Genomic DNA, 51,593 nt, shown 5'->3' on the forward strand with positions numbered 1-51,593 from the left:
ATCTTGGCGTCTCTTCTTGCTTCGTTCAGTTGTCGACCCGATATTCACCAGCGCCTGGCATGCCCCGTGACAACGAGTCTCTTGGGACCCATAGACGTTTTTCGTGCGCCGCTTCACTGGTCATGTGCGGGCCGGGTCCCGGCGCCTGGGACCGGGCGCTGGCGGAGTTGTGCTCGCAACACGGCAGCCTGGAGGTGGTGCGGGTGCGCCGCCCACGGTGGGGGAGCGCCAGGGGTGGGCAGCTCGGGGCCAGGCGGGTGGCGGGCGCGCTAGCGCAGTGGGTGGCAGAAGTGGGCGCAAGGATCCCCGGGGATGTGAGCGCGGCCGACACCGCAACTGCCAGCTGCGCAGGTCCGCCGTTTCGATTCCTCCCGGTTCGCTCGGAGTCGCTTGCCCCCGCCACGCCAACAGGGGAGAGCCAAAGCGTCCCTGCCGATTTCGCCGTTTCGTGGCTGCCGGGCGGGGCGGTCCGTCCCGCGCGCCGCGAGCGGCACCAGGCAAGGAGGGCGGCGTGAGCCTGCTCCGGGACCTGGCCAGTGGGGTGCCGCTGCTGGAAGCGGTGGGGAGGAAGGAGGGCGCGGGCAGGGACGTCGGGCACTTGAAGGCGGTGGCGAAGGCCACCAGCGCCCGCATCTTCGGCGCCGGGGAGGTACTCCAGCCGTGGCTGGAGCAGGACTCGGTCACCGACGTGCTGGTCACCGGCGGGCAGGTGTGGGTGGATCGCGGCGCCGGCCTGGAAAGGACGGGGCAGCGCATGAGCGTCGAGGAGGTGGGCGCCCTGGCGCGGCGCCTGGCGGCCCAGTGCGGCAAGCGCCTGGACCAGGCCGCACCGATCGTGGACGCCACCCTGCCGGGCGGCACCCGCCTCCACGCCGTGCTGCCGCCGCTCTCCACGGACGGGCCGCTGCTCTCCCTGCGCGTGCACCGCCAGCGGCGGATGGAGCTGGGGGACCTGGTCAGCGCGGGCGCACTAACGCCGGGCGTGGCCGGGGTGCTGGCGGCGCTGGTGGAGCGCCGGGCCACCACCTTCATCTGCGGTGCCACCGGCTGCGGCAAGACCACGCTGCTGGGCGCGCTACTGACCCTGGTGCCACCCAACCAGCGCATCGTCTGCCTGGAGGAGACCAGCGAGCTGCGGCCCAACCACCCGCACGTCGTCCACTTGCAGGAACGGGAGGCGAACGTGGAGGGCAGCGGGCGGGTGACGCTCAGCGACCTCACCCGCGCCGCAATGCGGATGCGCCCAGACCGCCTGGTGCTGGGAGAGTGCCGTGGCCCGGAGGTGCGTGACGTGCTCACCGCCCTGAACACAGGCCACAGCGGCGGATTTGCCACCCTCCACGCCAACAGGGCCGCCGACGTGCCCGCCCGCCTGATCGCGCTTGGCGCCCTCGCGGCGCTCAGCCCGCAGGCCGTGGAGGTCCAGTTCGCCGCCGCAGTGCAGGCGGTGGTGGCGTTAAGGCGCCTGGAGTGCGGGCGGCGCATCGTGAGCGAGGTGGCGGTGGTCCAGCGCGCCGCAGCCGGGGTGGAGTGCGCGCCCGCGCTCGCGGTGCGGGCAGGGGACGAAGAGGCGGGGTTGCTGGTGAGCGCGGGCCCGGGGCTGGACGGTCTGGTGGAGCTGGTCGGGAGGCAGGTGGTGCTGGCGGCGCTGGGCCGAGCGGCGGACGGCGCGGCCCTGGCCCGCAGCGCGAAGTGAGCGGGGGCAGGCAGTGAGCGAGAGCGCAAGTCTCATCCTGGTGATGGCGCTGCTGGTGGCGGCGGTGGCGGGGCTGGTGCCCGCCCTGCCGGCCCACTGGCGCCACCTGGACCGTGCCGGCAAGGAGCTGGAGCGCGCCCGCCGCGAACGGCGAAAGAGCAGGAGGGCGGGGGAGGGTGGCGTCGGCGGTAGTGGGGATGAAGACGCCAGCGGCGCCGGTGGCACCGGGGACACGCGGGGCGGAGCGTCCCCCACCCCGGCGCGGTGGTGGCGAAGCCGCCAGGCGCGGCGGCCGGCCCTGGCCGAGCAGTCCGGCGCCAGGGATGTCGGCATGCTCGCCCTGGAAGTGGCGGCCCTGGTGCGCAGCGGATTGGAACTGGAGGCCGCCTGGACCGCCGGACTGGAACGAAACTGGGACAAGCTCCCGGCGGAGCCGAGCCAGGATGGGCGGCTGCCGGCGGCGCTTGCCACGGCGATCAGGCGCGCAAGACTTCCGCCACCCTGGTGGGAGGCGTGGGCGGGACGTCGGCGGGCAGAACAGGCCAGTGGGGCAACGGCGCTGTCCTCAATGGGCGTGGCGTGCGGGGCGTCGGCCGAACTGGGCGCACCGCTGGCGCCGGTGCTGGAGGCGGTGGCGCAGGGGGTGGCCCGGGCCGGGGAGGTGGCGCAGGAGCGGCGCGTGCAGTTGGCCGCGCCGCTTGCCACCGCGCGTGTCCTGCGTGTCCTGCCCCTGGGCGGACTCCTGCTGGGAGGGCTGCTGGGCGTCGACCCCCTGGGCGTGCTGTTGGACTCCCCGCTCGGGGTGGCCTGCCTTGCCGTTGGCTTGGCAGCGATGCTGGTCGGAAACGTGTGGCTCTCCCGGCTCGTGAGGGCCGCAGAGGAACAGGGCGCCAGGGTAGACCCGGCGGTGCTGGTGGACGTGTGCGGGGCCTGCATGCGGGCGGGCAGCGCGGTGCCGACGGTGCTGCAGGCAATCGGGGCCGCGCTCACCGAGGTAGTGGGGGAGGCGTCGGAAGGGCAGGACGCCACCATGGCGCGGGAGCTCCAACAGTGCGGGCGGATGCTGCTGCTCGGAGCGTCCTGGGAGCTGGCGTGGGAACGCGTGGAGCCCCAGCTGCTGCCGCTCAACCGGGCCCTGCGAGCCGCCTGGGAGGACGGGGCGGCGCCAGAGGGGATGCTGGCGCACGCCGCCGCACTGCTGCGGGCCAGGCAGGTGCGCAGGGCACGAGTGGCCGCCGCCGAGCTCGGCACCAAGCTGATCGCGCCCGTGTCCGTATGCATGCTGCCGGCGTTCATCTCGCTGGGGATCGTGCCGGTGGTGCTGGGCGGGGCGCTTGGCCTGTTGGCCTCCTGAGCAGCGCTCGCAGGCAATCCTTGCTGCGCAGCAGGACCTGGATCGGTCCCGCCAACCCTCGCCGATTCGAACGGCCCTCGCGCGCAGGATGGCGTTGCTGCGCAGAGCAACCAGCCGATCGCGGGCGGGCGGGCCGATTATGATCGATTCATGCGCACCCGACAACTCCCGGCCCGTTGGCTGCGCGCGGACCTTCTATTCGCCGCCCTGCTCATGCTGATCGGGTGGGTGATGATCTTCCTCTCCCACGCTGCCGAGCTAACCGTCTACAAGACACCCCTGTGGCAGCAAATGATCGGCTCTGCCGCAGTGACTCTTCCCCTGGTGTGGCGACGCCCGTTCCCACTGGCAGTCGGCCTAACGCAGGCGGTGGCGTACGTCGTCGCCTCGCTCCTGACCGGCATGGACGTCTACGCGACCCAGGTGGCGCTGTTCCTTGGGTTCTACTCCATGGGCGCGTGGAGCGCTCAACGCGGGCGCGCCCTCTTGGCGCGGTTGATCGTCGTGAAGCTGATGGCCCTAGCGCTGCTCCTGGCCATGTTCAAAGTGTTCGACGCCACCGGCGCCCAGGCAGTCTCCGCGCGGGTGTTCCTGGCGGGCCTCGCCATCAATGCGATCATTAACGTCGCCTTCTTCACGGGCGCGTGGATCTTCGGTGATCGCGCGTACGAGCAGGCGCTGGAACGCAACGAGCTAGTGGCGGCGCAAGCCCGCATCGTCGCACTGCAGACCGAGTTGGTGGCGTCCGCCGTCGAGGAGGAGCGTCTGCGGATTGCGCGCGAGCTGCACGACGTAGTAGCGCACCACGTCACGGCGATGTCCGTGCAGTCGGCGGCCGCCCGCCGGATCCTGCACCGAGATCCGGAGGGAGCCGCCGCTGCCCTCAAGGGAGTCGAGGCGAGCGCCCGGCTCGCCGTCCAGGACCTGCGCACCATGGTCCTGACGCTTCGTGACTCCGACGAGCCCACCGACCACCTCCCCACGCTCGCTGACGTGCCCGTGCTTGTCGAACAGGCCCGGGCCGGTGGGCAGAACGTGGACTACGTGATCGTCGACGAACCCCACGACCTGTCGCCCGCAGCGGAGCTCACGCTGTACCGAGTCGCGCAGGAGGACCTCACCAACGCCGCCAAGCACGCAGGCCAGGGTGCCAAGGTCTCGCTGAGGCTCCGCAACCGGCCGGGCGCGGTCGAGTTCGAGGTCTCCGACGACGGGCGCGGCCTGAGCGCGGCATCCACCGGAAGCGGAACCGGCCTGCAGGGCATGCGCGAGCGGGTGCAGGCCGTCGGCGGCACCGTGGAGGCGGGCCCCAAACCCCGCGGCGGCTACCGGGTCCGCGTCGAGCTTCCCACGGTGGTGCGCCCGTGATCCGGGTACTGCTGGTCGACGACCAGGCGCTAATCCGCGCCGGCTTTGCCACCATCCTCGGCACTGAGCCGGACATAGAGGTGGTCGGTCAGGCGGCCGACGGCGAAGAGGGCGTTCGCCTAGCGCTCGAGCTCGCCCCCGACGTCGTCTGCATGGACGTCCGGATGCCCGTTCTTGACGGAATCGAGGCGACGAAGCGCCTACAGCAGGCGGGGTCGCGGGCGGCGGTGCTGATCCTTACGACGTTCGACCGTGACGACTTCCTGTTCGAGACGCTGCAGGCCGGCGCAGCGGGATTCATCCTGAAGACTGCGGAAGCAGAGCAGCTCGTCGAGGCAGTGCGAGCGCTGGGGCGCGGTGACGGGCTGCTCTCCCCGGAGGTCACCCGCAGGGTCATCGCGCGGTTCGCGGCGACACCTACCCCGCTGGCGCCGGACAGGACCGATGACCGGCTCACCGCGCGCGAGCACGACACGCTCCTGCTCGTGGCGCGCGGGCTCACCAACGCGGAGATCGCGCAAGAAATGTTCGTCAGCCCCGAGACGGTCAAGACGCACGTGTCCAACATCCTCATGAAACTCGGTCTGCGTGACCGTATCGCCGCCGCGATATGGGCCCACGAGCAAGGCCTGGTCACGCGGTGAGAACGGCCTCCCCCGACCGGGGGAGGCCAAGAAATCCCTCTCATGCGGGACGCGCGCCGGTGCCGGCAGGAAATAGCGTGAAGACATGATCAGCGTACGAAATGTCCACCGCTACTTCGGTGACAAGCACGTCCTTGACAACGTCACCTTCGACATCAAACCCGGCCTGATGACCGGCTTCGTCGGCGGCAACGGCGCGGGCAAGACCACCACCATGCGCATCATTCTGGGTGTCCTTGCGGCCCAGCAAGGGGAGGTGCTTGTAGACGGCAAGCCGATCTCGCCAGGGTTCCGCTCCAGCATCGGCTACATGCCCGAAGAGCGTGGCCTCTACCCGAAGATGAAGATCATCGACCAGCTCGTCTACCTCGGCCAGTTGCACGGCCAATCTGCCGCCGCCGCAAAGCGTCGCGGCCTGGAGCTGCTCGAGCGGCTTAACCTCAACGGCAAACCGACCGACACGCTCGAGTCCTTGTCGCTCGGCAACCAGCAGCGCGCGCAGATCGCTGCCGCGCTTGTACACGATCCCGTAGCGCTCATCCTCGACGAGCCGTTCTCCGGGCTAGACCCGGCGGCCGTGGACGCCACCCTCGAGGTGTTGCGCGACGTCGCCGCCACCGGTGCACCCGTGCTGTTCTCGTCCCACCAGCTCGACGTCGTCGAGCGCCTCTGCGACGAGCTCGTCATCATCGCCCACGGGCGGATCCGCGCCGCCGGCACCCGCGCCGACATCCTTGCCGCTGACGTCCGCAACGAGTGGGAGCTCCAGATTGCGGGCGACACCGGCTGGGTGCGAGACAGGGGCGTCAAGGTGCTCGAGTTCGACGGCGGCTACGTGAAGTTTCAGGCCGACGAGGCTGCCGCGCAGCGCGTACTCGTCGACGCGGCAGGACGCGGGCACGTCGAACAGTTTGGGCGCGTGCGCCGTAACCTCCACGAGATATACAAGGAGCTGGCCCAGTGACCACCATGCAGACCCCTACGTATGCCCCCATGCAGACCCCTACGCTCACTCCGAGCCCAACGTTCTGGACCACGGTCGGCATCGTCGCAAAGCGCGAGATCGTGCAGCGATTCCTGTCGAAGTCGTTCATCATCTCAACCGTCGTCTCGCTTGTGTTGTTGCTCTTTGCCATCGTCGGACTCCCCCGACTGAGCGAGCTACTAAGCGGTGGCGACACCACCGTCGCCGCTACGGCGGAGGTGGCAGCCAAGCACCAAGAGCTTCCAGGTGTCGTGTTCCAGGAGGTAGCCGACGAGGCCGCCGCCCGCGAGGCCGTGCAGAGCGAGGTCGTTGACGCCGCCATCGTCGCCGACGCTGCCTCCCCCACCGGTTTCAAAGTGCTCGGCTTCCGCAATGCACCGGATGGTCTGGTCAGCGAACTATCGGAGAGACCGGAGGTGGAGATCCTTGACCCGAACGCCCCCAACCCGATGATCGCCTACTTCATTGCGATCGGCTTCGGCGCACTGTGGATGATGTCCGGCATCACGTTCGGGATGAGCATCGGCAACTCGGTCGTGGAAGAGAAACAGACACGCATCGTCGAAATCCTGCTGGCCTCGGTGTCGTCCCGGGCACTGCTTACCGGCAAGATCGTTGGCAACTCCGCTGCGGCGATGGTGCAGATCCTGCTCATCGTCGCCGTCGTCCTCGGTGGCACCGCCATCAATGGCAGCGCGGTTCCGGTGGCCGATCTGACGGTGCCACTGGCTTGGTTTGTGGTCCTGTTCCTGATCGGATTCGTGATGGTGGCCGCCCTCTATGCGGCGGCGGCTGCGCTCGTCTCACGCGCGGAAGACCTCGCGAACGTGCAACAGCCAATCATGTGGATGGTCATGATCCCCTACTTCTTGGTGGTCTTCCTTTCCGACAACCCGCTCGCGCTCGCGATCATGAGTTACGTGCCCTTCTCGGCGCCGGTGTCAGTGCCGATGCGTCTGTTCCTGGGCCAGACGGCCATGTGGGAGCCGGTCATCTCGGTGGTCCTGCTGGCAGTCACGACCGCGCTGATCATCTTGGTCGCGGCCAAGATCTACGACAACGGTTTGCTGCGTACCGGTAAGCCGCTGAAGTGGAAGGAAGCGCTGAAGAGCGACGCCTGAGGCGTCTTCGGCACACTGCGGTCGGTGCGCTATCCCGCCAATGGGGTGGCGCACCGACCGCAGTCCCCGCCTCCGCTCCCCGGGGCCAGGGGCGCGCGCGAAAGCGACTGGCACACCCCTGCCTCGCAAATGTTGCAACGGGGTACATGTGACCGCTTGGTGCCATGGCACCGGTCGGTCGCATGTACTCCGACCGCACGCTTGTGCGCTCGGGGGCACCGCACCACCACGCACCACCCACCACAGCCCCCACCTTCAGCTGCGAAGAGCCGGTTATCCAGAGGGCGCTTCGGGCTGGGGATAACCGAGAATCGGCACCCTGCGCACCCGCCCTGTTTCTGCGCCGTCCCGCCTGGGATTTTGGTTTTTGCGCGAACACCCGCGCACGAACCGAAAGGAGTTGGCGATGAAGCACATCGAGAAGTGGCGCAAGCGGCTGGAGGCGGAGGACGGGATGGCGACCGCTGAGTACGCCGTCGTGACGCTCGCGGCTGCGGCCTTTGGCGGCCTGCTGCTGGCGTTGGCCCGGTCCGGCGAGCTGCGCGATGCCCTGCTGGGCATCCTGCGTTCGGCGCTGAGCATCGGATAACGCGGTGAGATGGCCAGGCAGGGCGAAGCCGGAGCGCGGCTCGGTGACTGTCGAGTTCGCGCTGGGGTTCCTGGCGCTGGCGGCCGTGGTGGTCCTGGTTCTGTCCTCGTTCACCCTGGCGGCGGCCAAGCTCAGGGTGGCCGAGGCGACCAGAACGGCGGCGCGCTTAGCCTCGCTGGACGTGAGCAGCCAAGAGGTAACGCAGGCGGCTCGGCGCATCGCCCCTCAGGTCAGCGTGTCCGTGTCGGTCCAGGGGGAGTGGGTGCTGGTGAGCGTGTCAGCCCCCGCTCCCCATCCCGCCCGTTGGTTTGTCCTGGAGCTCAGCTCGCAGGTCTGGGCGCTGAGGGAGGCGGCGCTACGCCCGCTCTAGTGGGGGTGGTGGCGTTGCTGTTGGCGGCGTGGCTGGCCCTGACCGCGTTCGCTGCGGCGGGTGCCGCTAGAGCCCAGGCGGCCGGCGCGGCTGACATGGCTGCGCTGGCCGCCGCCACCGCCCTGAGCAGTGGAAATGGCGCGCCCTGCACCCTGGCGGTCCAGGTGGCGGCCCGCAACGGCGCCGCCCTGACCTCCTGCCAGATATTGGGGGACGACGTTGCCGTGGTGGTCACCGTGCCGGTGCCGCCGCCCGGCGGGCTGGTGCTGGGGGCGGTGAGCGAGCAGGCCAGGGCCGGCCCGGCCGTGCCCTAAGAAATGTTGGTGGGCTGCGCTCTAATGGCTCCAGGCCGAACGCCGCCTGCGGCTGGCCGCTGCCGTCCGGTGTGGCAGCGGCGGCCGTGGGCGGCTCGGGGGCCGTGGGCGGTAGTGGTGGCCCGTGGCGGCGGCTCGCGGGCGCAAGCCGATAGTAGTTAGGGTGGGAAGGTGCGAAGCGTCGAGTTATTTGCAGGTGGGGGCGGTTTGGCGCTCGGCACCCACCTGGCGGGTTTCAGCACAGAGGTGGTTGCGGAGTGGAATCGCTGGGCATGCGACACCATTCGGGAGAACCAGAGCAATGGTCACCCGCTGGTGGCGGGCGCCCAGGTGATCGAGGGGGATGTGCGGGACATCGACTGGTCCGGCCTTGCAGAGGGCGTGGACCTGGTCTCTGGTGGGCCGCCCTGCCAGCCCTTCAGCGCGGGCGGCCGGGGCCGGGCAGCGGACGACGAGCGTGACATGTTCCCGGCCACAGCCGAAGTTATACGGCGGCTGCGCCCCAGGGCTTTCATTGTGGAGAACGTGCGGGGCCTGATGCGTCCGGCCTTCGCCGACTACTTCTCCTATGTTCAACTGCGCCTGACCCACCCCGAACTGGTGGCGCACCCGAACGAGAGTTGGGGCGACCATTACGCGAGGTTGCAGGCAGAACACACGAGCGTCAGCTCCGATCTCCAGTACAACCTCCTGCCCACTCTGGTCAATGCGGCAGATTATGGTGTGCCGCAGCAGCGTTGGCGCGTGTTCCTAGTGGGGTTCCGGGCGGATATTGACGCAGAGTGGTCCTTCCCGCAGCCGACCCATTCGGCCGGTGCACTGCGGCGGGTCCAGGAGAGCGGCGACTACTGGGAAATGCACCAGGTGGCGGAGAAGTCGCGGAAAATTGTCCGCGCTCGGTACACGGATGCGGACCTGGAGATGATGCCCTGGCGGACGGTGCGAGACGCCATATCCGATCTGCCCAGGCCAGGACGAAAGGGCGCGCTCAACCACATCATTCAACCGGGAGCTCGCGCGTACCCAGGCCACACAGGGTCCTACATCGACGCACCTGCGAAGGCGTTGAAGGCGGGAGTGCACGGTGTGCCCGGTGGCGAGAACATGCTGCGGCGGCCGGATGGTTCGGTTCGCTACTTCACTGTGCGTGAGGCGGCTCGGCTGCAGACCTTCCCGGATACGTACGCGTTGCACGGACCCTGGAGCGAGGCAATGCGGCAACTAGGAAACGCGGTACCGGTGAAGCTGGCTGAGACCGTGGCGCTGTCGGTGCGCGAGCACTTGGAGCTGGCAGAGACTAGAGAACGCGCGAAGAAGACAGGCCCCACAGAGCGCCATTTGCGGGCGGTGTCATGACGTACGAACCCTTCAATCCCCTGGCGATGGACTCCCTGGCGGAGTCGGTTGTTCGCCGACTCATGCAGAGTGCCCCAGTTCCGCTACAGGGGATTGCGCGCTTCCAGGGCGCTGGAGTGTACGCGATCTACTACACGGGAGATTTCCCCGCGTACGAGATCGTTGCGAGGCAGAACGTAGAGGGGAAGTGGGATTTGCCGATCTACGTTGGTAAGGCAGTGCCAAAGGGCGGCCGGCAAGGGCTGGAGCTAGGGCAGGACCCGAACAGTGCGGCACTGTGGGGCCGCTTGCGCGAGCACGCCAAGAGCATTGAAGCCGCCCGGAATCTGAACATCGAGGATTTCTACGTGCGGTGGATCGTGGTGGAAGACATCTGGATCCCCCTGGGAGAGTCCACGCTTATCCGCAGTACGCGCCCGGTGTGGAACGCCGTGGTGGATGGGTTTGGCAACCACGACCCTGGCAAGGGGCGCCATCGGGGCAAAGCCCCGCAATGGGACACGCTCCACCCCGGACGGCCGTGGGCCGAAAAGCTGACTCAGCGCGATTCCGGTGAGGCTGCCCTGATCGAGAGGGGCGCCATTCAGTACCTGCGCGAGCGGCACAACTGAAGCCTGTGTGCCTCGGGCTGGCTCCGCAAATCCTGGTTCGGGCCGGGGAAAGACCGTGATGCGGCCAAACGGGTGCCTAGCTGGCCTTCAGCAGGGCGCGCAGCACCCGCACGGCTCCTGCCTTTGAGAGCGGTTCGTTGCCGTTGCCGCACTTGGGGGACTGGATGCACAGAGGGCAGCCCGCCTGGCACGGACAGTTCTCGATCAGCTCCAAGGTTGTCTGCACCCACCTGTGTCGGTGCAGGTAGCCGTGGCGAGAAAAGCCGGCGCCGCCGTCTAGGGCGTCGTGCACAAAGACCGTGGCGCACTGCGTGGTCGGGTGCAGGCGGGCGGACAGTCCGCCCAGGTCCCACCGGTCGCAGTTGGCTAGCAGCGGCAGCATGGCGATCTGGGCGTGCTCTGCGGCGTGCAACGCCCCGGGCAGCTCCTCCCAGGTGAGGCCCGCTGCCTCCCAGACGGGCTGGGGCATGGTCCACCACACCGCCTGGGTGAACAGGGTGCGCACCGGCATGTCCAGGGCGTGGTGGGACAACACCATGCCCTCTGCGGTGCTGAGCCGGTCGTAGCCGGTGACCTGGCCGGTCACCTCCACCATGCCTAGCGACCACTCGCACTGCGTAGCCGACGCGACCGCGTCGACGAAGTGCGGGGGATGCTCCCCGGCGGCGGGGGAGATGGCGGTCTGGCCGCCAAGGCCGGGGGCGGAAACAAGCCCGGCCCGCTGGGCCGGCTCCTGCACCTCGAGCGGTAGGACGGTGGAGGTGGACGATGCGCGGGTGCGGTAGCCCGGCTCACGCCTGGCCTTGACCACCACCGTGTCATCGCGCAGCTCCAGCACGCCGTAGAGGCGGCCCTGGTGGACGTAGAGCGCGCCGGGGTGAACGGTGGAATCCGCGCGCGCCCCGCCCTCGATCAGCGCGATCACCGCGCCGGTGTCCGCGTCCACCACGTGCAACTGATCCATCTCACCGCGCAGAGTGGTCAGCTCGTGCGCGGGCCGGGCCAGCGCCACGTTCCAGCACCAGCCGGAGGGTCGCTCCCGCAGCAAGCCCTGCGCGGCTAGCTCCCGCACCAGCCCCCACCCGGGTAGGCCAAAGACCTCCAGGTCGGCTGCGGTCAGCGGCGCCTCCGCAGCCGCAGCGCACAGGTGCGGACGCAAAACGTGCGGATTGCCCGGGTCGAACGCGGTCGCCTCGGGGGCCCCGAGCACGAACTCAGGGTGGTGCAACAGGTACTGGTCCAGCGGGTTGGCTGAGGCCACGAAAACGGCCAGGCCGGGCGCGCCGGCGCGCCCGGCCCGACCCGCCTGCTGCTGCAGAGACGCCCGGGAACCGGGCCATCCGGCAATTATCACCGCGTCCAGCCCGGAGACGTCTATCCCCAGCTCCAGCGCACTCGTGGTCACCAGCAGCCGCAGGTCACGGCCCCTGAGCGCTGCCTCCAGCTCCCGTCTTTCTTCCGGCAGGTAGCCGCCCCGGTAGGCCGCCACGCCCGCGGCGAATTGCTGTGCCCCGCCCCGGCTCAGCTGGTCGCGCACGTGCTCCGCGATCCCCTCCACCCCGGCGCGCGAGCGCGCAAACACCAGGCTCTGCGCCCCCAATGCGGTGAATCGCGCCGCCAGCCAGGCCGCCTCGGCGGAGGCCGAGATGCGGGGACGCTCGGCAGGATCGATCCCCGCTGTCGCCGGCGCCTTCCCCGGAGCGTCGCCCACCCCTGCGGGCTTTCCACCGGTCTCGCCCCCGGCGCGCCCGCCAGGCGCCCCGGCTGCCGGAACCTTCGCATAGGCCGGCTGCCAGAGCGCCAACATTTGGGGGCCGCGAGGAGAAGCGTCGTCCGTCACCGCCACCACCTGCGCAGGGTCCACCCCGATTAGGCGGGCCGCAGCGCCAGCAGGATCGGCGGCCGTCGCGGAGGCGAACAGCACGCGCGGCCGCGCCCCGGACATGCGCGCCAACCGCAGCAGGCGCCGCAAGACCAAGGAAACGTGCGCGCCGAACACGCCGCGATAGGTGTGGCACTCGTCCACGATCACCGTCTCCAGGCCGCGCAGCAGCCGCGACCAGGTGGAGTGGCGCGGCAGCAGCGCGTGGTGCAGGAAGTCCGGATTGGTCAACACGACGTCCGCGTTCCCGCGCGCCCACAACTTCTCCGCGCGGTCGGCGTCACCGTCGGCGGTGGCCACCTGCGCGTCCAGGCCGCAGGCGTCGATCACGCGCCGCAGCCCCGCCGCCTGATCCGCAGCCAGGGCCTTGGTGGGGGCCAAGTACAGGGCGGTGGGTCGCGCCCGCCACGCCGCGATCGACGTTCCCCCACCCGCCGCCTCCTGGGAGTCAGCGAGCGCCGACAGGACGGGTAGCCACGCCGCCAGGGACTTACCTGACCCGGTGCCCGTGGCGATCACCGTGTGACTACCTGCGTGCAAGGAATCGGCCGCCCGCACCTGGTGCTCCCAGGGCTCGGCTACCCCCAGCGCCCGGTAACCCGCCACCACCCGCGGGTTGGCCCACGCGGGCCAGGCCGAGTGCCGCGCGCTGCGAGCCGGGCTGGAGTGCAGGTGCACCAGTCGAGAATCCCTGTCCCCGGCCCACCCCAGAAAGCCCAGCAGCTGCCGATGGAGCGCTCCCGCCGCCTGGTTGTCCCCGGGGGCACTGGCTACAGCCCCGCCGGAATCAAGCACCCTGGGCCCATCTTCCCCGGTGGGCACGCCAAACCCGCCGGGGAAGGCGGGCACTTGGTTGGCTGCAGGCACCCCACAAGTGTGCCCGCTGCGGCCAACATTTGGCGCCGCAGCAGCTTGGGCGCGAGACTTTGCGGCCTTCCACGTAGGGTGGAGGAGTGCAGCCGCCGTCCAATCCGCCCTCCCCGAGTGGGCGGTCGCTAGGTGACAGCCGCCCGGTTCCCCGCCCGGCGGCCCGCCGGCCGCAGCGGCCAGCAGGTGGAACGAGCGCGGCGCAGAGCGCACCGGCCGGCACCGATCAGTTGGGCGGGCGCGGCAGCGTCGGCCACCACGGGCGTGCCGACCGGGCGAGCACTAACCCGCCGGGGGGCGGTGCGGAGCGTGGCGGCAAGACGCACACGGCACCGGTGGTCTCCTTCAAGCCCGACGCACCGCTGCTCCTTTTGGCCGCCGCCTGGCTGGCCGTGACGGGCGGCCTTTACTACTTCTTTGTGCGCACCGCTTGGGGACAAGCGCTAGACGCCCTCGTGATGCACGACGCTGCCTCCATCCCCTTCCTGACCACTATCGGGCGGATTTTGAACGAGTCCGCACTGGAGGCACTCATCTTGGCGATGGCCGTGGCCGCCGTGCTCGGGATGCTGCGCCGGCGTCCCTGGCTGGCGCTGGGCTGCGTGGCAGGTGCCGCCGGGGCGATGGTCCTCACGCAGCTGGCCAAGCGCTACCTGCTGACCCGCCCGGACCTGGGTGTGGGCTGGGTGCTGCCCAACTCCTTCCCCTCCGGGCACGGCACCGCCACTGCGGTCATCTGCCTGGTGGCGCTGGTCTCCGCTCCGCGCGCGTGGCGTCGCCACGTGGTGCCGGTGGCCCTGGCCCTGCCCCTGCTGAACGGCGGGGCGATGATGGCGATGGGGTGGCATCGGGCCGCTGACGTGCTGGGTGCCGTCAGCGTCTCCGCGTTCGCCCTCCTGGTCAGTCTTGCCCTGGTGCGCGGGTTGCGTCTGCGGCGCCTGGCGGCCTTGCGGGCCGAACCTGGTGGGGTGGCAGAGCCGGGCCCGCAGCTGCGTCGGCTAGAGCGGCGCCTGTGGCTGACGGCGGCCGGCAGCGTGCCCGTGGCGGCGCTTTCCCTGTGGGTAACGCGGGGGTTCTGGGCGAAGAACTCCGCCGACTTCCTGCGCGGTGACCTTTCTACTGCCAGCCTGGGCGGCGGGGACGTGGCCGCAGCCGTGATGGTGCTGTCTCTGTACGCCGCCGTCTCCTGCGCAGCAGTCGCCTCCACGCTGCTGGCCGCGCGCCGCCTGGGCGCGTGACGCTCTGCCCGCCTGGGCGCGTGACGCTCTGCCCGCCTGGGCGCGTGACGCTCTGCCCGCGCTAAACCGCTCGACCTAGACCTTGTGCAGTCGACCTCGACCTTGCGTAGGGCTCTGAGGTCTAGGTCGAGTGCACAAGGTCTAGGCCGTCCGAATTTGAAGTAATTGGACGACGTTCCGCCCCGCCGCCCCGTCCCTGCGGCCCCGCCCCGCCGCCCCGCCCGAGCGGATACCTGGCCGGCAGGCGGCGCCAGCCCCTCCCCGGCGGCGCCAGCCCCGCTCCGGGCTGCACCCCTGCAAGTACTCGCCTATCGGTCCGCTGTGCGCCAGGGCCTTGGGTCCCGGTTCGCCCACGCCCAACCCCACAACATCTTGGGGAATGGGCGTGTCGCACCCACAAGATGTTGTGGTGTGGGGGTAGTTTCGATTCCGCTCGCCCAATAGACTGCATTAAAGAGGACCGGGAGAATCGCCATGGAAACCACCACGCGCCCAGACGCCGCCAACACCAACTCCGCTGCGGCGGCAACGCCTGCGAACAGTGCAGACACCGCCCCCGGCACGCGCGCCCCCGCCCCCGGCAAGACCGGACAGGGGCAGGCGCGGCCAACGCAGCGGCGGGTGGGCGACGTCGGCCGCCAAGAACTCCACGCACCGGCGCAGGGTGCGGCAGACCGCGTAGAAGTGGACGCGATCTCCACGGTGGAGGAGTACCTGGCCCGCGCGGACTGGCGGGTGAACGCCAACGCCAACCAGGGCTACTCGCTGGGTGGGCTCATGCTCAACACGCAGGGCAAGATGATCGCCAACTACTGGCTCTCGCGCGTCTACGAACCGGCCGCTGGCGAGGCCCACCGCAACGGCGACATCCACATCCACGACCTGGACATGTTCGCCGGCTACTGCGCCGGCTGGTCCCTGAAGGCGCTGCTGCAGGAGGGCTTCAACGGCGTCCCGGGTGCCATCGCGGCGGGCCCTGCCAAGCACTTCTCCAGCGCCGTTGGGCAGATCGTCAACTTCCTGGGCACGCTGCAAAACGAGTGGGCGGGTGCGCAGGCGTTCTCCAGCTTCGACACCTACATGGCGCCGTTCGTGCGGCTGGACAACATGACCTACCCGGAGGTCTACCAGTGCATGCAGGAGCTGATCTACAACCTGAACGTCCCCTCCCGGTGGGGAACCCAGACTCCGTTTACCAACCTCACCTTCGACTTGACCTGCCCCGCGGACCTGCGTGACGAGGTGCCGCTGGTGGGCGGGGAGCTGTGCGACTTCACGTACGGCGACCTGGCGGAGGAAATGGCGATGATCAACCGCGCCTACATGGAGGTGATGACGGCCGGAGACGCGGAGGGCCGCGTGTTCACCTTCCCGATCCCCACCTACAACATGACCAAGGACTTCGACTGGGACAGCGAGGAGTCCACGCGCCTGTTCGCGATGACCGCGAAGTACGGCCTGCCCTACTTCCAGAACTTCATCAACTCTGAGCTGGACCCGGGCATGATCCGCTCGATGTGTTGTCGCCTCCAGCTGGACCTGCGCGAGCTGCTTAAGCGCGGAAACGGCCTGTTCGGCTCGGCGGAGCAGACCGGCTCGGTGGGCGTGGTGACGGTGAACTGCGCGCGCCTGGGCTACCTGTTCCCGGGGGATGAGGCGGGGCTGCTGGCGCGCCTGGATGAGCTGATCGACCTGGCGGTGGGTACGTTGGAGCGCAAGCGTGAGGTGATTCAGTACCACATCGACTCGGGCCTGTTCCCGTTCACCAAGCGCTACCTGGGGACGCTGGACAACCACTTCTCCACGTTGGGCGTGAACGGCATGAATGAGATGGTGCGCAACTTTACGCGCGACGCCTACGACATCACGGACCCGCGCGGGCACGCTTTGGTGGTGCGGGTGTTGGATCACCTGCGGGACCGGATGATTCAGGCTCAGGAGGCCACCGGGCACTTGTACAACCTGGAGGCGACCCCGGCGGAGGGCACCACGTACCGTTTCGCGCGGGAGGACCGCAAGCGGTTTGCGGACATAATCCAGGCTGGTACGGACGAGCAGCCGTACTACACGAACTCCTCGCAGCTGCCGGTGGGCTTCACGGATGACCCGTTTGAGGCGTTGGAGCGGCAGGAGGAGTTGCAGTCGAAGTACACGGGCGGCACGGTGCTTCACCTGTACATGAACGAGCGGGTTTCTTCGATCACTGCTTGTAAGTCGCTGGTGCGGCGGGCGCTGGAGAACTTCCGGCTGCCGTACATCACGATCACTCCCACCTTCTCTATCTGCCCGACGCACGGCTACCTGGTGGGTGAGCACTTCACGTGTGAGCGTTGCGCCGCCGCCCACCCGGATCGTGAGCCGGTGGAGTGTGAGGTGTGGACGCGCGTGATGGGCTACTTCCGCCCGGTGAAGAGTTTCAACACGGGTAAGAAGGGCGAGTACAACGACCGCGTGATGTTTACCGAGGCGGCGGCTGCGAGCCACGGGCCGATCGTGCGGGCGGCGCGGTAGGGCGCTGGCGGTATGGGGGCCGACGTCGCACCGGCGGACACGCGCATTGCGGCCGCCTCGAGTTTGGTGGGGGTGGCCGACGCTGCCGCGCCCGCCGGTGCGAGCAGGCACCGCCCGGTACCGGACGGGGCGGGCGGTGGTGCGCCGCGTCTGACCGGGGGGAGGCCGACGCCGCAGGCGAGTGGGGGGAGGACGACGCCGAGGGCGGAGGACTTGCAGATCGCGGGGGTGGTGCCGCTTAACTCCACGGACTGGCCCGATCACCTGTGCGCCACGCTGTACCTGCAGGGCTGCCCGTGGAGCTGCACGTACTGCCAGAACGTGGCGATCATCGACCCGCAGGTGCCGGGGCAAGTGGCCTGGGCGGAGGTGGAGGAGCTGCTGGGCCGCAGGCGCGGCCTGCTAGACGGGGTGGTGTTTTCCGGCGGGGAGGCCACGCGCCAGGGCGCGCTTATCCCGGCGCTGGCGCGGGTGCGTGAGCTGGGCTTTGGTACCGGGCTGCACACGGCGGGTGCTTATCCGCACCGGTTGGCGGCGGCGCTGCCGCTGCTGGACTGGGTGGGCCTGGATTTGAAGGCGCTACCGGAGCATTACGGTGCGGTGGCGGGCCGGGGGGCGCGTGGCACGGCGCCCTGGCAGTGCCTGGAGTTGGCGCTGGACGCGGGCGTGGGGCTGGAGGTGCGCACCACAATCTACCCGGGGTCCGTGGCGGCTGAGGATGTCCTGGAGGTGGCCCGGCGCGCCCGCTGCGCGGGCGCGCCCACCTTCGCGCTACAGGAGGCACGCGTGCAGGGGACGGCGGCGCAGTTTGAGGCCGGGGCTGCGGCCTGGGACGCGCAGGTGTGGCAGCGCGAGTGGGGCGGGCTGGTGGAGGCCATCGGCGCGCTGGGTTTTGAGACGTTCCACGTGCGGGCGGCCTGAGCCGCGTGCCCGTGAGGGTAATTCACTGTCTTGTGTTGGAGTCCCCGCGAAAAGGCGAGGGGGACCATAAACTAGCCAGTGCGCAGCAGGCAGTGACTGATTCCGTTGGGGGTTTGTGGTGAGTTATCGTCCCTCCGATTGGAGCGCCCTGGGGTTGGGCAGTGACCCCACCCCAGGGGACCCGGTGGTGGTGCGTGATGGCGCTACCCGTTATCGAGGTGTGGCTGATGCGATCAAGCGTTGCGCCGACAATCTGCGGGGGCTGGAGGCGGGGGCGAGTTCGCGGGCCGAGAGTGTCACGGCGCTACTAGAGCAGCGCGACACCCTGCTAGACGGGATCGGCAGAGCAGAGGGGCGTTACCGCGCGGCCGGGGAGGCGTTGGAGACGTATTCGGCGGCGTTGGACCGGGTACAGACCGACACGCTGAATGCTTTGTATGCGGCCAGGCAGGCCGAGTGGGAGCGCGATGAGGCCCGCGACAACCAGCGCTACTACCAGGACCTGGCCGACGACTACGCGGGCGCCGACGACGACAGCGGCTATGGGCATGACCAGCAGGTGCGTTACACGCGGCTAGCTAATAGTGCTGGACAGGAGGCGGCGGCCGCACAGGACAGGATCGATAATCAGGTCCGGGTGGTCCAGGCCGCTGTGGCGGACCGGGATCGGGCCGCACAGACGGCAATTGATGCGATCCAGGGTGTTACCGCCACCGATGGGCTTAATGACGGCTGGTGGGAGAACTGGGGCGCCAAGATCCTGGGCTGGATCGCCGCCATCGCTGAATGGGTCGCCGCCATCGCCGGCATCTTGGCCCTGGTGTTGTGCTGGGTGCCCGTGCTGGGGCAGGCACTAGCGGTCATCGCCGGAATCGCGGGGATCGTGGCTGCACTAGCCAACATCGGCCTAGCCTTGGGCGGCGAAAAGACTTGGGGCGAAGCCCTATGGTCCGTGGTCTTTGCCGGCCTGGGCTGCATCGGCCTGGGGGGATTGCGCGGTGCTGTCTCGTCTCTGAAGGCCCTGAAGGGTTTTGGTGGGGCGCTAAAGGCTGCTGGTGGGCTGAAGGGCGCGTTTTTGACCTTTGGGCGTGGGGCCGTCAAAGCGGTAAACACGGGCGCGAGCAAGGTCTATGCTGCCGGGAAGAACACTCTGAAGGGCACCTCCAATTCGCTGAACAACGCTGCCGGGCAGGTGCGGCAATGGAACAAGAATCTCGGACGGAAGGTGAAACCGTCCGAACTAAAGCCGGGAATGGATCGTGGGGACGGTAGGGACATTCTTGGTCATTTCGTTTCAAAGAACGGGGGTGCCCGTGCTTATGCGGAGACCGAAGCGATCGGTGCGAAGCAGTTCATAGATAAAATGGCAAAAAAGGGGAGGGAAGTAGTTGAGGAAGTCGCGGATCGGAAGCTGGCGCGTGTAGATGGGTCTCCCAACGGCCGCTACTACGACCGAATTGTGCAGCTTGATGACGGGACTTGGATTGGCCTGGAAGTAAAGAGTGGCACTGCGCGGAAAACGCCACAGCAAGAGCGGTTCGACAGCCTGGTCACTCCCGATAATCCCGCCCGGGTGACATTGAATGACGGACGTACTATAGAGATAGTTCGCGTACACCTTGAACAAGTGGAAAGACTATGAAACGATTTGAGACAGTCTATATTGGCGAGGATGGGACTAGCAGGTCATACAGTCCTCAGGATACGCCAAAGACCTTTGCTGACGATTTTGAGCGCTCACTTACCTCTCCTAGGCTTCTGGATGGCAAGTACGTGTTCTCCTTGATTGCGTGGGCTGGGCCGGACGAGGTGCATCCATACAATGTGCGTAAGAATTCGTATCATCGGGGTAATTACATGCAGTGCGGTGGTTCTACTGCGGCGATGACGGTTGAGGTGCGGGTGACGCACCCGAATAAGTCGTTCGAGCATTACGTGGTGGCGCGGGAGCCTGTGCGGGATCCGGAGGCGTGGACCACGATTTCTTGGGATAACGGGGGTGAGGAGCCGTTCGTGGTGCGTCTGCACCCGGAGGAGGTCTTCACGGGTGAGCAGGCCGCGAAGGTGTTTAGGGACTACATCGAGCACGATCAGCTGCCACCCGACGAGTTGCTGCGCCGCGTCGACATTTGATCGATGTCCGCGCGGCGAGTGCGTTAGTTGCTGTTGTGTGGAGGTGAGTGCCAATGGGCGAGTTTGAGGCGATGTCGGTAGAGCGTAGTGTGGCTGCGATTAGGGCGTGGGCAGACGCTGCGTGGCCACTTATGCCCGAAGATGGTGACGCCATTTGCTCCAGGCTCGGGTGGCTGCCTGATCCTGAGAGCTCGAGGTTCTACTACAGTGGCTTCAACGATGGAAAGGATCGCGATATCAGCGTTGTTGCCAGGGATGGCAAGGTGTGGTCGGTTACTTTCTACTTGACCACACGGCTCGCAGTGGATGAAGTCGAGAAGAATGCGCCGTTCTTAAAGGAATTGGCTAGTGCGGTAATCGAGCAGATTTCTGTAGAATATGGCAAGCCGAGTCGCACAGTTACCCCCAGGGGCGCGGAGCTGATCGAATGGGAGTTGGCCGACGGCGTGACAATCGATTTGGCCCACAACCCTCGGGTTCTAATGGTGACCGTGGACTCTCCCGCCCGGACCGCTCTCATGGCCGACCCAAGCGCGGATCCGAACCCGGACGAGCGTTTATAGTGCGCTGGTAGTCCTGCGTGCGTCAAGGTGTGCTAGTCGCTGCTATGTCTTAGTCGGGTAGTCGAGATTGGGTGGGTCATTGAAGCGATTTGAGAATGTGACCGTCGGCGAAGATGGTGTGATCAGGACTTATAGTCCGCAGCATACCCCGAAGAGGTTTGCAGATTCATTCGAGCGCCTGCTGGCATCGCCTCGTTTCATGGATGGCAAGCGTATTTTCTCTATGATAGCGTGGGCTGGGCCGGATGGTGTGGAGCCGGATGATGTGCGTAAGAATTCGTATCATCGGGGTAATTACATGCAGTGCGGTGGTTCTACCGAGGCTTTGACAGTTGAGGTGCGGGTGACGCACCCGAATAAGTCGTTCGAGCATTACGTGGTGGCGCGGGAGCCTGTGCGGGATCCGGAGGCGTGGACCACGATCTCTTGGGATAACGGGGGTGAGGAGCCGTTCGTGGTGCGTCTGCACCCGGAGGAGGGCTTCACGGGTGAGCAGGCCGCGAAGGTGTTTAGGGACTACATTGAGCGCGACCAGCTGCCACCCCAAGACTTGCTGCGCCGCGTCTACATTTGATCGATGTCCGCGCGGCGAGTGCGTTAGTTGCTGTTGTGTGGAGGTGAGTGCTGATGGGTGAGTTTGAGGCAATGTCGTTAGAGCGGTGTGTGGCTACGGTTTGGGCGTGGGCGGAAGCTCCCTGGCCGCTTACGCCCGAACAGGGGCGGGCCATCTGCTCGGAACTTGGCTGGATGATGGATCCAGAAAAGGAGAAGTTCTATTTCACCGGACTGGGTGATAGTTGGAAGCGGGACGCGTCCGTTACCGTCCGGGACGGTGGTGTTTGGTCGGTTCTGTTCCAGCTGACCACTCGCGTTTCCCCGGAGGATGTCCAAAGCCACGGTCAAACCGTTCTGGAGTTGACCAACGCATTGACTGAAGAGTTGACGATGTTGTACGGGAACCCGCAGTGCGGATTGACGGAATCGGGAAAGAAAACGGTTGACTGGAGATTGTCTAACGGTGTGGTAATCGGCTATGCGGCAAACACGACGGTATTAATGGTCTTCATCGACTCTCCCGCCAGGACGGCATTACTGGATGATCCGCGCAGTGATCCGAACCGGGACGAGCGTTTGTAGCGCGCCAAGTGCCGTGGGCGACGGTTGTATGGAGGTGAGTGCTGATGGGTGAGTTTGAGGCAATGTCGTTAGAGCGGTGTGTGGCTACGGTTAGGGCGTGGGCGGACGCGCCCTGGCCGCTCACGCCGGAACAGGGGCGGGCCATCTGCGCGGATTTGGGTTGGGTGGAAGATTCTGAAAAGCCATACTTCTATTACACTGGGCTAGGTGATGGTTCAAAGCTCGATGCTTACTTTTCCGTGCGAGATGGTGGCGTTTGGTCGCTTTTGTTCCAGCTGACCACTCGCGTTTCCCCGGAGGATGCGCAAAGTCGCGGTAAGACAGTACTGGAGCTAAGCAACGCGCTGGTCGATGCATTGACGCAACTGTATGGGAACCCTCTTCGTGAAGTAACAAGTTCGGGTATGGAAAGGGTTCAGTGGAACCTCGGTAGTGGGGTGTCCATCCATTATGCGATGAGTTTCCAGGTTCTAATCGTTGCCATCGACTCTCCCGCCAGGCGTGCTCTGTTGGCTGATCCGCGCAGTGACCCGAACCCGGACGAGCGTTTGTAGTGCGCTGGTAGTCATGCGTGCTAGTCGCTGCTATGTCTTAGTCGGGTAGTCGAGATTGGGTGGGACAGTGAAACGATTTGAGAATGTGGCAGTCGGCGAAGATGGCGTGATCAGAACTTATAGTCCGCAGCATACCCCGAAGAGGTTTGCTGACGATTTCGAGTTGGATCTCAAGTCAAGACTTTTTGACGGTAAGCGTATTTTCTCTATGATTGCGTGGGCTGGGCCGGACGAGGTGCATCCATACAATGTGCGTAAGAATTCGTATCATCGGGGTAATTACATGCAGTGCGGTGGTTCTACCGAGGCTTTGACGGTTGAGGTGCGGGTGACGCACCCGAATAAGTCGTTCGAGCATTATGTGGTGGCGCGGGAGCCTGTGCGGGATCCGGAGGCGTGGACCACGATTTCGTGGGATAACGGGGGTGAGGAGCCGTTCGTGGTGCGTCTGCACCCGGAGGAGGTCTTCACGGGTGAGCAGGCCGCGAAGGTGTTTCGGGACTACATCGAGCGCGACCAGCTGCCACCCCAAGACTTGCTGCGCCGCGTCTACATTTGATCGATGTCCGCGCGGCGAGTGCGTTAGTTGCTGTTGTGTGGAGGTGAGCGCCGATGGGCGAGTTTGAGGCAATGTCTTTAGAGCGGTGTGTGGCTACGGTTAGGGCGTGGGCGGAAGCTCCCTGGCCGCTTACGCCCGAACAGGGGCGGGCCATCTGCTCGGAACTTGGCTGGATGATGGATCCAGAAAAGGAGAAGTTCTATTTCACCGGACTGGGTGATAGTTGGAAGCGGGACGCGTCCGTTACCGTCCGGGACGGTGGCGTTTGGTCGCTTTTGTTCCAGCTGACCACTCGCGTTTCCCCGGAGGGTGCCCAAAGCCACGGTCAAACCGTTCTGGAGCTGACCAGTACGCTGACTGATGAGTTGACGGTATTGTATGGGAGCCCGTTACGCGAATTCACTAAATCGGGGAAGGAAAGGTTTCAGTGGGACTTGGCTAATGGCGTGTCCATCCACTATGCGGCAAACACGACGGTTCTCCTGGTTTTCATAGATTCCCCTGCTAATACAGCTTTGTTGGCTGACCCGCGCAGTGACCCGAACCCGGACGAGCGCTTGTAGCGCGCTGGTAGTCATGCGTGCTAGTCGCTGCTATGTCTTAGTCGGGTAGTCGAGATTGGGTGGGACAGTGAAACGATTTGAGAAAATCTATATTGGCGAGGATGGGGCTAGCAGTACGTACAGTCCTCAGGATACGCCAAAGACCTTTGCTGACGGTTTTGAGCGCTCACTTACCTCTCCTAGGCTTCTGGATGGTAAGTATGTGTTCTCCTTGATTGCTTGGGCTGGGCCGGATGGTGTGGAGCCGGATGATGTGCGTAAGAATTCGTATCATCGGGGTAATTACATGCAGTGCGGTGGTTCTACTGCGGCGATGACGGTTGAGGTGCGGGTAACGCACTCGAATAAGTCATTCGAGCATTATGTGGTGGCGCGGGAGCCTGTGCGGGATCCGGGGGCGTGGACCACGATTTCGTGGGATAACGGGGGTGAGGAGCCGTTCGTGGTGCGTCTGCACCCGGAGGAGGTCTTCACGGGTGAGCAGGCGGCGAAGGTGTTTCGGGACTACATCGAGCGCGACCAGCTGCCACCCGACGAGTTGCTGCGCCGCGTCTACATTTGATCCATGCCGGCGTGGCGAGTGCGTTAGTTGCTGTTGTGTGGAGGTGAGCGCCGATGGGCGAGTTTGAGGCAATGTCTTTAGAGCGGTGTGTGGCTACGGTTAGGGCGTGGGCGGAAGCGTCCTGGCCGCTCACGCCAGAACAGGGGCGGGCCATCTGCGCGAATTTGGGTTGGGTGGAGGATCTGGAAAAGCCTACGTTCTTTTACGTCGGGCTCGGCGATAGGTCAAAACGCGATGCGTACTTTTCCGTCCACGATGGTGGTGTTTGGTCGGCTGTGTTCCAGCTGACCACTCGCGTTTCCCCAGAGGATGAGCAAAGTCACGGTCAAACCGTTCTGGAGCTGAGTTATTCGCTGATAGGTGAGTTGACGCGATTGTATGGGACTCCTTTTGTTGAGGGGAGCCCGTTGGAAATAGAAAGAGTCCATTGGGATTTGGCTAACGGTGTGGCCATCCACTATGCGCCAAATACGACGGTTTTAGTGGTCTTCATCGACTCTCCCGCCAGGCGGGCTCTGCTGGCTGACCCGCGCAGTGACCCGAACCCGGACGAGCGTTCGTAGCACGCCCCGCCTCGGCCTGCCCAGTCGTGCGACGCGATGTGCAGCGTGGCACCTCAGCCCGCCTGGACGCGTAGTTAGCTACGGAACGCCGGCCTGAATGAGGGTGCCGGGGCCGCTCACCCGCACCCGACCGCAGCTGGCGGCCACAAAGGCGGCCTGTCCTCGTTTCAACTCCAACTCGGTCCAGGGGCGTGTCGGGTCGTCGGCCTCCCAGGCCTCCCCAGGGTCTTCGCCCCAGGTTTCGGCAGGGGGGTCGGCGGGAACGTCGGGGTAGGGGGCGCAGTCGCACAGGCCACCGGCGGCGTCGGCCGGCTCGACCTCGGCGGCAGCGTCGTTCCCGTTCCCGTTCGTCCCGTTCTGGGCGGCCACGAAGGCGGCAGAGGGCCGCACGCGCACCTTCACCTCCCCCTCGGTGCATAGCAGAATGCGGGGGCCGCCGCCCGGCACGCGAGTCTCCTCGCCGCCGGGGGTGACGCACAGCTCGAAGTCGTCCACCGGCGCGTAGTAGGTGCGGGTGCGCTGCCCGGCGCTCTCCGGCGCGATGCGCACTGGCGGAGCGGCTGTGGACTCCACGCAGGCCAGCATCTCGGTGACGTCCACGTGCTTGTTGGTTAGCCCCGCGCGCAGCACGTTGTCGGAGTCCGCCATGATCTCCACCCCGAAGCCGCTCAGGTAGGCGTGCACGGCCCCGGCCGGGACGTACAGTGCCTCGCCCGGCTGCAGGGTGACGGGGTTGAGCAGCATCGCGGCCACCACGCCCGGGTCGCCGGGGTAGGCCTGCGCCAGGCGGGCAACGATGCGGTCGGTGCGCTCGGAGGGGGACTTCCCCGCCGCCAGGCGCCTGGCCACGGCCCGCGCAAAGCTGTCCACGGCCTGCTTACTGGGTCGCGTCTCGGGTTGGATCAGGTAGGCGAAGGCCTCCCGCGGCCCGGTGCTGCCGGGCCTGGAGCGCACGATCCCGCGCAGCTTGGCCGCCAGCGGGTGGCCAAGCCCGGCCAGGAGCTCGGCGGCGCGGCGCGGCGCCCGGAAACCAGCCAGGGCCTCGAAGTGCTCCAGAGCCAGCAGCATCTCGGGCTTGTGGTTGCGGTCGTGGTAGGAGCGCTTGGGGTCGGTGCGGGGCACGCCGCGCTCGTCCTCCTCCGCGTAGCCCTGGGCGGCACGCTCGCGGGAGGGGTGCACCTGCAGGCTGAGTGGCGCGGCCGGGGCGATGAGCTTGAGCAGGTAGGGCAGGCGGGGACCGAACTGGTTTTGCACCGCCTCGCCCAGGCTGGTGCGGGTGGTGGTGAGGATGTGCGCGGCCAGGGTGCGCCCGGTCTCTAGCCGGGTGGCGCCGCGAGAGTGCGTGCCGTACCAGACCTCGGCGTACGGCTTGCCGTCGGCTTCCAGATCAAGGAAGGCAGGGATGGCGCTGGGCGAACCCCACGAGTAGTGCTGCACCGCGCCGTGCAGCGCCAGCAGGGGGCTGGGCTCTTCTTGCACCCGGCCAATCTACCGGGCGCCCATGCGAGGGAGGCAAATTATTCTGTCGCCATGCACGCAAAGCCTGCCTCCGCCGACGTTCCGCCCGCCCCGTCCCCCAGCCCGGTCGCCCGGAGCGCGAGCGTGCCACCGCCGGCGCCGCTCTCCCCGTGGGTGGGGCACCTGGCGGCCGACTTCGTTGCCGCAGGCTGGACGGTGAGCGGCTGCGAGCGGTACCTGGGGGCGCGGGAAATGGCGGCCTTGGCGCGCGAGCAGCGCACCGCGCTCCTCATGGCGGCCCGGGCGGTGGAGGCCGGCTCGCCCGCCCACGCCCTGGCCCTACTGACCCGCCTCTTCGTGTTGGGAGACCAGCTCAGCGCGCAGGAAGTGGCCCTAGCTTTGCCGCGCACCACGCTGGCCGGCGCGCTCGAACTCGGTCTGCTGGCGTCTCAATCGGCGGAATCGGCGCGGCCGGCCGCATACCGGGCCACCTGCTGCGTCGCCCCGCACCACCTGCACACCCGCGACTACTGGGTGGCCTCAGACCTCACCGAGCTGGCCAGCGGGCGCGCCTTGGGGGCAGATCACGTGCTGGGCGTGGGCGGAGCGTCGTCCACATTGGCGGCGTGGACCATCCGTGAGGCCGTGGCGGGAGGGCGGCACGGCGCGGTGGCGGACGTGGGAACCGGTTCCGGCATCCAGGCGCTTGCTGCGGCGCACCGGGCGGACGGCGTGCTGGCCACCGACATCTCCGAGCGCGCACTGCGCTTTGCCCGCTTTAACGTCGCGCTGGATGAAGCGGTCTGCGCGGTGCAGGGCCACGTGGACGACGCTGCCGCCAACCCCCGTGATCCCGCCGCTCCCCGCGCCGCCGCCACCTCCCGCCCCGCGCCAATCCAGACGGCCTTGGGGTCCCTGCTGGAGCCACTGGCCGGGCGGGAGTTTGACCTGATCGTGTCCAACCCGCCCTTCGTGATCACACCCCAGAACCTGGATCTGCCGTTGATGGAGTACCGTGACGGCGGCCTGGGTGGGGACGTGCTGGTCTCGCGTCTCCTGGCGGGCCTGCCGGCCCACCTGGCCCCGGGCGGGGTGGCGCAGCTGCTGGCGAACTGGGAACACCACGCGGGGCAGGAGTGGAGCGAGCGCGTGGAGAGCTGGCTGCCTAAGGGCGTCAGCGCGTGGGTCATCCAGCGCGAGGTGCTGGACCCGGCCCAGTACGTGGAGATGTGGCTGCGCGACGGCGGCCTGGACCCGCGCACCGACCGCGCCGCCTACGAGGCCAGCTACGAGCGCTGGCTGGCCGACTTCGACCGGCGCGGCGTGGACGCGATCGGCTTTGGCCAGGTGATTTTGCACCGGCCCGCCCGCGCCACCAACAGGACGTGGCGGCGGATCGAGGATGCCCCCGGGCTGGGCGCCCCCGACCCCGCAGCACACGTTCTGCTCACCTTGCGCGCCCGCGCCGCACTTGCCCAGTTGGACGACGCCTCTCTTGCCGCCCTGCCCCTGCGCCTATCTCCGGACGTGGTGGAGGAGCGCTACTACACCCCCGGCGCGGCCGACCCGCAGCTGGTGCGCCTGAGCCAGGGCGGTGGGCTGGCCCGCAAGGTGGTGCTGACCACCGCCCAGAGCGCCGTGGTGGGGGCCTGCGACGGCGAGCTCCCGGTCGGCGCGATCATCGCCGCCGTGGCCCAGCTCTTGGAGGTCCCCGCCGCCGACGTGGCGGGCGAGGTGCTGGGGCTGCTGCGCACGCTGACAGAAGACGGGCTGCTGTTGCTGCCGGCCTGAGCATCGGGCGAGGCGACGCACTCTCCCAGGAACGCTGTGCTGAATTTGATTCTCCCGCTGACACGTTCTGACACGCGTCTTAGCCGTCAGTAAGTCCTAGGGGGACGCGACCTAGACGACGAGGCCTTTCCATTCTCTACGTCAGATGAGCTCCCAAGACTCCCGTGCCTGTAGCGCCGCGCGTGCCCAAACAGCGTGGAAGAGTTCCCGTCTGGTGATGAGGGCGGCTTTGGGCATGACCAGTGGGTGCGTTACACCAACCTGGCCCAAAACGCTGGGGCTGAGGCGGTAGCGGCGCAGGAGAGGATTGATAGCCAGGTCCAGATAGCTGAAAGCGCTGTTCAGGAGCGCGACCGGGCCGCGCAGAGCGCTATTGATGCCATCCAGGGGGTTACTGCCACCGATGGGCGCAATGATGGCTGGTGGGAGGACTATGGCGCTAAGGTCCTGGGCTGGATCGCCGCCATCGCTGAATGGGTGGCCAATATTGCGGGCATCTTGGCCCTGGTCTTGTGCTGGGTGCCCGTGCTGGGGCAGGCACTAGCGGTTATCGCTGGGATCGCTGGGATCGTGGCTGCACTAGCCAACATCGGCCTGGCCTTGGGTGGGGAGAAGACTTGGCGCGAGGCCCTATGGTCCGTGGGCTTTGCTGCCCTGGGCTGCATCGGCCTGGGCGGCCTGCGCGGGGCTGCCGCATCACTGAAGGCCCTGAAGGGTTTTGGTGGGGCACTCAAAGCTGCTGGTGGGCTGAAGGGCGCGTTCTTGACCTTTGGGCGTGGGGCCGTCAAGGCGGTAAACACGGGCGCGAGCAAGGTCTATGCTGCCGGGAAGAACACTCTGAAGGGCACCTCCAATTCGCTGAACAACGCTGCCGGGCAGGTGCGGCAGTGGAACAAGAATCTCGGACGGAAGGTAAAGCCGGGCGAGCTGAAGTCTGCGACGGGTACTGGAAAACTAAAGGATGGTAAAGGCCGCTTCGTCAAGGGACACCAGGGGGCAAAGAGATACGCAGAAACTGAAGCGATCGGTGCGAAGCAGTTCATTGACAGGATGGCCGAGCGCGGAAAGCAAGTAGTTGAGATCATCGATTATAAGAAGATGGCCAGGGTGGACGGCGCACCCAACAGACGGTATTACGACCGGATAATGCGACTCGATGACGGGACCTGGATCGGCCTCGAAGTAAAGAGTGGCAATGCTCGAAAACGGCCAGAACAGAAACTATTCGACAGCCTGGTCACACCAGACAATCCAGCCCGCGTAACACTAAAAGATGGGCGCCAGATAGATATCATCGGCGTATTCCTTGAACAGGTGAAGGGATTATGAAACATTTTGAAGCAGTTTACACCGGCGAGGAGGGCACCATTGGCTCATACAGTCCCCAGTACACGCCAAGGTCATTTGCTGACGATTTCGAGCTAGACCTTAAGTCGCGACACTTTAACGGCAAACGAATCTTCGCAATGCTTGTCTGGGCTGGACCTGATGATATGGAACCGGATGAGGTACGTAAGAATTCATATCATCGCGATAACTACATGCAGTGCGCAGGCTCCAATGCCGCGATGACTGTTGAGGTGCGCGTGACGCATCCGGATAGATCGTTCGAGCACTACGTGGTGGCGCGCGAACCCGTACGCGACCCGAATGTGTGGACCACAATCACCTGGGACAACGGCAGCCCAGAGCTTTGCATCTGGCGACTGCACCCGGAGGAGGTCTTCACCGGCGAGCAGGCCGCGAAGGTGTTTAGAGACTACATCGAGCGCGACCAGCTCCCACCCCAAGAGTTGCTGCGCCGCGTCTACATTTAATCCATGTCCGCCCGGCGTGGCAGGCGCGTGAGTGCCGTTGTGTGGAGGTGAGTGCCAATGGGCGAGTTCGAGGCAATGTCCTTAGAGCGGTGTGTGGCTACGGTTAGGGCGTGGGCGGACGCGCCCTGGCCGCTTACGCCGGAACAGGGGCGGGCTATTTGCTCGGAACTTGGCTGGATGATGGATCCAGAAAAGGAGAAATTCTATTTCACCGGACTGGGTGATAGTTGGAAGCGGGACGCGTCCCTTACCGTCCGGGACGGTGGTGTTTGGTCGGTTCTGTTCCAGCTGACCACTCGTGTTTCCCCGGAGGATGAGCAAAGTCACGGTCAAACCGTTCTGGAGCTGAGTTATTCGCTGATAGGTGAGTTGACGCGATTGTATGGGACTCCTTTTGTTGAGGGGAGCCCGTTGGAAATAGAAAGAGTCCAGTGGGATTTGGCTAACGGTGTGGCCATCCACTATGCGCCAAATACGACGGTTTTAATGGTCTTCATCGACTCTCCCGCCAGGCGGGCTCTGCTGGCTGACCCGCGCAGTGACCCGAACCCGGACGAGCGATTGTAGTGCGCTGGTAGTCCTGCGTACGTCAAGGTGCGCTAGTCGCTACTATGTCTTAGTCGGGTAGTCGAGATTGGGTGGGGCAGTGAAGCGATTTGAGAAAATATATGTTGGCGAGGACGGAGCTAGCAGTACGTACAGTCCTCAGGATACGCCAAAGACCTTTGCTGACGGTTTTGAGCGCTCACTTACCTCCCCTAGGCTTCTGGATGGTAGGTATGTGTTCTCCTTGATTGCATGGGCTGGGCCGGATGGTGTGGAGCCGGATGATGCGCGTAAGAATTCGTATCATCGGGGTAATTACATGCAGTGCGGTGGTTCTACCGAGGCTTTGACGGTGGAGGTGCGGGTGACGCACCCGAATAAGTCGTTCGAGCATTATGTGGTGGCGCGGGAGCCTGTGCGGGATCCGGAGGCGTGGACCACGATTTCGTGGGATAACGGGGGTGAGGAGCCGTTCGTGGTGCGTCTGCACCCGGAGGAGGTCTTCACGGGTGAGCAGGCCGCGAAGGTGTTTAGGGACTACATCGAGCGCGATCAGCTGCCACCCGACGAGTTGCTGCGCCGCGTCGACATTTGAGCCATGCCGGCGTGGCAGGCGCGTGAGTGCTGTTGTGTGGAGGTGAGTGCCAATGGGCGAGTTTGAGGCGATGTCTTTAGAGCGGTGTGTGGCTACGGTTAGGGCGTGGGCGGAAGCTCCCTGGCCGCTCACGCCGGAACAGGGGCGGGCTATCTGCTCGGATTTGGGTTGGGTGGAGGATCTGGAAAAGCCTACGTTCTTTTACGTCGGGCTCGGCGATAGGTCAAAACGTGATGCGTACTTTTCCGTCCGCGATGGTGGTATTTGGTCGCTTTTGTTCCAGCTGACCACTCGCGTTGACCCAGATGAAGAGAAAAGCAACGGCAAGACAGTGCTGGAGCTAAGCAACGCGCTGGCCAATGCATTGACGCAACTGTACGGGAACCCTCTCCGTGAAGTAACAAGTTCGGGCATGGAAAGAGTTGAGTGGAAGCTGGTTAGTGGGGTGTCTATCCATTACGCGATAAGTTCCCGGGTTCTGATCGTTACTCTCGACTCCCCGGCCTGGACAGCCCTGTTGGCTGATCCCCGCACTGACCCGAACCCGGACGAGCGTTTGTAGTGCGCTGGTAGTCATGCGTGCTAGTCGCTGCTATGTCTTTGTCGGGTAGTCGAGATTGGGTGGGTCATTGAAGCGATTTGAGACAATCTATATTGGTGAGGACGGGGCTAGCAGTACGTACAGTCCTCAGGATACGCCAAAGACCTTTGCTGACGATTTTGAGCGCTCACTTACCTCCCCTAGGCTTCTGGATGGTAAGTATGTGTTCTCCTTGATTGCGTGGGCTGGGCCGGATGGTGTGGAGCCGGATGATGTTCCTAAGAATTCGTATCATCACGGCAATTATATGCAGTGCGGTGGTTCTACTGCTGCGATGACGGTGGAGGTGCGGGTGACGCACCCGAATAAGTCGTTCGAGCATTATGTGGTGGCGCGGGAGCCTGTGCGGGATCCGGAGGCGTGGACCACGATCTCGTGGGATAACGGGGGTGAGGAGCCGTTCGTGGTGCGCCTGCACCCGGAGGAGGTCTTCACGGGTGAGCAGGCCGCGAAGGTGTTTAGGGACTACATCGAGCGCGATCAGCTGCCACCCGACGAGTTGCTGCGCCGCGTCGACATTTGATCCATGTCCGCGCGGCGAGTGCGTTAGTTGCTGTTGTGTGGAGGTGAGCGCCAATGGGCGAGTTCGAGGCAATGTCCTTAGAGCGGTGTGTGGCTACGGTTAGGGCGTGGGCGGACGCGTCCTGGCCGCTCACGCCGGAACAGGGGCGGGCCATCTGCGCGGATTTGGGCTGGGTGGAAGATCTTGAAAAGCCATGTTTCTATTACACTGGGCTAGGTAATAGTACAAAACGCGATGCAGCTTTTACAGTGATATACGACGAGGTTTGGTCGGCTGTGTTCCAGCTGACCACTCGCGTTTCCCCTGAGGATGAGCAAAGTCACGGTCAAGCCGTTCTGGAGCTGAGTTATTCGCTGATAGGTGAATTAACGCGATTGTATGGGACTCCTTTTGTTGAGGGGAGCCCGTTGGAAATAGAAAGAGTCCAGTGGGATTTGGCTAACGGTGTGGCCATCCACTATGCGCCAAATGCGACAGTCCTAATGGTTGCCATCGACTCTCCCGGCAAGACGACTCTGCTGGCTGACCCGCGCAGTGACCCGAACCCGGACGAGCGCTTGTAGCGCGCCGAGGTCTGCCGTGGGCGGGACGGCCTGCTGGTGCTGCCGGCCTAGCGGCAACGTCGTCCACCCCGAAGGCCGCTCCACAAGCGCGCTGCGGTGGCAAGCCAGCCGGGCGCGCCGTGTACCCTCAGAAAAGAAGCCCTCCAAATCAGGAAACAGGTGTAGGTATGAAGCTCGTCATCGTGGAGTCGCCCGCCAAGGCCAAGCGCATCGGCGCGTTCCTGGGTGATGACTACGTGGTGGAGGCCTCGATCGGTCACATCCGTGACCTGCCGCAGCCCCGCGACCTGCCCGAGACCCTGAAGAAGTCCGGCTACGCCAAGTTCGCCGTGGACGTGGACAACGACTTCGAGCCCTACTACGTGGTGGACGCGGACAAGAAGAAGAAGGTGGCGGAGCTCAAGCGCTACCTGAAGGACGCCGAGGCGCTCTACCTGGCCACTGATGAGGACCGCGAGGGAGAGGCGATCGCCTGGCACCTACTGGAGGTGCTCAAGCCCAAGGTGCCGGTGCGGCGCATGGTGTTCCACGAGATCACCAAGGAGGCCATCACCAACGCGCTGGACAACACGCGCGAGGTGAACCTGCACCTGGTGGACGCGCAGGAGACGCGCCGAATCCTGGACCGCCTGGTCGGCTTCGAGGTCTCCCCGCTGCTGTGGCGCAAGGTGCGCACCGGCCTGAGCGCCGGGCGCGTGCAGTCCGTGGCCACCCGCCTGGTGGTGGAGCGCGAGCGTGAGCGCATGGCGTTCGTCCCGGCCGGCTATCACTCCGTCACCGCAGACCTGGCCACCGCCGCCGGGGAGGTCTTTGCCGCCCGCCTGGTGAGCGTGGACGGCGTGAACGTTGCCACCGGTCGCGATTTCGGGGACGACGGCCAGTTGAAGAGCGCCGCCCAGAAGGCCGGCGTGTTTGCGCTCGGGGAGGCCGACGCTGCCGCCCTGGCCGCCTCCCTTGGTGGGGCGAGCGCGCTGGTGGCCGACGTTGCCTCCAAGCCCTACACGCGCCGCCCGGCCGCCCCCTTTACTACCTCCACGCTGCAGCAGGAGGCCTCCCGCAAGCTGCGCATGAGCTCGCGCGACGCGATGCGCACGGCCCAGTCCCTGTACGAGAACGGTTACATCACCTACATGCGTACCGACTCCACGGCCCTGTCCGGGGAGGCACTGCGGGCGGCGCGCGCCCAGGCCGTGGAGCTGTACGGCGAGCAGAGCATTCCGGCCTCGCCGCGCGTGTACGCCACCAAGGCGAAGGGCGCGCAGGAGGCGCACGAGGCGATCCGCCCGGCGGGCAACAACTTCCGCACACCCAACGAGGTGCGGGGGCAGCTGAATGCCAGCGAGTTCGCGCTCTACGAGCTGATCTGGAAGCGCACCATTGCCTCCCAGATGGTGGACGCCAAGGGCTTCACCTCCACGGTGGAGCTGACCGCGCCCGGCACCGACGCGGCCGGGGCGGGGCGCCAGTTGAAGCTGAGTGCTGCCGGCACGGTCATCACCCAGCGCGGCTTCCTGGCCGCCTACGAGGAGGGCCGGGACGCCGAACGCTACAAGGAGGCCGACGAGGAGCGCCTGCCGGAGCTCGCTGCCGGCCAGGAGCTGGACGTTGCCGGTGCACACCAGAAGGGCCACCAGACCTCCGCGCCGCCGCGCTACACCGAGGCCAGCCTGGTCAAGGCCATGGAGGCCAACGGGATCGGCCGCCCCTCCACCTACGCCGCCACCATCTCCGTGATCACCGACCGTGGCTACGTGGAGCGGCGCGGGCAGGCGCTGGTGCCCACGTGGCTGGCTTTCTCCGTGGTGCGCCTGCTGGAGGACAACCTGGCGGAGCTGGTGGACTACGACTTCACCGCCTCCATGGAGAGCGACCTGGACCGGATCGCCGCCGGTGACGCCGAGCGCGTGGCCTGGCTGCGCCGCTTCTTCTTTGGCTCGGGCGAGGGCGAGGGGCTGCGGGCCGTTGGGCTGCGCACCGCCGTGGAGTCCCTGGGGGACATCGACGCGCGCGCCGTGAACTCCATTGAGGTGGGCGGCGGCGTGAACGTGCGCGTGGGCCGCTACGGCCCCTACCTAGAGGACGCCGAGGGCCGCCGCGCCCCGCTGCCCAGCGACGTCGCCCCCGACGAGCTCACCGCCCAGAAGGTGGCCGAGCTCTTCGAGCGGGCCAGCGACGACGGCCGCGAGCTCGGCATCGACCCCGTCACCGGCCACGTCATCATCGCCAAGGACGGCCGCTACGGCCCCTACGTCACCGAGGTCCTACCGGAGGAAGGCCAAGCGGAGGGGGCGGCTAAGGAGGCAGCGTCGGCCACCGGCGCCACCAAGACGGGCGCCCGCAGGAAGGCGGCCGCCAAGCCGCGCACCGCCTCCCTGCTCAAGAGCATGGACCTGGCCACCGTCACGCTGGACGACGCACTCAAACTGCTGTCGCTGCCGCGCGTGGTGGGCGTGGACACCGACGGCGTGGAGATCACTGCGCAGAACGGTCGCTTTGGGCCCTACCTGAAGAAGGGCACGGACTCGCGCTCGCTGGCCACCGAAGAGGAGATGTTCACCATCACCCTGGAGCAGGCCAGCGCCATCTACGCCCAGCCCAAGACGCGCGGGGTGCGCGGGGCCGCCAAGCCGCCGCTACGCGAGTTCGGCGAGGACCCGGTCAGCGGCAAGAAGGTCACCGTCAAGGAGGGCCGCTTTGGGCCCTACATCACCGACGGCACCACCAATGTCACCGTGCCGCGCGGGGAGGACCCGGCGGAGCTGACGCAGGAGCGTGCCTTCGAACTGCTGCAGATCAAGCGGGAAAAGGGCCCGGCCAAGAAGGCCCCCGCCAAGAAGACGACCGCAAAGAAGACGACGACCAAGACGGCGGCGAAGAAGCCCGCTGCGAAGGCGGCGTCGGCCAAGAGCGCAGCTACCAAGAGCACGGCGGCCAAGTAGGAGGCGTCGCCTGGCGGCGGAGGCGCTCGGCGTGGGGCTGAGTTGTCGGCCGGCGCGGCCGAGGAGGAGGCCGGCGCGGGCTGAGTTGTTCGGTGTGGGCGGGAGGTCTGCTTGGGTGCACCGGCGCGGGCGGTTAGTCGGGCCGCAGGCCGGTGGGCGCTAGGGTTGACTCATGCACACGCCGTTTGCCCCCGTTCCCGTCGTGCCCGCCAGCGGGTTGTTCGTGGCCTTCGAGGGAGGCGACGGCAGCGGCAAGACCACGCAGGTGCGCGCACTGGCGCAGCGCCTAGAGGAGGCCGGGCGTGAGGTAGTCACCTCCCGCGAACCGGGCGGCACCCCGCTGGGGGAGGCCATCCGCAACCTGCTGCTGCACGGCGACGACATGGGTGCGCGCGCGGAGGCGCTGCTCTACGCCGCCTCGCGTGCCCAGCACGTCGATGAGCTGATTCGACCGGCCCTGGAGCGCGGCGCCGCTGTGATCACGGACCGTTACTGGGACTCCTCCATCGCCTACCAGGGGGCGGCGCGCCAGCTGGGCGGTGACGAGGTGGCGGCGCTGTCCCACTGGGCCACCGCCGGCCTGGCCCCGCACCTGACCGTGCTGCTGGACCTGCCGGTGGAGGAGGCTGCGGCGCGGCGACGCAACGAAGGGCGGGGCGCCGAGGACCGCCTGGAGCGTGAAACGGCTCAGTTTCACGAGCGGGTGCGCGCGGGCTACCTGGCCCTGGCGGCGCAGGCCCCGCAGCGCTACCTGGTGCTGGATGCCCGCGCCGGCGTGGTGGAGCTGGAGCAGCAGATCTGGGCGCGGGTGCAGCAGCTGCTCGCGTAGGCGGCCGGCGGGTCGCTGGTCGGGGCGTGCAGGTCGCTGCGTCAGGATGAAACCGGGTACGTCAAGATGAAGCAGGTGGGGCGGACTGGTAATCCAGTCCGCCCCACCGTTCGGTTCGAGTCATGGCGCGCCCTTATGGGGCGCCGTCATCCCGCGCTGTCAGCGCTCGCAGGCCACGCCGTCTCCGTCGCGGTCCAGCTTCGGGCGGTAGCCGGGTTCGCCGCGGTACAACGGAGCGGCTCCGGCGGCCTTGGCTTCGCTGCAGTTTCGGAAGTAGACGTCCTCCTGCACCGGTGCCGGCTCCGGAGCGGCCTCCTCGTAAACTGGCTCGGGCTCTGCAGGCTGCTCGTGGCTGCCCCAATCGGGATTGCCGCCCTGCTCTTCGGGTGCTGCGCCGCCACCGTCGTTGGGCACCGCCACCTCCTCCGGGGTAGGAGTCGGGGTGGGCATGACGCTGGGGTCCCAGGCGCGGTCGGCATCGAGCGGGATTCGCTGCTCCGGGCAGCCCTGCAGGATAGCGGCGATCGCATCGCGCTCGGCAGCGGTCATCCAAAGGTCGTACTTGTACTTGACCGCCACCTGACGCGCCACGTACTGGCAGCGGAAGGGCTTGTTCGGTGGCAGCCAGGTGGCGGCGTCACCGTCCCCCTTTTGCTGGTTGGAAGGCCCGTCGACCGCGAGGAGGTTGAGCGGATCGTTAGCGAATTCGGCGCGCAGGGCGTCATCCCACTGGCGTGCACCCTTTTGCCAGGCGTCGGAAAGCGCGACCACGTGGTCGATCTGCACGGCCTCGGAGGTGTCCTCCCCGCGCACAAAGGCGATCTTTTGCCCGGTGAAGGGGTCGAATAGCGTGCCGCTCTCCGCCACACAGTCATTGGTGCCGGGCTTGATCACAAGGTCAGAGAGGTCGCGGCGCAGAATGTCATTTCGCGTGTCGCAGCCATTCCGGTCCGTGTCCAGCCAGCGTTGCCCAAAGAGATTGCGGTCGTAATCGTTTGCCTGTGCCCGTCCCTTTATCCGCAGCTTGGCGAGCACGTTCAAGGCGGTTTCCGGCTGGCCCGACGAATCGAGCAATGCCGCCCGCTTGGTGGGAGTGGGCGTAGGGGTGGGGGTGGGTGAGGGCTTGGGGCTAAGCGTGGCGCTCGGGGTCTGCGTAGGTGAAGGGGGCGGGGGCGCGGCTGTCGCCTCACCAGAAGCGGCCTGCGTGGCAGTGGGAGGAGCGAGAAAGCCGCCTGCGATGATCATGGCGAGGCCCACCAGGCCCGCAGATAGAGCCGGCCGCTTTAGCCCGCCCACCACGGGAGTCAGGAAGGACTTCTTGGCCACCGCGTGCCAGATGCTGGTGATGCCAATAACGAGCCCACTAAAGGCCAGTCCGAGGCCAAAACTATCCGCGAACGCCCCGAGTGTGAGCAGGCCGAGGATCGCGTACCCCGCCATCTTCAACTTTGACATCTTGCTGCATTCCTTGCGCTAATTAGGGACGCCAACACAACGCGAGTGATTGTGCGTGCCTATAGCATGTTTGAGCAAATTTCGCCGGACCCCTTCTCTCTTTGTGGATATCCCCGGTTGGGGCGGGGGAGTCTCGGTCCCGGCAAAGTCTCTGCCGCCCGCTGCACTGTGCGGGCGGCCTGGTGCCGGCTCACCCTTACCCCGCTCCTGCTGCCTGGCCCTGCCGTCTTGCGCCTGGCGCCAGGGCAGAGGGCGGTATCTGCGCCGTGGAGCCGGATTCCCGTCGGCCCCCACCGCCCGCGGACGGAGGCACTGGCAGCGCATCCACCGCTACCCCAACCCGTCGAGCCCCCACCGCCCGCAGACGGAGGGACTAGATGTTGGCGCCTCGGGATAGGGTGATTCCATGAGCGTGTGGGATTCCCTGGTTGGGCAGCAGCCGGCAATTGAGGTGCTTTCGCGTGCCGTGGCCGACCAGCGCTCCATGACCCACGCTTGGCTCATCACGGGCCCGCCCGGCTCGGGGCGTTCGGTGGCGGCGCGCGCGTTCGCGGCGGCCCTACAGTGCGACCAGCAGCCCGCAGGCTGCGGCAGCTGCCACGCCTGCACCACCTCCATGCAAGGCAAGCACCCGGACGTGACGGTGGTGGCGACCGAGAAGGTGACGATCTCGATTGCGGAGGTGCGTTCCCTGGTGGCGCTGGCGCAGCGCTCCCCGGCGGCGGGCAAGTGGCGGGTCATCATCGTTGAGGACGCCGACCGCATGATGGAGTCCACCTCCAACGTGCTGCTCAAGGCGATCGAGGAGCCCCCCGCCCGCACCGTGTGGATACTGTGCGCCCCCTCCCCGCTGGACGTGATTACCACCATCCGCTCTCGCTGCCGCGGCCTGTCCCTGCGGGTGCCCCCGGTGGACGACGTTGCCGCCCTACTGGTGCAAAGGGACGGCGTGGACCCCGAGGTGGCCGCCGTGGCGGCTAGAGCCGCGCAGTGCCATGTCGGTATGGCCCGCCACCTGGCGCGCGACCCGGAGGCACGTGAACAGCGGCGTCGCCTAGTGACCGGGCCGGCGACGGTGCGGAACGTGGCCGACTGCGTGGTGGCGGCCAACGAACTGGTGGAACTCGCCACGAACCAGGCTAAGGAACGCGCTGAGGAGCGCAACCAGGCGGAGAAGGCCGAGCTGCTGCGCACCCTGGGCGCGGAGGAGGGTGGACGCCTCACCCCGGCCGTGCGCGCCCAGGTGCGTCAACTGGAGGAGGACCAGAAACGCCGCCAGACCCGAATGCAGCGCGACACCCTGGACCGGGTGCTGGTGGACCTGCTCAGCCTCTACCGCGACGTCTACTGCGCCCAGGTAGGGGCCGGCGTGGAACTGGTCAACGCCGACCTGGCCGACCTCGTCCGGCAGCTGGCCCAAGAGAGCGACCCGCGCCGCACACTCTTCCGCATCGACGCGGTCAACCAGGCGCGCCAGCGCATCGCCGCCAACGTTGCGCCACAGCTCGCGGTGGAGGCGATGGCCGTGAATCTGCGGCCGCTAGCGCAACTGGCCTAGAGTGGGAAGAAGGGCGGGAGAGACGTCGTCCACATTCATCCTCAAGGGTCATGCCTGCCCTACACGCGGGCCGTAATCTGTAGGGCGTGAATGCAAAGAAACCAAATGTCCTACTGACGCTGGCCGTGGTAAGTGCCCTATTGGGCGCCACCTCCGTGGGCGTGGCCGGGTACAAGCTGGCCACGTTCGACGCCGCCTCCGCCGGGGAGCAGCCAGGCAAGACCGCCCCCTCCGGAGACGCCAGCAAGAGCCCGGACGCGGACCAGACCACCGAACCGGGCGAAGAGCTGCGCTTCGCCGCCAACCCGCGCCCGGCCGACATGCCGGCAGCCCCCACGGGCCTGGAGCAGTTCTACGGCCAGGAAATCCAGTGGGAAGAGTGCGAGGACGGCGCGGGCGGCAACTGGGCGTGCGGTACCGTCGAGGTCCCGCTGGACTACAGCAAGCCGGACGGGGAGACCATCGAGATCGCCCTCAAGCGACACAAGGCCGAGGACCCGATTGGTTCTTTGCTGGTGAACTTCGGTGGGCCGGGCGGCTCCGGCACCCACAACATTGAAGGCGCACTGGACTACTCCTTCACCACCGACCTGGCAGACGCATACGACATCGTGGGATTCGACCCGCGCGGCGTCCACCGCTCCGCCCCGATCAAGTGCCGCACCTTCGAGCAGATCGACGAGGACAACGCGGCCACCGCCCCGTTCGTGCGCGGCAAGGAAGCCTGGGACGAGATCGCGGCCTCCGGCAAGGAATTCGCGGACCTCTGCATGGAGAACACCGACGTCGAGCTGCTCAAGAACATCAACACGGTGTCCACCGCGAGCGACGTCGACATTCTGCGCGACGCGCTCAACGACGCCGAGCTCTACTACCTGGGCTACTCCTATGGCACCCACCTGGGGGCCCGCTACGCGGAGATGTTCCCCGCCAACGCCGGGCGCCTGGTGCTGGACGCCGCAGTGGACCCGGCCTTGTCCTCCGCCGAACTGGCGGTGGGGCAGGCCAAGGGCTTCGAAATGTCAGTGCGCGAATACATTCGCGTGTGCCAGGAGGACAGTGACTGCCCGTTCAAGGGCAGCGTCGATGAGGGCGCCCGTCAACTCAAGGCCTTCTTCGACAAGACGGTCACCAACCCGCTGCCCACCGCAGACAAGGAGCGCCCGCTCACCGGCGGCATGCTGGTATCCGTGGTGCTCGGCTCCATGTACATGACCGACATCTGGCCGATGCTCACCGAAGGCATGCGGGCAGCGATAGAGAAGAACGACGGCTCCAGCCTGCTGGTGCTACTGGACCTGCTCAACGAGCGCGACTCCGACGGCTCCTACCCGACCAACTCTGACGACGCCTTCCCCGTCATCTCCGCCATGGACTACCCGGTGGGGACCAGCGACACCGCCGTGTGGGAAAAGCAGGCTGACGAGATCCTGGCTGCTGCCCCGACCGTCGGCGAGTACTTCCTCTACTCCGACGCCGATCGCTCCGCCTGGCCGCTCGAGGCCACCGGCAAGCTCGGCAAGGTGCGTGCCGCCGGGGCCAAGCCGATCCTGGTGATCGGTGGCAAGGGCGACCCGGCCACCCCGTACGAGTGGTCCGTGTCCCTGGCCGACCAGCTGGAATCCGGCGTGCTGCTCACCTACGACGGCTTTGGGCACGGCGCCTACGGCGAGGACAAGCCCTGCGTGGCCGACACCGTGGACGCGTTCCTCATCGAGGGCAAGGTGCCCGAGGACGGGAAGGTCTGCAAGTAGGAAACTGCTACACGGCGCCGCTGAGCGGGCGGGGCGGGGGAGTTCCCGCCCCGCCCGTTCGGCTCTTGGCGTTTGGCGTTTGGCGTTTGGCGTTTGGCTCCCGGCGCTCGGCCCGCAAGCCCGTCGGCCTGCAAACCAGCCGGCCCGCAACGCGAGATTGACTAGCCCTCCAGCGCACGCGCCCAGTTGTCCGACGCTCCACCCGCCGCCCCTACACCTCGCCCGCTCGGCGCCTGACGTTCCACTTGCCGCCCCTACACCGTGCCCGTTCGGGCGGTCTTCTCCCACCCCAGTGCCGACCTACTCCAGCGCTCACCATGTATGGCGGCTGTTTCTCCATCGCGTGGCCATGGGGAACCGGTATGGACGACGTTCCTCCGGGCGTCCCGCCCTGTCGCTCTCGTCCCCCTCCCTGGCCCGACCGACCCCGCCATGCCGGAAGGTTTCACGGTCCCTGGCGCCTCGTCTCGTCCCCCGGTCCGACCGACCCCGGGGCGGGCGGCGTTGCGCAACCGGTTGTGGGGTTTGTCGACCTTTTGCGGGTTTGGTGCAGCTCTTGTGGGTTTGGTGCACCGGTTGAGGGGTTACCGGCTCGGGTAGGCCCTCGAGAGGTTCACTAAGCCCACGACCGGTGGGGAAACCCTACGAGAGGTGCAGTAAGCCCTCAATCGCTTGCGCACGTGCCCATCGCGCGGCAGGGGCGTGGATAGGGTGCCTAGTCCGTGACGGCATCGTCGGCGTGTTCCTGGGAGCGGGCGGAATCGGAGCCTGGGCTTGAGTGGTTGGGTGCGGGGCGTCCAGTGTGGTGCCTCGGCTCTGGTGCCCGGGCTGTGGTCGTCTGGGGTCGGGCGTCGGACCTTGCGCCCGGCGCCAGGTGGTGGGGGTCACGGCCAGTGCGGTTTGTGCCCGGTGGCCCATCTTCGCTAGCATGTACGGTGCTGCTTGCAGCGCCGCCGCCTTAGCTCAGTCGGCAGAGCGATTCACTCGTAATGAATAGGTCAAGGGTTCGATTCCCTTAGGCGGCTCCGATGCCTCCCACGTAGAACGTGGGAGGCATAGCTCTTTCTGGCGCGGCTGTCAGAAACCTGGAGGTGGGATGCTGGCCCATGCCCATGCCCATGCCCATGCCCATGCCCATGCCCATGCCCATGCCCATGCCCAGGCCCAGGCCCAGGCCTCGCCGCCAGCTTCGCCGCCAGCTTCGCCTCTTGGCCCGGCCCGCTCGCGGGCCTGACATTCGCCCGCGCAGGGAGCCCGCGCCGGCGATGCGGAGCCGATTTCGACGCCCCGTCCGAACTCGCGAGCCCGGCTCTGTGACGCGCGCCCGGCTCGGGAAATGTCCGGTGCCGCCCCGCCCGTCTGCGGTGGCGTGCACGGGCTGCCCGGGCCTTCAATCGCGCTAGGAACTGAGCCAAGGCGTGTCGCTAAGTGCATGTGCGAAACGTCGTGAAGACATTGCCACTCGCCTCCTCTCGGGCCTCCGGTGTACACATGGAGGCCCGCCAGCAATTGTGGATTCGCCAAATAGGGGCGCTGATCTAGACAAGTCCTGAATGTCTGCTGGAGCCCCGCTGATAAGCGAGTGAAATGACCGGTGAAGGTGCCTGAGTGCCGACGCGTTCCAAAGTTGAACTTTTAGTAGCGTGGGCAAAAGGCGCGGCTTCCAAGGTTAGACGCCTCTAACAATGTGTTCACCCTCGCGTAACGATGGGGCGCTAGATCTGGCCATTCTGCGCCTGTGGCTTGCCCTGGGTGGGCCAGTCACCCCGGGTGAACTGTTGCGGCTGCCACTATTCATTCTGCGTCGACACGCGGAATTCATTTGTTGAGTTGCAACAATGGCACAGTTTTAGGTTATTGTTTGTTACGAGATCTTTGATCTGCTCAAATTAATCAACCACGTCCCACATACTGAGGAGACTCCATGGCCTGGAAGACCAAGACCGAGCGCTTCATGCTCGACGACATTGATGGCTCGACCGCTACTGAGGAGATCTCGTTCGCATTCGAGGGTGTCGCATACGAGATCCACCTGAATGAGGAGCACGCTAACGAGCTGCGTGAGGCTCTTGCCAAGTTCGTCGACAATGCTCGCCGCGCCGGCGGTCGTCGCCGCCGCCGCGCCGGTGCCGCCACCGGCCGCACCTCTGACGCTGCCGCCATCCGTGCCTGGGCCCGCTCTCGCGGCATCGAGGTGCCGGACCGCGGCCGAATTCCCGCCGACGTCCGCGAGCAGTACTACGCTGAGGTTGGCGCCTGAGCGCCTTCCATCCCGGTACCCGAGGAAGCGAAGGAATATGACCTACAAGCTAGTACTTCTCCGTCACGGTCAGAGTGACTGGAACGCCAAGAACCTGTTCACCGGTTGGGTTGACGTTCCGCTGTCTGACCTGGGCCAGCAGGAGGCCCGCCGCGGCGGCGAGCTGCTGAAGTCTGAAGGCATCGCCCCCGACGTTGTGCACACCTCCCTGCTGCGCCGCGCGATCATGACCGCGAACCTGGCGCTGGACTCCGCTGACCGCCACTGGATCCCGGTCAAGCGCAACTGGCGTCTCAACGAGCGCCACTACGGTGCCCTGCAGGGCAAGAACAAGACCCAGATCCGCGACGAGTACGGCGACGAGCTGTTCATGGAGTGGCGTCGTTCCTACGACGTTCCGCCGCCGGCCATCGAGCTGGGCAGCGAGTTCTCTCAGGACACCGACCCGCGTTACGCGGGCGAGCCGATCCCGGCCACCGAGTGCCTGAAGGACGTGCTCGAGCGCATGCTCCCCTACTGGGAGAACGAGATCGTTCCGGACCTCAAGGCCGGCAAGACCGTCATGGTGGCCGCGCACGGCAACTCCCTGCGCGCCATCGTTAAGCACCTGGACGGCATCTCCGACGACGAGATCGCGGGCCTGAACATCCCCACGGGCATTCCGCTGGTCTACGAGCTGGACGAGGACCTCAAGCCGGTCAAGGCCGGCGGCACCTACCTGGATCCGGAGGCCGCTGCGGCCGCCATCCAGGCTGTGGCCAACCAGGGCAAGGCCTGATCCCAGGCTGCCCGAAAAACGGGGCGGGGTGGAACCGATCGGTTCCACCCCGCCCCGCCCCTGTATCTGGGACACCTCCCGGCGCTAGTCTGCGCTGGCCACCACCTCGGTCTCGACCTGGGCCGTGAGCTGGCCCGTGACCAGGTAGGAGACGCGGTGGGCCAGCGAGACGGCGTGGTCCCCGAAACGCTCCAGGAAGCGGCCCAGCAGCACGGTGTCCACCACCTGCTGGCGGGTCATCTGGTGGTCGTCGTTGAGCGCGTACTGGAAGGTCTGGCGGTGCAGCTGGTCCAGCACGTCGTCCTCGCGGGCGATCTCAGCGGCGATGGACAGGTCCTTGGTGTCCACCAGTTCAATCACGCGGCGGGCCACGGCGCTCGCCTGACGGCCCATCTTCACCAGCAGGTCAAGGACGTCGGCGTCCACTGCGGCCTGCGGGTAGCGGCCGCGCGCGATCGAGGCGACGTGGCGGGCCAGGTCTCCCATGCGCTCCAGGGTCTGGGACATGCGCATGGCGGCGACCACCAGGCGCAGGTCTGCGGCCACGGGCGCCTGGCGGGCCAGCAGGGAGATGCAGAACTCGTCCAGGGACCGGTGCAGGTCGTTAATGCGCTCGTCTGAGTCGATCACCTGCTCGGCGAGCATCAGGTCCCCGGTGGCCAGGGCCTCGGTGGCCTTTTCCATCGCGGCGGCCACGTAACCGGCCATCAGTCGCAGGTCAGACCCCACCTGCTTGAGTTCCATGTGGAAAATCTCGCGCACGTCTTATTCCTCCAAAGCTCTGGACCGGGAGGTCCGGTGTTGGACCCAGTTGTGTGGCACGCCAAGTGTTTGACCTACCAGGGCCGACACTACTTCACCAGCCGCAAGTGAACGCCCGGCGCAGGCTCGGTTAACAAACGGCAAAGTTTGCGCCCTCGCCGGGTGTCCTGGCCGGTGCGCCCGATACGCTTCGACCCATGCCCCAGTCTTTGCTCGTGTTGGCCGGCCTGCTCGGCATCTTTGTTGGGGCGGCGGCCGTCTTTTCCTTCCAGCTTTCTGACCGCCAGTTGCGGCCCGCCCCCGCAACGGGGGACGACGCTGAGCTGGACGCCCTTTCTGTGCTTTCCGCCCTGCGTTCCTCCGTGGTGCTATTGGATGAGGACGACGACGTTCAGCGCGCCTCTGCGGGCGCTTACGCGATGGGCATTATTTCTGCCGACCGGCTAGCCAACGCCCAGGTGGCCAAGATGGTGGAGGAGACCCGGCGCACGGGACTTCCCGCCAGCGAGAAGCTGGCGTTGCAGCGCTCGCGCCTGGAGGGCAGCGGGCTCATTTACGTGGACGTGCACGTGGCGCAGCTGACCCGTGGGCGCGTGCTTTTGCTGTTGGACGACCGCACCGAGGCCACGCGGCTGGAGCACACGCGTCGGGACTTCGTGGCTAACGTGTCCCACGAGTTGAAGACCCCGGTGGCGGCTATCGCGATGCTGGCGGAGACGGTGGAGGCGAACGCGGACGACCCGGAGGTGGTGCGCCGCTTCTCCGGGCAGATGAGCCTGGAGGCGCTGCGCTTGGGCAAGCTGGTCCAAGAGATCATCGACCTCTCCCGGCTGCAGGAGCCCGACGCCCTGGTGGACCCGGAAATCGTCTCGCTGGATGCCGTGGTGGCGGAGGCCGTGGACCGCGTCAAGGTGGTGGCCCAGGCCGCCCAGGTGGAGCTCGTCGTGGGCGGCGACACCGGAGTGCATGTATACGGGGATGCCGGGCTGCTGGCCACCGCCGTGCGCAACCTGCTGGACAACGCGGTGCGTTATTCGCCGGCCCGCACGCGCGTTGCGGTGGGGGTGAACGTCGTCGGAATGGAAGTGCGCGTGGCGGTGGTGGATCAGGGCATCGGTATCGCCCCCGAGCACAAGGAGCGCATCTTCGAGCGCTTCTTCCGCGTGGACCGGGCGCGCTCGCGGGAGACTGGGGGCACCGGGCTCGGCCTGGCGATCGTCAAGCACGTGGCCGCCAACCACGGCGGGAGCATCCAGGTGTGGTCCGCGCCGGGCAAGGGCTCCACGTTCACGCTGGTGCTGCCCGTGGCCACACTGCCCACAGACATGCAGGAGGCGAAATGACCAGGATCCTGGTGGTGGAGGACGAGGCCGCGATCCGCGAGCCCCTCATGTTCTCCCTGCAGCGCGACGGCTTCGAGGTGGTGGGCGCCGCCAGCGGTGTCGAAGCGCTGGAGCAGTTCGCCCTGCACGACCCGGACATGGTGCTGCTGGACCTGATGCTGCCGGGCAAGTCCGGCACCGAGGTTTGCCACGAGATCCGGCGCTCCTCCCAGGTGCCCATCATCATGCTCACCGCCAAGAGCTCCGAGATCGACCGGGTGGTGGGCCTGGAGATCGGGGCCGACGACTACGTCACCAAGCCCTTCAGCTACCGGGAACTGGTGGCGCGCATAAAGGCCGTGCTGCGGCGCGGCAGCCGGGAGGCGGCCGCGCCCGCCACCACCGTGCTGCAGGTGGGGCGGGTGCAGATGGACGTGGAGCGTCACGAGGTGCGCGTGGACGGGCAGGTGATCTCCCTGCCGCTGCGGGAGTTCGAGCTGCTGGAGCTGTTCCTGCGCAACCCGGACCGGGTGCTCACGCGCGGGCAGATCATCGACCGGGTGTGGGGGCCCTACCACGTGGGCGACTCCAAGACGCTGGACGTGCACGTCAAGCGGCTGCGCTCCAGGATCGAGGAGGAGCCCGCCAACCCTCAATTACTGCGCACGGTGCGCGGCCTGGGGTACAAGTTCGTCACGCCGTAAAACTCATCTTTGCCCTGTTTTCCTTGGAATTTCGTGGTATTCTTGGGGGGCGCGAATTCCTAGGAGTATTCAATTATGAGTTTCAGTGTCGGTGAAACAGTCGTCTACCCGCACCACGGTGCTGCCACGGTTGAGGCAATCACGGAGCGGGTGATCCGGGGAGAGAAGCGCACCTACCTGACGCTGCGCGTTAACCAGGGAGACCTGACCATCCAGGTGCCGGCTGACGCCGTGGACCTGGTGGGCGTGCGCGAGGTGGTGAACGAGGACGGCCTGGAGGCCGTGTTCGACGTGCTGCGCGCCGACTACGCCGAGGAGCCCACCAACTGGTCGCGTCGCTTCAAGGCCAACACCGAGAAGCTGGCCAGCGGCGACGTGGTCAAGGTGGCCGAGGTCGTGCGCGACCTGTCCCGCCGCAAGGCCGGGCGTGGCCCCTCCACCGGCGAGAAGCGCATGCTGGTGCGTGCCCGCCAGATCCTGGTCTCCGAGCTGGCCCTGGCAGAGGGCGTGGACGAGTCGGTGGCCGAGGCCCGCCTGGACGAGGTCCTAGAGCTGCCGGCCTCCGAGTAACCCGCCGCGAAAGCGCCTGCACAGCCCCGCTGTGTGGGCGCTTTCCGTTCCCGCCAAGGAGCAAAAATGACTGACGTGCAGCCGCAGGCCTGGGCCGTGCTCACCGCCGCAGGCTCGGGCACCCGCCTGGGCGCCAACCTGCCCAAGGCCATGGTGGAGGTCGCAGGCGCGCCCATGCTCGCCCACGCCCTGAGCGGCCTGCTGGCCTCCGGGGTGGTGGAGCGCGTCGTGGTCACCGCTCCCGACCAGTGGCTGGGCCAGTTCACCGAGGTGGCCCGGGCCGCCGCAGCCCTTGCAGGCCCCCGAGCCCCGGGCGGCGCCGGCGAGGCCGAGCGCGTGCGCGTCGTGCCCGGCGGAGCCACCCGCCAGGCCTCGGTCGCCGCCGGGCTGGCCGAGCTCGCCAGGTGGGCAGTGCAGCCGGGCACCGAGCCGGCTGCCGCACCGGCCGCCACGCCGGGTGGCGCGCCAGCACAGGGGCAGAAGGCCGACGTCGGCCACCAACAAATCGTGTTGGTGCACGACGCGGCGCGCTGCCTCACCCCGCCAGCCCTCATCGCGCGCGTGGCCCAGGCCGTGGCGGCCGGACACGGCGCGGTGGTGCCCGGCCTGCCAGTGACCGACACGATTAAGGAGGTAGGCGGGCAGGGCAGCGTCGTCCAAGTGACCGCCACCCCGCCGCGCGCCCAACTGCGCGCCGTGCAAACCCCGCAAGGATTCACCTGGGACGTCCTCACCCGCGCCCACGCCGCCGGCACCGGGCGCGCCGGAAACGAGCAGGACGCCGCCAGCGACGACGCCGCCCTAGCCGAAGCGATCGGTGAGGTAGTGGCGGTGGTGCCGGGGGAGTCGGCCGCGCTGAAGATAACCACGCCCCTTGACTTGTACCTAGCCGAAAAACTCGCGGCAGACGCGGCAGGAAATTAACAAAAAACCCGCACCTGGTGCGCCGAACTAGGGAATTGGCTAGCGCAAGCCCTAGGCTCGCCTAGCGTGAGCACAACCCACAACAGTTCCGCCCCTGCGGGAGACGCCCTCCCCGCCGCGACCGAGGGCGGCGCAGCTGCCACCGTCGAAAGCGCCGCAGCGCCCCCGAAACGAAAGGGCAAGCGCGGCAGGCGCGAAAAGAAGAACAACGAGATCTGGAACTGGCCAGTCATCGCCTGGGCACTGTGGGACTGGGGCTCCTCCGCGATGGCCGCCATCGTCACCACGTTCGTCTTCAGCGTCTACTTGACCTCCGAGGCCTTCGGAAACGTGGACGTCTCCACCGCCCAGGTCAGCGCCGGCCTGGCCATCGCCGGACTCATCATCGCCATCCTGGCCCCCATCAACGGCCAGCAGGCGGACAAGGCCGGCAAGGGCGTGCTGCTGCTTGGCTTCAACACCTTCATGATGATCCTCATCATCGTGGCGATGTTCTTCGTGAACCCGCGCGGCGACTACCTGCCCGACTGGCTGATGCAGGCCATGCGCGCACTGCCTGACTTCATCCTGCCCGACGACGCCTCGCCAACCCAGGTCATGCTGGTGCTCGGCATCATCCTGCTGGGCCTGGGCAACATCTTCTTCGAGTTCGCCTCCGTCAACTACAACGCCATGCTCGCCGCCATCAGCAACGAGCGCACCATCGGGCGCGTCTCCGGGCTCGGCTGGGGCCTGGGCTACCTGGGCGGCATCGTGCTGCTGCTGCTGGTTTTCGTGGGGTTCATCAGCCCCGAGGTCGGCTGGTTCGGGGTGACCCCCGAGAACGGGCAGCATGTGCGCGTCACCATGCTGGTCAGCGCCCTGTGGTTCTTCGTGTTCGCCATCCCCGTGCTGTTCACGCAGAGCGGCGTGGGCAAGCGGCGGGCCGCCAAGAAGCTGCTGGCCCGCGCGGACCTGTCCAAGGCCGACCTGCCCACCACCGTCGCCCTGGTGCGTACCGCCGCCGCAGAGACCAAGGGCAAGGGCCTGTTTAGCGCTTACCGAGCCGTGTGGGGCACCATCCGTATGCTGGCCAAGAAGAGCCCCTCCACCCTTTTGTTCCTGGGCGCGTCCGCGATCTTCCGCGACGGCCTGGCCGGCGTGTTCGCCTTCGCCGGCATCATCGCGCTGGGCACCTTCGGCTTCGCCGACGGCGAGGTGATCGTGTTCGGCATCGTTGCCAACGTGGTGGCCGGCATCGCCACCATCATCTTCGGCGCCCTGGACGACAAGCTGGGCCCCAAGACCGTCATCATCATCTCCCTGGTCTCCATGATCCTCTCCGGCATCGGCGTGTTCCTGCTGGCCGGCGGCGGCAAGGCCGTGTTCTGGGTGCTGGGCCTGATCCTGTCCATCTTCATCGGCCCCGCCCAGTCCGCCTCCCGCACCTACCTGGCCCGCCTGATCCCCAAGGGCCGCGAGGGCGAGATCTTTGGGCTCTACGCCACCACCGGGCGCGCCGTCTCCTTCCTCTCCCCGGCCCTGTTCTACGGCGCCATCAAGCTCGCCCAGGGCATCCTGGGGCCGGGCGCGCGCGTGCAGCACTACGGTCTGCTGGGCCTGATCCTGGTGCTGTTCGTGGGCCTGCTGCTCCTGCTACCCGTGCACGCCGTGGCCTCCCCGAAGGCCGCGCGCAACGGCAAGTCCGTGTCCAGCGACGTCTTCGGGGAGAAGTGATGCTGCCCCGAGAAGCGATGGCGCCCCGAGAAGGGATGCTGCTGCCCCGCACCGGGATTGGCACCGACGTCCACGCCTTCAGCGCAGACGCCGAGCGCCCGCTCATGGTGGCGCTGCTGGAGTGGCCCGACGGGCCCGGCCTGGAGGGGCACTCGGATGCCGACGTGGTGGCGCACGCCCTCTGCGACGCCCTGCTCAGCGCCGCCGGGCTGGGGGACCTGGGGTCCAACTTCGGCACCGCAGAGCCGCAGTGGGCCGGGGCGCCCGGGCGGGTGCTGCTGGCCGAGGCGTGCCGGCGCGTGCGGGCCGCGGGCTTCGAGGTCGGCAATGCCTCCGTGCAGCTGATCGGGCAGCGGCCCCGGATCGGGGGGCGGCGCGGGGAGGCCGAGGCGGCCCTGACGGAGTGCGTGGGGGCCCCGGTAGCCTTCAGCGCCACCACCACCGACGGCCTGGGCTTCACCGGGCGCGGGGAGGGCGCCGCCGCGATCGCGACGGCGCTGGTCTACCCGGCTGCCTGAGGGGTTTCTACGGCGAAACTTGTCCAAACGCGTTGAGCCTTGTCCATAGCGGGGTCGCCATCTCCCGCGCTGCGCAGGTCCGCCCCTCCCGGTCTCCCGCGCTAAACCGGTCGACCTAGACCTTGTGCACTCGACCTAGACTTTGCGTGGTGTTCTAAGGTCTAGGTCGGCTGCATAAGGTCTAGGTCGTACGAATTTGAAGCAAATGGACGACGTTCCGCCCACACCACGCGCGGCTCGGTGCCCGGAGCCTGGCGGGCTACGAGAGGGCGTCGCGGGACCTGCTCCACACTGAACACTTCACCGGGACCGCCTGCCGCGCCGCTGGCCAGGTGCAAAGGTGTGGCAAGGTGGCAACGTCGTCCATCTACCGGCCTGCCGCGCGCAGAATGCGGCCGACCAGTCGGTTTGTGTCTGAAAACTCGTCCCACCTGACGCGCACCACCTGCCACCCCGCATCCTGGAGGTCGCGCTGCCGATCCCACATTTCGCGCTTGGCGCGCTCAAATTCGGCAGTGGTCGTGCCGAGCTTGGCCATGCCGTCGAACTCGAATGCCAGGCGCCGGTCAGGCAACGCCATGTCGATGAAGTACCGGTTACGCCCAACCCATTGTTCGCACTGGGTGACAAGTGGTTCGGGGAAGAGCTGCAGTAGAAGATGGTGCAGCTTGGCCTCTGCGGGGTTCTCACAGCCGGCGTCAGCGGACTGAAGTATCTGGAGCGCCCGCCGACTGCCGTTGGTTGGCCCGCAGGTGTCTAGCAGTCTCTGCAGCGTCGCGCGGGCGCTTGCTTCTCGGGCTCTGGAGCCGACCAGATCGAAACGGTCGAAGGCGCTTAGCCTGCGCAGTATCCCGCTCACCGCGATGGCGGCCTCCTCTTCCGGAGCGGTTAGGGCAATCTCAACGGCCGTCTCCGGCAAAGAGTCCACCAGCAGGCCGGCTACCTCGATGGGCGGGAGCCGCTGGGCGCTCCAAACCTGCCGCAGCCGTTGCTCGCATCTCACGCCCTGGTGAACAACTGGTGGCAGCGAGCGCATTTTGGTGGGAGTGGGTGACCGAAGTGAGATGGTTCTGTGTGGGTACAGCGATGCAGTACGCCGTTGAAGCGGCGCACGAAAAACGTCTATGGGTCCCAAGAGACTCGTTGTCA

General features: G+C 66.8%; 49 protein-coding genes and 1 tRNA gene. 45 read left to right on the forward strand and 5 right to left on the reverse strand.

The window, feature by feature from the left end:
- Positions 1 to 511 precede the first annotated feature (511 nt).
- From AC4PWQ_RS02455 to AC4PWQ_RS02505, 11 genes are all read left to right on the forward strand, one after another.
- Complete coding sequence (locus AC4PWQ_RS02455; protein WP_371164072.1) at positions 512 to 1,696, forward strand: TadA family conjugal transfer-associated ATPase; 1,185 nt, start codon at positions 512 to 514, stop codon at positions 1,694 to 1,696.
- 13 nt (positions 1,697 to 1,709) lie between these two features.
- Complete coding sequence (locus AC4PWQ_RS02460; protein WP_371151320.1) at positions 1,710 to 3,050, forward strand: type II secretion system F family protein; 1,341 nt, start codon at positions 1,710 to 1,712, stop codon at positions 3,048 to 3,050.
- A 150-nt stretch (positions 3,051 to 3,200) separates the two neighbouring features.
- A complete protein-coding gene (locus AC4PWQ_RS02465) occupies positions 3,201 to 4,418 on the forward strand; it encodes a sensor histidine kinase (protein ID WP_492089681.1) in 1,218 nt (405 codons plus the stop codon).
- Positions 4,415 to 5,062 (forward strand): response regulator, encoded by a 648-nt coding sequence (locus tag AC4PWQ_RS02470; RefSeq protein WP_371151324.1) that lies wholly within the window; start codon positions 4,415 to 4,417, stop codon positions 5,060 to 5,062. Before AC4PWQ_RS02465 ends, AC4PWQ_RS02470 begins: the two co-directional genes overlap by 4 nt.
- Before the next feature lie 85 nt (positions 5,063 to 5,147).
- Positions 5,148 to 6,026, forward strand: coding sequence for an ABC transporter ATP-binding protein (locus AC4PWQ_RS02475; RefSeq protein WP_371151326.1), 879 nt, complete (start codon positions 5,148 to 5,150; stop codon positions 6,024 to 6,026).
- 5 nt (positions 6,027 to 6,031) lie between these two features.
- On the forward strand, positions 6,032 to 7,168 hold the full coding sequence (locus AC4PWQ_RS02480) for an ABC transporter permease (protein ID WP_371152999.1): 1,137 nt from the start codon (positions 6,032 to 6,034) through the stop codon (positions 7,166 to 7,168).
- Between the two features lie 406 nt (positions 7,169 to 7,574).
- On the forward strand, positions 7,575 to 7,757 hold the full coding sequence (locus tag AC4PWQ_RS02485) for a DUF4244 domain-containing protein (RefSeq protein ID WP_371151328.1): 183 nt from the start codon (positions 7,575 to 7,577) through the stop codon (positions 7,755 to 7,757).
- 43 nt (positions 7,758 to 7,800) lie between these two features.
- Entirely contained in the window at positions 7,801 to 8,127 is a 327-nt protein-coding gene (locus tag AC4PWQ_RS02490; protein WP_492089682.1) for a TadE family type IV pilus minor pilin, read from the forward strand.
- An 8-nt stretch (positions 8,128 to 8,135) separates the two neighbouring features.
- Positions 8,136 to 8,441, forward strand: coding sequence for an Rv3654c family TadE-like protein (locus AC4PWQ_RS02495; RefSeq protein WP_371151331.1), 306 nt, complete (start codon positions 8,136 to 8,138; stop codon positions 8,439 to 8,441).
- A 171-nt stretch (positions 8,442 to 8,612) separates the two neighbouring features.
- Entirely contained in the window at positions 8,613 to 9,797 is a 1,185-nt protein-coding gene (locus tag AC4PWQ_RS02500; RefSeq protein ID WP_492089683.1) for a DNA cytosine methyltransferase, read from the forward strand.
- Positions 9,794 to 10,408: an Eco29kI family restriction endonuclease gene (locus AC4PWQ_RS02505; protein ID WP_492089684.1), complete on the forward strand. Its 615-nt coding sequence runs from the start codon at positions 9,794 to 9,796 to the stop codon at positions 10,406 to 10,408. The genes AC4PWQ_RS02500 and AC4PWQ_RS02505 overlap by 4 nt, the downstream gene beginning before the upstream one ends.
- Positions 10,409 to 10,484: 76 nt before the next feature.
- Here the strand turns inward: AC4PWQ_RS02505 and AC4PWQ_RS02510 are convergent, their stop codons facing one another.
- Complete coding sequence (locus tag AC4PWQ_RS02510; protein ID WP_492089685.1) at positions 10,485 to 13,157, reverse strand: DEAD/DEAH box helicase; 2,673 nt, start codon at positions 13,155 to 13,157, stop codon at positions 10,485 to 10,487.
- A gap of 335 nt (positions 13,158 to 13,492) precedes the next feature.
- Between AC4PWQ_RS02510 and AC4PWQ_RS02515 the strand changes: the two genes are divergently transcribed.
- From AC4PWQ_RS02515 to AC4PWQ_RS02575, 13 genes are all read left to right on the forward strand, one after another.
- Positions 13,493 to 14,395, forward strand: a complete 903-nt coding sequence (locus AC4PWQ_RS02515) for a phosphatase PAP2 family protein (RefSeq protein WP_492089686.1) — start codon at positions 13,493 to 13,495, stop codon at positions 14,393 to 14,395.
- Positions 14,396 to 14,869: 474 nt separating this feature from the next.
- Positions 14,870 to 16,906 carry a ribonucleoside triphosphate reductase gene (locus AC4PWQ_RS02520; protein WP_371174620.1) on the forward strand — a complete coding sequence of 679 codons (2,037 nt, stop codon included), beginning with the start codon at positions 14,870 to 14,872 and terminating at the stop codon, positions 16,904 to 16,906.
- A 213-nt stretch (positions 16,907 to 17,119) separates the two neighbouring features.
- Positions 17,120 to 17,827 (forward strand): anaerobic ribonucleoside-triphosphate reductase activating protein, encoded by a 708-nt coding sequence (locus tag AC4PWQ_RS02525; RefSeq protein ID WP_492089687.1) that lies wholly within the window; start codon positions 17,120 to 17,122, stop codon positions 17,825 to 17,827.
- 118 nt (positions 17,828 to 17,945) lie between these two features.
- On the forward strand, positions 17,946 to 19,469 hold the full coding sequence (locus AC4PWQ_RS02530) for a hypothetical protein (protein WP_492089688.1): 1,524 nt from the start codon (positions 17,946 to 17,948) through the stop codon (positions 19,467 to 19,469).
- Positions 19,466 to 19,960 carry an NTP pyrophosphohydrolase gene (locus AC4PWQ_RS02535; protein ID WP_492089689.1) on the forward strand — a complete coding sequence of 165 codons (495 nt, stop codon included), beginning with the start codon at positions 19,466 to 19,468 and terminating at the stop codon, positions 19,958 to 19,960. The genes AC4PWQ_RS02530 and AC4PWQ_RS02535 overlap by 4 nt, the downstream gene beginning before the upstream one ends.
- 53 nt (positions 19,961 to 20,013) lie before the next feature.
- On the forward strand, positions 20,014 to 20,523 hold the full coding sequence (locus AC4PWQ_RS02540; protein ID WP_371164083.1) for a DUF6301 family protein: 510 nt from the start codon (positions 20,014 to 20,016) through the stop codon (positions 20,521 to 20,523).
- A 79-nt stretch (positions 20,524 to 20,602) separates the two neighbouring features.
- Positions 20,603 to 21,097, forward strand: a complete 495-nt coding sequence (locus tag AC4PWQ_RS02545; protein WP_492089690.1) for an NTP pyrophosphohydrolase — start codon at positions 20,603 to 20,605, stop codon at positions 21,095 to 21,097.
- A 53-nt stretch (positions 21,098 to 21,150) separates the two neighbouring features.
- Positions 21,151 to 21,660 (forward strand): DUF6301 family protein, encoded by a 510-nt coding sequence (locus tag AC4PWQ_RS02550; RefSeq protein ID WP_492089691.1) that lies wholly within the window; start codon positions 21,151 to 21,153, stop codon positions 21,658 to 21,660.
- A gap of 44 nt (positions 21,661 to 21,704) precedes the next feature.
- Positions 21,705 to 22,214 carry a DUF6301 family protein gene (locus AC4PWQ_RS02555; RefSeq protein ID WP_492089692.1) on the forward strand — a complete coding sequence of 170 codons (510 nt, stop codon included), beginning with the start codon at positions 21,705 to 21,707 and terminating at the stop codon, positions 22,212 to 22,214.
- A gap of 67 nt (positions 22,215 to 22,281) precedes the next feature.
- On the forward strand, positions 22,282 to 22,773 hold the full coding sequence (locus AC4PWQ_RS02560) for an NTP pyrophosphohydrolase (protein WP_492089693.1): 492 nt from the start codon (positions 22,282 to 22,284) through the stop codon (positions 22,771 to 22,773).
- A gap of 53 nt (positions 22,774 to 22,826) precedes the next feature.
- Positions 22,827 to 23,336, forward strand: a complete 510-nt coding sequence (locus tag AC4PWQ_RS02565; RefSeq protein ID WP_492089694.1) for a DUF6301 family protein — start codon at positions 22,827 to 22,829, stop codon at positions 23,334 to 23,336.
- A gap of 67 nt (positions 23,337 to 23,403) precedes the next feature.
- Positions 23,404 to 23,898, forward strand: coding sequence for an NTP pyrophosphohydrolase (locus AC4PWQ_RS02570; protein ID WP_492089695.1), 495 nt, complete (start codon positions 23,404 to 23,406; stop codon positions 23,896 to 23,898).
- A gap of 53 nt (positions 23,899 to 23,951) precedes the next feature.
- Complete coding sequence (locus tag AC4PWQ_RS02575) at positions 23,952 to 24,461, forward strand: DUF6301 family protein (RefSeq protein WP_492089696.1); 510 nt, start codon at positions 23,952 to 23,954, stop codon at positions 24,459 to 24,461.
- 78 nt (positions 24,462 to 24,539) lie between these two features.
- Here the strand turns inward: AC4PWQ_RS02575 and manA are convergent, their stop codons facing one another.
- Complete coding sequence (manA, locus tag AC4PWQ_RS02580; protein WP_492089697.1) at positions 24,540 to 25,940, reverse strand: mannose-6-phosphate isomerase, class I; 1,401 nt, start codon at positions 25,938 to 25,940, stop codon at positions 24,540 to 24,542.
- A gap of 51 nt (positions 25,941 to 25,991) precedes the next feature.
- Between manA and AC4PWQ_RS02585 the strand changes: the two genes are divergently transcribed.
- From AC4PWQ_RS02585 to tmk, 10 genes are all read left to right on the forward strand, one after another.
- Positions 25,992 to 27,710, forward strand: coding sequence for a DUF7059 domain-containing protein (locus AC4PWQ_RS02585; protein ID WP_492089698.1), 1,719 nt, complete (start codon positions 25,992 to 25,994; stop codon positions 27,708 to 27,710).
- 195 nt (positions 27,711 to 27,905) lie between these two features.
- Positions 27,906 to 29,039 carry a hypothetical protein gene (locus tag AC4PWQ_RS02590; RefSeq protein WP_492089699.1) on the forward strand — a complete coding sequence of 378 codons (1,134 nt, stop codon included), beginning with the start codon at positions 27,906 to 27,908 and terminating at the stop codon, positions 29,037 to 29,039.
- Positions 29,036 to 29,527: an NTP pyrophosphohydrolase gene (locus AC4PWQ_RS02595; protein WP_492089700.1), complete on the forward strand. Its 492-nt coding sequence runs from the start codon at positions 29,036 to 29,038 to the stop codon at positions 29,525 to 29,527. Before AC4PWQ_RS02590 ends, AC4PWQ_RS02595 begins: the two co-directional genes overlap by 4 nt.
- 75 nt (positions 29,528 to 29,602) lie before the next feature.
- Positions 29,603 to 30,094 carry a DUF6301 family protein gene (locus AC4PWQ_RS02600; RefSeq protein WP_492089710.1) on the forward strand — a complete coding sequence of 164 codons (492 nt, stop codon included), beginning with the start codon at positions 29,603 to 29,605 and terminating at the stop codon, positions 30,092 to 30,094.
- Positions 30,095 to 30,173: 79 nt separating this feature from the next.
- A complete protein-coding gene (locus AC4PWQ_RS02605; protein ID WP_492089701.1) occupies positions 30,174 to 30,668 on the forward strand; it encodes an NTP pyrophosphohydrolase in 495 nt (164 codons plus the stop codon).
- A gap of 52 nt (positions 30,669 to 30,720) precedes the next feature.
- The gene (locus AC4PWQ_RS02610; RefSeq protein ID WP_492089702.1) at positions 30,721 to 31,230 is read left to right on the forward strand and encodes a DUF6301 family protein; all 510 of its coding nucleotides are present in this window, start codon (positions 30,721 to 30,723) and stop codon (positions 31,228 to 31,230) included.
- Positions 31,231 to 31,297: 67 nt separating this feature from the next.
- Positions 31,298 to 31,792 carry an NTP pyrophosphohydrolase gene (locus AC4PWQ_RS02615; protein WP_492089703.1) on the forward strand — a complete coding sequence of 165 codons (495 nt, stop codon included), beginning with the start codon at positions 31,298 to 31,300 and terminating at the stop codon, positions 31,790 to 31,792.
- A 71-nt stretch (positions 31,793 to 31,863) separates the two neighbouring features.
- The gene (locus AC4PWQ_RS02620) at positions 31,864 to 32,355 is read left to right on the forward strand and encodes a DUF6301 family protein (protein ID WP_492089711.1); all 492 of its coding nucleotides are present in this window, start codon (positions 31,864 to 31,866) and stop codon (positions 32,353 to 32,355) included.
- Positions 32,356 to 32,522: 167 nt separating this feature from the next.
- The gene (topA, locus tag AC4PWQ_RS02625) at positions 32,523 to 35,294 is read left to right on the forward strand and encodes a type I DNA topoisomerase (protein WP_492089704.1); all 2,772 of its coding nucleotides are present in this window, start codon (positions 32,523 to 32,525) and stop codon (positions 35,292 to 35,294) included.
- A gap of 172 nt (positions 35,295 to 35,466) precedes the next feature.
- Positions 35,467 to 36,123, forward strand: coding sequence for a dTMP kinase (gene tmk, locus AC4PWQ_RS02630; RefSeq protein ID WP_492089705.1), 657 nt, complete (start codon positions 35,467 to 35,469; stop codon positions 36,121 to 36,123).
- A 159-nt stretch (positions 36,124 to 36,282) separates the two neighbouring features.
- Here the strand turns inward: tmk and AC4PWQ_RS02635 are convergent, their stop codons facing one another.
- Positions 36,283 to 37,578: a GmrSD restriction endonuclease domain-containing protein gene (locus AC4PWQ_RS02635; protein WP_492089706.1), complete on the reverse strand. Its 1,296-nt coding sequence runs from the start codon at positions 37,576 to 37,578 to the stop codon at positions 36,283 to 36,285.
- Positions 37,579 to 37,984: 406 nt separating this feature from the next.
- Between AC4PWQ_RS02635 and AC4PWQ_RS02640 the strand changes: the two genes are divergently transcribed.
- The 5 genes from AC4PWQ_RS02640 to AC4PWQ_RS02660 all read left to right on the forward strand — a co-directional run bounded on the left by AC4PWQ_RS02640 (position 37,985) and on the right by AC4PWQ_RS02660 (position 43,928).
- Positions 37,985 to 39,136 (forward strand): DNA polymerase III subunit delta', encoded by a 1,152-nt coding sequence (locus tag AC4PWQ_RS02640; RefSeq protein ID WP_371151380.1) that lies wholly within the window; start codon positions 37,985 to 37,987, stop codon positions 39,134 to 39,136.
- 86 nt (positions 39,137 to 39,222) lie between these two features.
- A complete protein-coding gene (locus AC4PWQ_RS02645) occupies positions 39,223 to 40,890 on the forward strand; it encodes an alpha/beta hydrolase (RefSeq protein ID WP_371151381.1) in 1,668 nt (555 codons plus the stop codon).
- A gap of 952 nt (positions 40,891 to 41,842) precedes the next feature.
- Positions 41,843 to 41,915, forward strand: a tRNA-Thr gene (locus AC4PWQ_RS02650).
- Between the two features lie 899 nt (positions 41,916 to 42,814).
- Positions 42,815 to 43,150: a histone-like nucleoid-structuring protein Lsr2 gene (locus AC4PWQ_RS02655; protein ID WP_371151382.1), complete on the forward strand. Its 336-nt coding sequence runs from the start codon at positions 42,815 to 42,817 to the stop codon at positions 43,148 to 43,150.
- A gap of 37 nt (positions 43,151 to 43,187) precedes the next feature.
- Positions 43,188 to 43,928, forward strand: coding sequence for a phosphoglyceromutase (locus AC4PWQ_RS02660; protein WP_371151383.1), 741 nt, complete (start codon positions 43,188 to 43,190; stop codon positions 43,926 to 43,928).
- 84 nt (positions 43,929 to 44,012) lie between these two features.
- Here AC4PWQ_RS02660 and phoU read toward each other — a convergent pair whose 3' ends face one another.
- The gene (phoU, locus tag AC4PWQ_RS02665; RefSeq protein ID WP_371151385.1) at positions 44,013 to 44,690 is read right to left on the reverse strand and encodes a phosphate signaling complex protein PhoU; all 678 of its coding nucleotides are present in this window, start codon (positions 44,688 to 44,690) and stop codon (positions 44,013 to 44,015) included.
- Positions 44,691 to 44,887: 197 nt separating this feature from the next.
- On the opposite strand from phoU, the gene AC4PWQ_RS02670 reads away from it, so the two are divergent.
- The 6 genes from AC4PWQ_RS02670 (at position 44,888) to ispF (ending at position 50,444) form a co-directional block, all read left to right on the forward strand.
- The gene (locus tag AC4PWQ_RS02670; RefSeq protein ID WP_371151387.1) at positions 44,888 to 46,033 is read left to right on the forward strand and encodes a sensor histidine kinase; all 1,146 of its coding nucleotides are present in this window, start codon (positions 44,888 to 44,890) and stop codon (positions 46,031 to 46,033) included.
- Entirely contained in the window at positions 46,030 to 46,716 is a 687-nt protein-coding gene (locus AC4PWQ_RS02675) for a response regulator (RefSeq protein ID WP_492089707.1), read from the forward strand. The genes AC4PWQ_RS02670 and AC4PWQ_RS02675 overlap by 4 nt, the downstream gene beginning before the upstream one ends.
- 75 nt (positions 46,717 to 46,791) lie before the next feature.
- Positions 46,792 to 47,286 (forward strand): CarD family transcriptional regulator, encoded by a 495-nt coding sequence (locus AC4PWQ_RS02680; protein WP_371151391.1) that lies wholly within the window; start codon positions 46,792 to 46,794, stop codon positions 47,284 to 47,286.
- Between the two features lie 66 nt (positions 47,287 to 47,352).
- Positions 47,353 to 48,210: an IspD/TarI family cytidylyltransferase gene (locus AC4PWQ_RS02685; RefSeq protein WP_371177272.1), complete on the forward strand. Its 858-nt coding sequence runs from the start codon at positions 47,353 to 47,355 to the stop codon at positions 48,208 to 48,210.
- Between the two features lie 66 nt (positions 48,211 to 48,276).
- The gene (locus AC4PWQ_RS02690) at positions 48,277 to 49,926 is read left to right on the forward strand and encodes an MFS transporter (protein WP_371151395.1); all 1,650 of its coding nucleotides are present in this window, start codon (positions 48,277 to 48,279) and stop codon (positions 49,924 to 49,926) included.
- Positions 49,926 to 50,444, forward strand: coding sequence for a 2-C-methyl-D-erythritol 2,4-cyclodiphosphate synthase (gene ispF / locus AC4PWQ_RS02695; protein ID WP_492089708.1), 519 nt, complete (start codon positions 49,926 to 49,928; stop codon positions 50,442 to 50,444). Before AC4PWQ_RS02690 ends, ispF begins: the two co-directional genes overlap by 1 nt.
- Positions 50,445 to 50,811: 367 nt before the next feature.
- On the opposite strand, the gene AC4PWQ_RS02700 is transcribed toward ispF, so the two are convergent.
- Complete coding sequence (locus AC4PWQ_RS02700; protein ID WP_492089709.1) at positions 50,812 to 51,480, reverse strand: putative endonuclease domain-containing protein; 669 nt, start codon at positions 51,478 to 51,480, stop codon at positions 50,812 to 50,814.
- Positions 51,481 to 51,593: the final 113 nt, after the last annotated feature.

Source organism: Buchananella sp. 103232, from assembly GCF_058725725.1.

What these genes read in the sequence shown, in the direction of transcription:
- AC4PWQ_RS02465 (WP_492089681.1), top strand. Translation starts at nt 3,201, where the DNA reads ATGCGCACCCGACAACTCCCGGCCCGTTGGCTGCGCGCGGACCTTCTA.
- AC4PWQ_RS02475 (WP_371151326.1), top strand. Translation starts at nt 5,148, where the DNA reads ATGATCAGCGTACGAAATGTCCACCGCTACTTCGGTGACAAGCACGTC.
- AC4PWQ_RS02480 (WP_371152999.1), top strand. Translation starts at nt 6,032, where the DNA reads ATGCAGACCCCTACGTATGCCCCCATGCAGACCCCTACGCTCACTCCG.
- AC4PWQ_RS02485 (WP_371151328.1), top strand. Translation starts at nt 7,575, where the DNA reads ATGAAGCACATCGAGAAGTGGCGCAAGCGGCTGGAGGCGGAGGACGGG.
- AC4PWQ_RS02505 (WP_492089684.1), top strand. Translation starts at nt 9,794, where the DNA reads ATGACGTACGAACCCTTCAATCCCCTGGCGATGGACTCCCTGGCGGAG.
- AC4PWQ_RS02520 (WP_371174620.1), top strand. Translation starts at nt 14,870, where the DNA reads ATGGAAACCACCACGCGCCCAGACGCCGCCAACACCAACTCCGCTGCG.
- AC4PWQ_RS02535 (WP_492089689.1), top strand. Translation starts at nt 19,466, where the DNA reads ATGAAACGATTTGAGACAGTCTATATTGGCGAGGATGGGACTAGCAGG.
- AC4PWQ_RS02540 (WP_371164083.1), top strand. Translation starts at nt 20,014, where the DNA reads ATGGGCGAGTTTGAGGCGATGTCGGTAGAGCGTAGTGTGGCTGCGATT.
- AC4PWQ_RS02550 (WP_492089691.1), top strand. Translation starts at nt 21,151, where the DNA reads ATGGGTGAGTTTGAGGCAATGTCGTTAGAGCGGTGTGTGGCTACGGTT.
- AC4PWQ_RS02555 (WP_492089692.1), top strand. Translation starts at nt 21,705, where the DNA reads ATGGGTGAGTTTGAGGCAATGTCGTTAGAGCGGTGTGTGGCTACGGTT.
- AC4PWQ_RS02565 (WP_492089694.1), top strand. Translation starts at nt 22,827, where the DNA reads ATGGGCGAGTTTGAGGCAATGTCTTTAGAGCGGTGTGTGGCTACGGTT.
- AC4PWQ_RS02575 (WP_492089696.1), top strand. Translation starts at nt 23,952, where the DNA reads ATGGGCGAGTTTGAGGCAATGTCTTTAGAGCGGTGTGTGGCTACGGTT.
- AC4PWQ_RS02585 (WP_492089698.1), top strand. Translation starts at nt 25,992, where the DNA reads ATGCACGCAAAGCCTGCCTCCGCCGACGTTCCGCCCGCCCCGTCCCCC.
- AC4PWQ_RS02595 (WP_492089700.1), top strand. Translation starts at nt 29,036, where the DNA reads ATGAAACATTTTGAAGCAGTTTACACCGGCGAGGAGGGCACCATTGGC.
- AC4PWQ_RS02600 (WP_492089710.1), top strand. Translation starts at nt 29,603, where the DNA reads ATGTCCTTAGAGCGGTGTGTGGCTACGGTTAGGGCGTGGGCGGACGCG.
- AC4PWQ_RS02610 (WP_492089702.1), top strand. Translation starts at nt 30,721, where the DNA reads ATGGGCGAGTTTGAGGCGATGTCTTTAGAGCGGTGTGTGGCTACGGTT.
- AC4PWQ_RS02620 (WP_492089711.1), top strand. Translation starts at nt 31,864, where the DNA reads ATGTCCTTAGAGCGGTGTGTGGCTACGGTTAGGGCGTGGGCGGACGCG.
- topA (WP_492089704.1), top strand. Translation starts at nt 32,523, where the DNA reads ATGAAGCTCGTCATCGTGGAGTCGCCCGCCAAGGCCAAGCGCATCGGC.
- tmk (WP_492089705.1), top strand. Translation starts at nt 35,467, where the DNA reads ATGCACACGCCGTTTGCCCCCGTTCCCGTCGTGCCCGCCAGCGGGTTG.
- AC4PWQ_RS02635 (WP_492089706.1), bottom strand. Translation starts at nt 37,578, where the DNA reads ATGTCAAAGTTGAAGATGGCGGGGTACGCGATCCTCGGCCTGCTCACA.
- AC4PWQ_RS02640 (WP_371151380.1), top strand. Translation starts at nt 37,985, where the DNA reads ATGAGCGTGTGGGATTCCCTGGTTGGGCAGCAGCCGGCAATTGAGGTG.
- AC4PWQ_RS02655 (WP_371151382.1), top strand. Translation starts at nt 42,815, where the DNA reads ATGGCCTGGAAGACCAAGACCGAGCGCTTCATGCTCGACGACATTGAT.
- AC4PWQ_RS02660 (WP_371151383.1), top strand. Translation starts at nt 43,188, where the DNA reads ATGACCTACAAGCTAGTACTTCTCCGTCACGGTCAGAGTGACTGGAAC.
- AC4PWQ_RS02670 (WP_371151387.1), top strand. Translation starts at nt 44,888, where the DNA reads ATGCCCCAGTCTTTGCTCGTGTTGGCCGGCCTGCTCGGCATCTTTGTT.
- AC4PWQ_RS02675 (WP_492089707.1), top strand. Translation starts at nt 46,030, where the DNA reads ATGACCAGGATCCTGGTGGTGGAGGACGAGGCCGCGATCCGCGAGCCC.
- AC4PWQ_RS02680 (WP_371151391.1), top strand. Translation starts at nt 46,792, where the DNA reads ATGAGTTTCAGTGTCGGTGAAACAGTCGTCTACCCGCACCACGGTGCT.
- AC4PWQ_RS02685 (WP_371177272.1), top strand. Translation starts at nt 47,353, where the DNA reads ATGACTGACGTGCAGCCGCAGGCCTGGGCCGTGCTCACCGCCGCAGGC.
- ispF (WP_492089708.1), top strand. Translation starts at nt 49,926, where the DNA reads ATGCTGCCCCGAGAAGCGATGGCGCCCCGAGAAGGGATGCTGCTGCCC.
- AC4PWQ_RS02700 (WP_492089709.1), bottom strand. Translation starts at nt 51,480, where the DNA reads ATGCGCTCGCTGCCACCAGTTGTTCACCAGGGCGTGAGATGCGAGCAA.